The following is a 57,671-nucleotide window of genomic DNA, read 5'->3' on the forward strand; positions in this document are numbered from 1 at the left end:
CGTGTCAGCCGCCAAACCCGGAGTGCCCGCAAGTCAATGGGGCTCACAATCCCGGCGTCTCTTATCTGCTTTATCGCCAGAGAAAACGCAAAGGATGAATAAAATATCTCAAATAGTAAACAACGCTAATGTGCAGTAACAAAATGGAACGCGGTGATTCTCTTCAGTGGGCAGAGCGCGCAAGCGGACTCGCCTTTCCAGGGCCAGACCCTGCATGGCATTTTGGCGGGCACGACGAGTATGCCCCTCCGAAGGAACTCGTGCAGGAACCGGCTTGCTAAGTCGCCGTATTAACGTTTCGATCACCTATTTCACCCGGCCGGCTCCAACTACTCGGTTCACTTGCTGGCTGAGCGGAAGGGGGCAATTCATGACTTGCCCCGAGAACTCACCGTGCCATCGGGATGACATTGGGGGTTCCAAAAGTGGGGATGGGCTAGCGGCCGCATTACTCCCAGAACGACCGGATTTATGGGATAATGAAGGGATTGAAACTCGGTCGGCCAAAGAAAGAAAAATGGCGGCAGTGCGCGAGTGACAACTGGGAGGTTGGGGCTTTGGGGCGGCGACGGGATTGGTCATCTCTCATGTGTCAGGCATCAACCGTGGTGAGGCTGTTAGGAAATTTGCAATGAAGGTAGTCGCACAGCGAGAGAGTTTGGCGGAAATGGTGCAGTTGGCCCAGGCCGTCTGTCCCGGCCGATCGGCTAGACCAATCCTGGAAAACCTGTTGCTCGAGTGCCGTGACAGTGGTGGCGCGCTGATGGCCACCGATCTTGAAGTTGGGTTGCGGCTCCACGTCCCGCAGCTGGAGGTGGAGGTGCCGGGCACCACGCTCCTCCCTGCCCGCACGATGCTCGCCCTCCTGCGAGAACTCACCGATGAAGAGATCCGGCTGGAAAGCCAGGGCGATCGGTTGCTCGTGTTGGGTGAAAAGAGTGAATTTCAGTTTCCTACGCCTGATGCGATGGAGTTTCCCGAGGTCCCCGACTACCAGGCCGAGTCCTATCATGCCTTCACGGCGCGAAATCTTTCGGAGATGCTCCGCCGCACCGAATACGCGGTCGAGACGGAAGGCACGCGATTCAATCTGGGAGGAGTCTATTTGGAGCTGGGCGACGAGAAGGTGACGGCCGTGGGCACAGATGGACGCCGGCTCGCCTGTCAGGAAGGTCAGGCGCGGCGGGTTGGCGGGCATCGTCCCAGTGAAGACGTGATCATTCCGCGGCGGGTGGTGGAAATCATCCAGCGGATCCTGTCTCGGGAATCCGATGATCAGGAAGTCAAGTTGGCGGTGGAGGACGGCAAGATCTTCGTCATCACGTCTTCGGCGGTTGTTTCCGGTCGGCTGGTGGACGCCCGATTTCCCAAGTGGCGCGAGGTCTTCCCCAAGGCCCCGGAGAAGGTCCGTGTGGATCTGCCGGTCAGAGAGTTTGCCTCGGCGACGCGGCAGGCATCTATCGTCGTGGACGATAAAAATCCTGGGATTCTGTACACATTTACCTCGGGGAAGTTGGTCCTTTCCGGCCGGGGTGCGTCTCAGGGCGAATCCCGGGTGGAACTTCCCATCGGCTACGACGGGGAGGAGGCGATGGTCCGCTTAAACCAGCGTTTCATTCTGGACTTTCTGAAAGTTCTCGGTGATGAGGGAACGTTTACACTCAAAATCTGGTCCGAGGAGAGTCCCGTGCTTGCCGAGACTGCTGACGGCTACGCCTACCTGATGATGCCGCTCGTCCTCGGCAGCAATTGACTGGGCCTCCAACGGGGAGAGATCAAGGAGTGGCGCGAAAACACCCACAACGGTCAGGTCGGTCGCAGGAGCCGCGGCATATTTCCGAGGTGGTGGCGGAGATCCTGGCACGGTCCGGGGTTGCGGAGACCCAGTCAGCCCGCGAGCTGCAGGCCGCCTGGCATGAGATCGTGGGCGCTCCCCTGAACGAGTTGAGTCGGGCGGTCAGGCTATCCCGGGGAAAGCTGGAAGTCGTGGTGACTCATTCGGCAGCCGTCCAGGAGTTGACCTTCCGCAAGCGTGAGATCCTCCGTCGCCTGCAGGAACGCTGGCCCCAGAAAGTCATCCGCGACATCCGCTTCCGCGTCGGGCCGATAGAGTAAGCACAGAACACATCTTCACGGACGACAGAAGCTTCACAGCAAAAAACGGATTCTTTCATTACTGAGGTGGTCAAAGCTGGCTATGAACGAAGACAATCTCAATAATCAGCCTTCTCTCCCGAAGGCGAGCCCCCCAGTGCCGGAACCCACAACGGCGTCTGAATCTCCGTCAGGAGAAGAAACGAACATTCGGGCTATTCAGGGGCAGAAGGAATACACCGCGGACAAGCTCGAACACCTCAGCGACCAGGAACATGTTCGCAAGCGGCCGAGCATGTACATCGGCGATACCGGCCCGCGCGGCCTGCACCACCTGGTGTTCGAGGTCGTGGATAACTCCATCGACGAAGCAATGGCGGGGTACGCCACACAGATTTGGGTCACCATCAATGGCGACGGCTCGGTGACCGTCGAGGACAACGGCCGGGGTATCCCTGTGGAGGTCCACCCCGTCATTGGCGTGTCCACCCTGGAAGGCGTTATGACCCTGCTGAAATTCGGAGGGAAGTTCAGCAAGGGGGCGTACTATACATCGGGTGGACTCCACGGTGTGGGAGTGACGGTCGTCAATTTCCTTTCCGAGTGGTGCGTGGTCGAAGTGTACCGCGGCGGCGCGGTGTACCGGCAGGAATACGAGCGAGGAAAACCAACTGGCCCAGTGCGGCGCATCGGCACCACCCATCGCACGGGAACGAAAACGACCTTCAAGCCCGACCCGCTGATCTTTCCCAACACGGAGTTCAATTACAACATCATCTACCGTCGCCTCCAGGAATTGGCATTCCTCAACAAGGGCGTCAAGATCCATTTCAAGGATCTGAGGACCAACGAAGGCGAAACCTTCTGCTATCAGCGGGGCATCATCGAGTTTGTGGAATACCTCAATCGGGCCAGCGAGCCGATCCACCCCGAGGTCATCTACATGTCCACGGAGGTGGAGGGAGTGACCATCGAACTGGCGATGCAGTATTCTTCAGAGTACACGGAGAATTTTCACTCTTACGTGAACAACATCTGCACGACGGAAGGTGGCACGCACGTCTCGGGTTTCCGCACGGCCCTCACCAGGACGTTCAACCAGTACGGCCGGCAGGAAGGGCTTTTCAAAGATCTCATTCCCACGGGAGACGACTTCCGTGAAGGCCTGACGGGGGTCCTGGCGGTGCGTGTTCCGAATCCTCAGTTTGAAGGGCAAACCAAGACGAAGCTTGGCAACAGCGAAGTAGAGGGCATCGTCAGTTCCGCGGTGGGAGACTTTTTATCGCGGTATTTGGAGGAGAATCCCAAAACCGCTCGGGCAATCATCCAGAAGGCCCTCCTGGCGGCGGAAGCGCGGGAGAGTGCCCGCAAGGCCCGGCAACTGGTCCGCGAGCGCAAAGGGGCCCTCAGCGGTGCGGGACTTCCCGGCAAGCTCCGCGATTGCACCAGCCGGGAGGTGGATAAGTGCGAACTCTATCTGGTGGAGGGTGATTCCGCCGGTGGGAGTGCCGAGGGAGGCCGCATCCGCGAATTTCAGGCGATTCTGCCCCTTCGCGGAAAGATCATCAATGCCTATAAGGCCCGCGAGGACAAGGTGCTCGCCAATGAGGAAATCCGCAGCATCATCTCGGCCATCGGCGTGGGCGTGGGGGATGAAATCGATCTTTCCAAGCGGCGGTACGGAAAGATCATCATCATGACCGACGCTGACGTGGATGGCTCCCATATCCGCACGCTGCTTCTGACATTCTTCTACCGACAGATGTACGACCTCATCAAGGCGGGGATGGTGTATATCGCCCAGCCGCCCCTTTATCGTGTTCGTCGCAAGAAGGACGTCTACTATGTGCAGACGGAAGAGGAGATGAAGAACCAGCTCCTGGAGGCTGGACTGGCCGATGCGGTCTTTGAGCCGGGCGATGGACGCACCATTGCCGGGGAGGAATTACAACGTCTGTGCCGTACGCTGGCGGCGATTGAAGCGGCGGTCATCGCCCTGGAGCGCCGCGGGATCAGCCTCCGCGAGCATGCCGCCCGACGGGATCCAGCCACCGGACGCCTGCCCGTTTACCATGTATTCCTCGATCAGAATGAATACTGGTTCACCACCCGTCAGGAACTGGACGAGTTTCTGGAAAAGGAGGAGGCCGAGACCGGGGAAACGCTCGTCGTGGAGGGCGACCACAACGGCGAGGCGGAAACACAGGAAGCATCAGAGAAAGAAACAGCATCCCAACCCCAGCGACGGCTTCATATCATCGAGCTTCACGAAGTACGCACCATCAACGCCCATTTGCAGACCCTGCGCGAGATGGGATTCGACATCGACGCACTCTTCCCCATTGAAAGAACGGGGGAGGAGAAACCGCGCTACATTCTGCGGCGAGGAGAGTCGGTGCAGGGTCTGGAAGATTTGCGCGGGCTGCTGACGGCGCTCCGCTCAGCGGGTGAGCGAGGTCTTCAGATCACCCGCTTTAAAGGTCTCGGCGAGATGAATGCCGAAGAGCTGCGGGAGACGACGCTCGATCCAGCCCACCGCACGCTCATCCAGGTGACGATGGACGATGCGGGAGCCGCCGACGAAATGTTCCGTGTCCTCATGGGCGAGAAGGTCCTGCCGCGGCGGGAATTCATCGAAAAGCACGCCCTGGAAGTTCAGCATCTGGACGTGTAGTTGGCTTCGCCCGACTTTTTGCGGTGCTCCGTCATGCCTCCCATAAGGGCGTAAATTTCGGCACAGGCGGAGGTGGCGCTGCGGCCGAAGTTAATCTTGGACAGCGAGCCCCTGTGGCTGGTAGGTCCGAAAGTTGGTCGGGGCAGTTCATGAATTGTCTCCACATGGAGCATCCGAGAGACCTCTTTCTCAGGCTTCTTTTCATTGCCAGTCCGTTTTTTCGGAGGGACGTGCTTGTCACGTCCGCTGTGCAACGTTCGATGATCAATTCCCTTTTCCCGGGCACGACAGGCGTGCCCCTCCGGTCCTTTTTCTCGGAGGGACCTGCTCGTCAGGTCCGTTTCTTCGGAGGGACCTGCTTGTCGGGTCCGCCGTTCAACGCTGGATCGTCCATTCCGTTTTACCGGGGACTGAAGTCCCACGCCAAAAGCGGGGCTAAAGCCCCGCACTCCATGGAGTGCGGCGATTTATCGCCGCTTTCTGGTGAAGGCTTTAGCCTTCGCCACCTTGCCGTTTACGGTGCTTTGCCGTGACCACGAAAGCGCACTCGTAGGGGCAATTCACGAATTGCCCGTACGTAGAGGATGTGGTGCAGCCGCCTGTCGTCCCCTTCGAGGATTCTCTTCAATCAATCGAGTGATTTAATCATTTGATTGACTTTTTTGAAAACCAAGATAGGATAGCTTAAAGAGGACCGCAAACGTATCCGCCGCAGGAGACAGTCGTGAAGGCTCGCACAACAAAGCACCGAGGCAAGTCGGTTCCGCGGGGAGATCAAACCCGTCAGCGGCTTCTGGAAGCCGGGATCGAGGCCTTTGCGCAGTTTGGACCGGAAGAAGTGGGGATTCGCCGGCTGGCCGCCGCTGCAGGGGTCAACAGCGCGGCGCTGTCGTACTACTTTGGCGGGAAAGAGGGATACTACCGGGCGGTTCTGCGCTTTCTCATCAATACGGTGGGGCGATCGATTCGGGAGGCCGCGGAAGCGGCGGAACAGTCGCTTCGTCGGCAGCCCGATTCGGCCAGTGCTCGTCAGCTCCTGTGCCAGTTCATGCGAACGCTGGTAACGGTTGTGCTCACCAAACCCTATGCGGAGGCCGCGGCGGCTATCATCTGGCGCGAGCTTCTCCGGCCATCGAGCGGGTTTTCCATTGTGTATGAACGGATGATTCGCCCGGTCCACGAGGTGATCACAAGGTTGACGGCAGCGGCAATGGGCACGCAGCCTGACGACCCGCAGGCCGTCCTGCTGGCCCATACTCTGTGGGGACAGGCGGCCATCTTTCGGCTTGGCTTTCATGTGCTGCGCCGCCGTTTGAAGTGGCGCGGGCGTCGATTATCGCAGGAATGGGTGGACCGCATTGCCGACACCGTGGAGGCGATGGTGGCGCGGCTCTTCTCTTCGGATACGCCGGCGGAATCAGAACACAGTCGCAGTAGGACATTGCTCCCATGAAGAAGCGCATCATTTTGCTGGTGATCGTGGCGGTTGTTGTTGGGCTCTCCTTGTGGAGCGCGCAGCATTACCGGGTTTCGCGCGTGGCACGGGTCTCGTCGGCCCAGCCGTGGTGGAAGGTCTGGCTGGAGGAAGTCTCTGGTAAGGTGTGGGAACTCCACGGGAATGTGGAAATTCGCGAGGTGCGTCTGGGTTTCAAGGTGCCCGGGCGGATTGTCCGCCTCCATGTGGACGAGGGAGACACAGTAAAGCCGGGACAGCTCTTGGCGGAACTGGATCAGGCTGAATTTCTGGACGCGGTGCGTCAGGCCGAGGCAGCCCTGGAAGCGCGGCGGGCTGAGCTGGCGGCCCTCGAAAATGGTTCCCGTCCTGAAGAGATCGAGAAAGCCCGGGCATTGACGGAGGCTGCCCGGGTGGCCGTCCGCAACGCGGAAATTGCGCTCCGCCGCGCAAAGGAGCTGGCGCCCAAAGGGGCGGTTTCCCAGGAAATGCTGGATAATGCCCAGGCGGCCTACGATCAGGCCGTGGCCAACTACCAGGCGGCGGTGGCTGCACAGCGGCTGGTGGAGGTGGGACCACGTCAGGAAGAGATCGACCGCGCCCGGGGCCTTGTCCGGCAGGCGGAGGCCGTCCTGAAAGATGCCCAGCGACGGCTGGGCGACACGAAACTGCTCTCGCCCGTTTCGGGAGTGGTGCAGGTCCGGGTGCACGAAGTGGGTGATTTCGTCAACACCGGCGAGCCGGTCTTCTCCATCGCAAGGCAGGAAGAAGTTTGGGTGCGGACGTATGTGGCGGAAGAAGACCTCGATCGCATTCGGCCGGGGATGCAGGTGGTGGTGCTCACCGACGGTGGGAACCAATTCCTGGGGCAGGTGGGATTCATTTCCTCGGTGGCGGAATTCACGCCCAAAACCGTGGAAACCCGCGAGGTGCGAACGAATCTCGTGTATCGCGTGAGGGTACTGGTCAACGATCCGGAGTGCAAGCTGCGGCAGGGAATGCCGGTCCGCGTGCGGATTTCCGCCGAAAAGACCTTCGCGAGTGATCAACCGGGGAAACAGCCGTGATTCGTTTCGAGCAGGTGACCAAGACATTTCCGCGAAGCCAGCGCCCGGCCCTCCATGAGGTCACGGTGGACATCCCTGCTGGGGCCATCACGGGTTTGGTCGGACCGGATGGCGCCGGCAAGACCACCTTTCTCCGCCTTGCGGCAGGACTGCTCGTTCCCACGAGCGGCCGGATTCTGGTACTGGGGCAGGATACACAAAAAGATCTGGGTTTTCGGGACCATCTGTCGTACATGCCGCAGAAGTTCGGTTTGTACGAGGATCTGACTGTCATCGAAAATCTTCATCTTTATGCCCGGCTGCGAGGCATTCCCCGCGAAGAGGAAAAGGCGAGCATCGACCGACTTCTCGCTTTCACCGGTTTGGCGCCGTTCACCCGACGGTTGGCGGGGCATCTTTCTGGCGGCATGAAGCAGAAACTGGGCCTGGCCTGTTCGATGCTGCTTCGTCCAAAGATCATGCTCCTCGATGAGCCGGGGGTGGGCGTGGATCCTGTTTCCCGCCGAGAGTTATGGAAGATCGTTTGTGATGAGCGCGATCGGGGCGTGGGGATTATTTGGAGCACGCCCTATCTCGACGAGGCCGAACGCTGCGATTACGTGCTCGTGCTCTATGAGGGACGGATTCTGTTCTTTGGTCGGGCGGCCGAGTTCACCGAGCGGGTTAAATGTCGGACGTTCCTGGCGGAGGTCTCGCCAGAACAGCGGCGACGAGTCACCCGGGAATGGCTGGTGGATCCCGACATTGTAGACACGCGGATTCAGGGGCAGCGGGTGCGGGTGGTGACGCGGAATGGGGCAGAGGCCCTGGCACACCGGTTTCCGAACGTCACCCTTTTGCCTACCGAACCACGATTTGAAGACGCATTCATCGACGCGTTGGGGGGCATTCCCAAGGAATACGTCGTTTTTGGCGCGAATGGGGCAAAGGTCACCCAAGACTCGCGGGAGGAGGTGATCGTCGCGGAGAATCTTGTCAAACGTTTTGGAACCTTTACGGCGGTGGATCACGTCTCTTTCCGCGTGCGTCGCGGCGAGGTGTTTGGGCTTCTCGGGCCGAACGGGGCAGGAAAAAGTACGACTTTTCGCATGCTGTGCGGACTCCTCGCCCCCACCGCCGGTCATGCCGCCGTGGCAGGCAGAGACCTCCGTACCGCACGCGCCGAGGCCAGACAGCACATCGGTTACATGGCCCAAAAATTCAGCCTCTACGGCAATCTGACGGTGAAACAGAACCTGGAGTTTTTTGGTGGGGTGTACGGCCTGCGTGGGGAACGGCTTCGGCGTGCCATTGAGCGGGCCCTCGAGGAATTTGAACTGGGGCCCTTTGCTAACCAGAAGTCCGCGCTCCTCCCTCTGGGATTCAAGCAACGGCTGGCTCTGGCCACCGCCATTCTCCACCGACCGGCGGTGGTGTTCCTCGACGAACCGACGAGTGGCGTCGATCCACTGGCCCGCCGCGAATTCTGGTTGCGGATCGACCAGCTTGTGGAAGGCGGTGCGGCCGTCATCGTGACCACGCATTTCATGGACGAGGCGGAGTACTGCGATCGCGTGGCGCTGATCAATCGGGGGCAGATCATCGCGATGGATACGCCGGACGGAATCAGGGCGATGGTGCAAACCCCGGATCGCCCGAACCCCACCCTCGAGGACGCTTTCATCGAGCTTCTCGTTCGCGCCGGACAAGCTGGCAACACTGCCGCGTGAAGGAGGATAACACAGTGGACCAGGACCACTCCGTTTCATCGCAAACCGACGCTGCTTACCAAAGCCGGCGGACGCGAGGAAGAATCCGGCTCCGCTGTGTGCTCGCCCTCACCCGAAAAGAAGCCTACCAGATTTTCCGTGATCCCAGCAGTTTGATCATCGCCTTTGTATTACCCAATATTCTGCTTCTCCTTTTTGGTTGGGGTATTTCCCTGGACCTGGGCTATATCCCCATCGGCGTGGTGGTGGAAAATCGCTCCGCGGATACAAACCGGATCGTTGCCGCTTTGAGAGGAAGTCCCTATTTCATGGTGCGCGAGGCCGAGCATCGCAAGGAACTGGAATCCCTGCTGGTTGGCGGGCGGATTAAAGGACTGGTCGTGCTCTCGCAGGATCTGAGCGCCCGACTGAATGTGGGCAGTGCCCCGGTCCAGGTTCTCGTGGCTGGCAGCGATGCCAACACGGCGGAGCTGATCGTCGCATACATGGAGACGGTCCTCCAGAAAGATCGTTTGCATTGGGCGGAAGAAGAGGGTCGGCCTCTCCGATCTGGAATCATCAACATCGAAGGCCGCGTCTGGTACAACCCGAACATGGATTCGCGCTCGGCGATTCTGCCGGGCTCAATTGCCGTCATCATGACGCTCATCGGGACGATTCTCACCTCACTGGTGGTCGCCCGGGAATGGGAGCGCGGCACCATGGAGGCCCTGCTGGCCAGTTCCATCACTCGAGCGGAGTTCCTGCTGGGAAAATTCATTCCGTATTTCGCGCTCGGGCTGACCGCCATGATGCTGGTGGCCATCGTATCGGTGGTGGTTTTCGCCGTGCCATTTCGCGGTTCCTGGGCGGTGCTGGTGGGTGTCTCGGCGGTTTATCTGACGGTAGCACTGGGCCTGGGGCTTTTCATCTCCACCGCCACGCGGGACCAGTTCGTCGCCACGCAGGCCGCCCTCATCGTGGGCTATTTGCCGTCGTTCATCCTCTCGGGTTTGGTCTTTGAGATCGACAGTATGCCACTCCCCATTCGGGTTTTGACGCACGTTTTGCCGCCGCGCTATTTTGTCTCTGCCCTGCGAACGCTGTTTCTGGCGGGGAATGTCTGGGATGTGATCATCCCAGACACGCTCATTCTCTGTATCTTTGCCGCAGTCTTGTGGAATCTGACCATTCGTAAGACCCGGCTGACACTGGAGTGATTTTGGGGGGATTATGTTCGAGCGGATCCGTCGTCTGGTGATCAAGGAGTTTCTCGCGATTTTTCGCGATCCGGCCAGCCGCATGGTGGTGACAATTCCACCGCTCGTTCAGCTTTTGGTCTTCAGTTTCGCCGCTACCCTGGAAGTCCGCAACGCAGGCCTGGGAATCTACAATGAGGACGGCGGGCTTTTCGGTCGCGAATTGGTGGCGCGATTTTGCTCCGTGCCCGTCACCTTTTCGCGAATCGTTCCCTGTGAAAGTCTGGACGACGTCCGGGAGGCTCTGGATACCCAGCGGGTGCTGGCCGTGGTTCATGTCCCCCAGGATTTCAGCCGGGAATTGCAGTCGGGACAGACGCCGACGGTGCAGGTACTGCTCGACGGCCGACGATCCAATGCCGCGATGGTGGTGCAGGGCTACATCGGGCGGATTATCGCTCAGTTTGCACAGGAACGCATGACAACCAATGAGAATCGCCGCACCCGGTCGCCGCAACTTGTGTCGGTCACCCGGGTGTGGTTTAACGAAAACCTGCATCCTTTGTGGAGCTCGGTCCCGGCGCTGCTGGGTATTCTCACCAACCTGGTGGCCCTGCTGGTGACGAGCCTTTCCGTGGCGCGGGAACGCGAACTGGGCACGTTCGACCAACTCCTCGTTTCACCGCTCCGTCCCGGGGAAATCCTTGTGGGAAAGGCTGTGCCTGCCTTCGTGGTCGCCTACGTGGAGGGGGGTCTCATGGTGGCGGTTGCGGTGACCATCTTTGGCATTCCTTTTCGAGGGTCGCTCTTGCTCCTGGCGGCTGCGCTGTTTGTGTTTCTTCTCGCCATCGTGGGAATTGGCCTGTGGATCTCTTCCCTTGCGGCGACGCAACAGCAGGCACTTCTGGGGAGCTTCACCTACATGGTGCCCGCGGTGTTACTTTCGGGATTCGCCACGCCCGTGGAAAACATCCACCCGGCTATTCGCTGGATTTCCGACATCGATCCCCTTCGCTACATGGTGGCCATCAATCGGATGATGTTCCTGGAGAATCCAACCCCCGATGTCGTTCTGCCCTACGTTTGGCCGCTGATCCCGATTGCCGTCTTCACGCTGGTCAGCGCCGCGTGGCTGTTCCGCCATCGGTTGGAGTGACGGACAACTTAAATGATGCCGTGGAGGGGCTGGCCCGGGGCGGCCAGCGCTTCCACCCGCCGCACAATCTCCGGGTCTTCTACAAGGGGCGGCGGATGTTCCGGCTTGGCCCGGGCATCGATGACCAACGAGCCGTGACACCCCCAGTGCTTCTTGTGAATGAATTCCTCAATCCCGTGAATATCTCCCGCTGGATCGCTGCGGGTGAACGTGGTCCACAGGAAATTGTCGAGAGTCCGCGCGGTGAACTCGCTGTCGTCCACCACAACGATAAGCGGAAAGAGGTTGATCGCATCCTGCCGCTTGTAGAAGGCGCAGAATTTCTTGATGTTTTCATCTTCCCCCTGTTCATTGCGGGAAAACGGCGGGCCCTGGACCACGAGAATGCCGGGCAACATCACCCGCGGATCGGAAAACCCCAGATCTTCCGGAATCCGAATCCGGGAATCGAGGGCGACGGGCAACGTTCGTCGCGGCTTCCCCACCGCTGCAATCACGACTTTGGAACCCTGATTGAGGGCCCCCCCTGTGTAGTCGAGAGTATCTGCCGTCGTGCAGGTTTGAAAATGGACATCCCGCCGCCAATCGACGCGCTCCAGAATGTGTCGCAGAAAATCATCGACCTCGTAGACACTCAACTCGGGATTGTCCTCGCCAGCCGCGATGAACAGGTACTTGGCGAGAGAGAGTTGCCCATGGCCGAGGAGGGCATTGGCCAGCGTCAGAAGCTCCTGGGGCCGCTTTCGCTCGTCGTAGGGGGTGTAACGTTCGCTGCCGATGGCGAGGAGGAGTGGGTGCACACCAGCGGCATCCACCGCGTGCACCGCACGGATGCCGGGAATCGTTTTCGGGATCACCGGCCCCACGAGTTCGTGAATGAGCTTGCCAAACATGGAATCTTCCTGGGGTGGTCGCCCCACCACCGTGAACGGCCAGATCGGCTGCGGTCGATGATACACATGCTCCACCCGCATCACGGGAAAATCATGCGCCAGGCTGTAATAGCCGAGGTGATCTCCGAACGGGCCTTCGGGCAAAAGCTTCTTGGGTTCAATGTATCCCGTAAGGACGAAATCCGCCTCGGCGTAGATGGGTAACCCTTCCGGCTGCCTGATCATCGGAATGCGGTGTCCCCCTAAAACCCCGGCGAAGAAAAGTTCACTCATGCCCTCAGGGAGCGGCATGACGGCGGCCACCGTCATCGCAGGTGCACCCCCGACAAACACGTTGACCCGCAGCTTCTGCTTCATCTCGATGGCTTTCGCATGGTGGACGCCAATCCCGCGATGGATTTGATAGTGGAGTCCCACTTCGCACTCGGGGTCGTACTTTCCTCCGGTGATTTGGACGCGATACATGCCCAGGTTGGAATGGGCAAAGCCGGGCCGGGCGGGATCCTCTGTATAGACCAGGGGAAGCGTGATGTACGCGCCGCCGTCGTTGGGCCATGAACGCAGCTTGGGTAGCTGCCGGAGGCTGATTTCATGGGCGGTGGCGGGTCCGCGGCGAACGAGTTTCGGCCAGGCCCGCCAGCCCCACCACGGCAGTTTCATGAGCAGTCGCGGGCGCCGCAGCCAGTCGGCCGGATCAATTCCCAGCGAAATCAGCTTCGCAAGATGATCCAAAGTATCGCGAAAAATATAGCGGATGCGGTCCATCGTCCCGAACAGATTGCTGACCATGGGGAAGCGGCATCCGCGAACCGAAGCGAAATAGAGAGCGGGACCGCCCGCCTTGAAGACCCGCCGTTGAATGGCCGCCATTTCCAGGTCCGGATCCACCGGCACGTCGATCCGAATCATCTGACCGGTGGCCAGGAGGTCATTCACGCACTGGCGGAGTGTTCGGTAGCCCATGCTGTCTCCTCATGTGCCTGAGTTACTCCCTCCCCGAATCCGCGCTGCCGTACCGATGGTCGTCCCCGAGAATGCTCGACGGGCATCAAACCGGGCGACCTTTGCGGGGTCGCTGAAGCATCCGCTGCCGCATCCGTTTCATGAGATGGGCATAGCGCGTTGCAGGCCGACGAACGATGCGTTTTGTTTTCCTCGGCAACCCTTTGTCGCTGGTCATGGGTACCCTCCCTTTTGTCGCAGAAAGAACGTCTTAACGGCGGAAGCCGGCACCGGGCAAGCAGCCCCGGATGAGCTCCTGCCTGCCCCGAATCCCTCGTGCCTCTTTTTTCCCTCATGAAAAATCCGCCTCCCGCGTTTCCCAATTCTACATACGATCTACCGAAAAGGCAGCGGTTTGACGTGCTCGTTGTGCCCGGTGAGGGGAATTGGATCATCGAACGTTGAACGGGGGACTGAACGTGTTGTGTGGGGCAATTCATGAATTGCCCCTACCGATTAACCAGCGGAATGTGGACGCGACATATGGAGTGCGGTGCTTAAGCACCGCTTTTTGCGCGGGACTTTAGTCCCCGCTGAAAGGAAATCGATGATCGAACGTTGAACGGCGGACCTGACAAGCAGGTCCCTCCGAAAAGCGGACGTGACAAGCACGTCCCTCCGGAGAAGGTCGGAGGGGCACGCTCGTTGTGCCCGGTGAGGGGAATTGGATCATCGAACGTTGAACGGGGGACTGAACGTGTTGTGGGGGGCAATTCATGAATTGCCCCTACCGATTAACCAGCGGAATGTGGACGCGACATATGGAGTGCGGTGCTTTAGCACCGCTTTTTGCGCGGGACTTTAGTCCCCGCTGAAAGGAAATCGATGATCGAACGTTGAACGGCGGACCTGACAAGCGGGTCCCTCCGGAAAAGGTCGGAGGGGCACGCTCGTCGTGCCCGGTCAGGGGAGATGGGGCATCAATCGGTGTTCATCGGACCCGACAAGCGGGTCCCTCCGAAAGAAACGGACCTGACAAGCAGGTCCCTCCGAGGGGAAGAGGACGTGACAAGCACGTCCCTCCGGAGGCGCGCATGTCGTCGGGTAGGGGCAATTCATGAATTGCCCCTACGGCGTCCGGTGGAGAATGTATTCCATCCCATGTCATTGGCCGGGGTGTAACCGAGCCCGCTAATTTCCTCGGGCCTAAATTACTTTCTGATCGAACCCCGTGCCGCAGTTCGCGCTCCCTTTTTCATCGCAGAGAACAACCGGGGCCAGGGCAGGGAATTGGCGGAGTGGCGGTGTCATCTATGGGATGAACGACAAAAAGGGTTGATAAAAAACCCCGCCGCTCGCAACCATAGGCGAAACGACGGGGCCGGAACAGAGAAGAGGCCGAACGAATTAATTCCCGTGTAATTTCCCGCGCAACTGTGCGTTTGTCCCCCTACGCTTCCAACTTCTATCTTACCAACCCGATCCCGGTTGTCCACAGACTTTCCGCACGCCGGGAAGCCTGTCAATGGGTGCCCCATACGTTGGGTATAATGCCACCCCAAAGTGTTATCGCCGCCAATCTTGGCTCGTCATTAGGAGAAGTCAGAGATCGCGAAGCCGCGTGGATTATTCAATACCTTGCGGAGCGAGATGTCATCGCCGGATGGCCGGAGCGACCGCCGCATAAAAGCAAAACGAGTAAAGCGGCTCAACACCCAACTCTGCGTTTTGATCTTAGCGGGGAAGGTTCATCTGTCTGGACTGGCCAGAACTCCAGCGGGATTGATTAGCCGGCTCACGGCCCGGGAATTATCCGCTCATGCGTACCATTCGCGCTCGCGCTGATTGCCAACCTTGTAGTAAGCGTCTTTGAACATGGCAACGTCTTCCGCCACCTGGAAGTCGAACATCCCCACGATGACGAAGTCCGCGCCATTGCGGAGAGCGAACGGGAACCCCATCCGCGGATGGATGGCGCCGGCGGCCAGCACTTTGAACGCAAACCACGGTTTCTTGACGTTCTTGAAGAATTCTGACGTCTTTTTCCAGTCCAGGCACCACATATTATCACGGTAAGTGCCCGCCTGCTGACCCTGCGGCAAATACCAGCACCATTCCTGGCGATTCTCCGGCGTGGTGGCCGACCAGTATTGATCGTGATGGAAGGTCTTCACATAAAAGTCAGCGCCCACGTTCTGAGCTTCGCACTGCATGGGGGTTTCCAGGGAGTGGCTGCCGATTCCCGCCGGTACCCCCGCCTGTTTGATGAGTTCGATTGTCTTGGCGAGGATATCCAGCCGACCAGCCATCGTTTGCCGGTCGGTGGCTTCCCCGTGTGTGTAGAGAAAAGTGGCGCCTTTGCTCAAAAGATCTTCGATCTGGTTCTTAACCTTGCCTGCGTCTGCATCAGGGTGAATGCAAACGAGGGCCTGCATCTTGCCCCCGCGCTCGGTGAGATAGCGGTGGAAAACGTTGATACAGGCAGGATCGAGCTGGACGGTGTTGATGCCGTGCGATTCGCACAGGGCCAGTGTCTCAAAGACCTTTTCGTCGGTGTTATACGCCTTGAACAACCGGGAGACATAGAGGAGATCCCGGCTGTGGGCCCAGCCGCCGATCAGGTTCCCTCCGATGATCATGCGGCTGATCTTGAGCTTGCCAATTTGACCATAAGGCATCGGCCGGTCATCCGCCGGAGCTTGCGCCCCCTGAGGAGCTCCCTCCTGAAGGGCAGCCAGAAGGATTCGTTCTTCCAGACTCAGTGCCGCCGCGGCGCCTGCTGTCCCCAGGACCGTTCGTGTCAAAAACTCTCGCCGATCGTTTTTGTCGGCCATGGTCGATCTCCTTTTTTTGGGATGACGTTCACTCACGCCTATTGAACGCGTTATTAAAAATCGTTGTACTCACACGGCGGAGGTTGTAATTACGACCAAGCGGGAGTCGGTGTGACCTCAACGCGTACGGCTGCTTGGCCACGTGCATGCCTTCATTGTCAGCCGACTGCATTTTTAACTGCCGAAAATGCAGTGTCAAGCGCTTTTGACGAACACGATAAAAAATGCCCACCTCATGCGCAATTTTTTACGGTCGCGGAGCTGCCAGGGCTTTCCGTTCCAGGTACCACACCCAACCGCAGCGTTCATACCGGCGATCGCGAGATTTCTCCAGGAGGGCCAGCGTCACTTCCCAAAGTGCCGCCCGAAGTGCCGACTCCTCTCCTGGGCCGGCGTGCTCCAGCTTTTGCCACAGTTCTTCCCGCCGCTTGACGAGGCCGTCCACCTCAGCCCGTTCCTCCGGCGTCAAATCCCGGAATTGAACCACCCGGCGGTTGACATCCCCCAAAATCAGGTCGGGGAGATGGTCTCCGTTGATATCGGCGGCAATGGGGCAGGGACTCCAGCCCGGGCACGGCCGCCATAATTCCCGTCGCCCTTTGTTGCGGTGTGGAATCGGCAAAACGCTCTCCTCCGCGACGGCAGTCACCAGCGTGAGTGGAAAGTCCCAGGCCGGCTTTTCTTCCGTGCCCACATTCCGCACCCAGACAACGCTACCGGAACGGGAACCGATGACCAGGTCCATCCGGCCGTCGCGGTCCCAGTCAGCAAAGGCGGGGGCTGCCGCTCCTTCGAGCTGAAGTTCCCACCGACCGATCTGCACCGCCGTCGGGACCGTCCAAACCGGTTTTTCAATTGACCCCTGCTGGAATGAAAGGAAGACGTTTCCCGCTTGATCTCCCGCCACAAGTGTCCAGGCCAGCTCTTTTTGGAGGTGGCCCACCTGGGCTGAGAAAAGGTAGGGGACGCGAAGCGCTTCTCCCTTTTCGTTGACCAACTTTTCCACTCTACCGAAAGTACCATCAGCCCGGCCTCGAATCAGGACGAGCTCGCCCGTGCTCGTTCCCACCAGAAAATCGGGACGACGGTCCTGATCAAAATCCAGAACCTGTAAAACCGTCACCTCGTTGCCGGAGAGGGCATTCCACGGGCAGTTGGGTGCACCCATTTTCCAGCTTATTAGGGGGCTAGGCCCCAGTTTACTACCGTCCAAGCTCCAGACCTGGCATTCGCCGGTTCCCCGGGCACTGAGAACCAACTCCGGTCGGCCGTCACCCTGCCAGTCAAAGAGTCCTGGCACAATACCCGTACCTTCGTAGGAAACGGCATCCTTCTCCGTCCGCAATTGGACTGGTTCGGCAAGCTCCGGGGCATAGTCCCAGTTGATCTCGGGGAGTGGCACCGTGCCCGTGTGCACGGCGTGGGCCAGTTCGGTCAAGACGGGCAGGGCTTCCTGGGGAATGGTGAGGGTGGCTCCTGAACCCAGGCGAATCTCGGTGGGCAGTTGCTTGATCTCCCAGAGGGACGCCCCGATGAGGATGGCCGTCACATAGTCGCCAAGACTCGTGGCGCGGTCGGAGGTCAGATCATTCATCCACGGCGCAGAACCACCGCGTTTTTTAAGCATATCCAGCGCTGCAAGCCCGGATAGCGGACGGAGCGTCGGGAAGTCTCCGGCCCGCTTGAGAACCTCCACGCGCTCGGCCTCCAGGGCTGCGTTAATGCGAGGCATGGGCGAGAGCACCCACAGCACTTGCGGAGCCAGACCGCTGAGGATGTGAAGGTTGTCCGCCAGCACGCCGGGCTTCCGATGCACGAGGAGTCGAGCCGCCTGGTCGTAAACCACCACGGCTTCATATTGATAGCCGGGTTGCTCACCTTTCTCATCGGGTGCGACGAGCCCAGTGAGAATCTCCTCAAGGGGTCGGCCTTTGGCAGGGATTTCACGCACTTCCAGTGCGACGCCATTCACGGCCCCAAGGGCCTGAAGCGCGTGGCGGACGGTTCCCGCACTCCAGTCGGGATCTCCCAGGAAGGCCAGGCGGAATGGCGGTTGGGCGGCCGAGGCCGTCGATGGTCCATCTTCCGCAGCGTCTCCCCGCGGATAGGAAGCGCCAAGAATAAGAACCGCCAGGGATGTACAAACCAGAAACGACTTTTTCACGCGGCCATTCGCTCACAGAATTGCAGGAGATTCCAGTCATCACCGGAGCCAGCCACCCTGCCAAGATTGGGAGTCTCTCAGGGCTGGTTCCACTGCTCGATCTGTCTTTGCAAAGCCTGGCGATCGAAATTGTTGGGCATCGGTTCGTCGAGATTTTCCAAAAGCTCGTCGATGGTTGGTGTTTTGGTTTTCAATCCCTCGGGCGGGATGTCAAGATGCGCTGTCCAGGCAATGGCGTTCAGCACCACCATCCGATACTGATCGTGAGCCCAATTCCAGTGGAAGTGTCCACCGGTAAACCCGAATCCTCGTCCACCATCCGGCCGTTCGTAGGCCCAGGCGACATGCTCGGGCATGCCCTTTCTCGCCCGAACGGCCGGGTTCCCGCTGTGCGGACCGTCGGGACCCATCCGGGTGCGGTCCGGCGGAATCGCCGTGAGAATCGGCGTCACGCCTTTCATATCGTCTACAAAACGCATGTGGTAGTACCATTCGTCGTTGATGCTGAAAGGCTTGACCCCGCGAGTGACGGGATGATCCGGAAGCTCCTTGAATTCCGCCAACCAGGTCGGATTGACCGACCAGAACGTTTCGTAGTAACCGCCAATCCAGGATTTCAGCTTTTCTCGGGCTTCGGGCGAGGCCACGTCCAGGGCATAGTGCAACACCACCAACCCTGCTCCCTCTTTGATGGCCGCCTCAAGCTCCGCAAGATGTTGGGCGATGATGTTTCCCCCGCCACCGTCGGCAAAGATCACGATCGTGCTCGCACCGGACAGGGCGTCCTTCTTTTCCGGCCAGCCGTTCGTGTACACGACGGTCTCAATTGCAGGCAGGGCCTCCTTGAGCTTTTTGGCCAGCAGCAGGCATCCCGCATTGTGCTCGTGGCTGCCGAAGCCGTGGCTGGGTCGGCCGGCAATAAACACCACCCGCTTGGCAACCGCGGAGGATTCCCCAAGACAGGCAGGCGCGCCCCAGACCAAGACAATTCCCGCCAAGACGATGGCCAAGCAGCCAAGTTGGGTCCTTGTCAGATGTTCATACATGGTGATTCCTCCCCTCGCAAACGATAATCGGCTGATCCGAGTTTCCCGAAACCTCTTGCAAATCTCTCCATTAAACCGGGCCACCAACCCTGTGAAATCCCGCCGAAACACTTCGCAACGGGCTCACAGGCAAACCGTCTATATTTTAATTGCCGGGGTTACAGTCTGCGGCAGAAAGCGGACAGGCCAGCACTCGGGAGTGACAGTCGGCCCGAGGCTAGCAACCCCATCAGTGTACGTTGGCGAACGGCAGCATTCCACCAGCACGTCAAAGGCAGCGCTGAGAAGCAGCTCCCCGCGCGATCGCTGGAGGGGCACGCTTGCCGTGCCCGGGCAAAGGGAATTGATCATCGAACGTTGCACAGCGGACGTGACAAGCACGTCCCTCCGAAAAAGGTCGGAGGGGCACGCTCGTCGTGCCCGAAAAAAAGGAACACGTCATGAATGGAGGCCGTGGAACGCGTCTGTCCATTGCATGGATTGGGGGATCGGGTTCCACGCCGACCGGTCAGCTCCGTTCCGCCAGGGCCAACGGCAAAATTGGTGAAGGCTAAAGCCTTCACCAGAAAGCGGCGATAAATCGCCGCACTCCATATGGAGTGCGGGGCTTTAGCCCCGCTTTTGGCGCGGGACTTCAGTCCCCGGTGAAACGGGATGGGTGATCCAACGCTGCGCGGCGGACGTGACAAGCACGTCCCTCCGAAGAAACGGACCCGACAAGCGGGTCCCTCCGAAAAAGGATTCGGAGGGCCACGCCCGTTGCGCCCTTTCCAGCTTCCCAGAACCCCTCGTGACGTCCCTGACTTGTATGAGGGAATAAAATCCGCTAAAACTTTGGCAGCCAATTCAAAGGCAAAAATGAGTTGAGGAAAGAGATGTTGAATACGGCAGAAGGAGGTGGAGTCATGTCCTTTGACACAATTGTCTCGCAGAAACTGGCGATTGATGGGGGACCCAGGGCGGTGACCAATAAGTTGCCCGGCTGGCCTCAGTTCACGGAGGAAGCAATCCAGGCCGTGGAGAGGGTTCTCCGCTCGGGCCGTGTCAATTACTGGACTGGCCCGCTGGGGATGGAGTTCGAACGTCGTTTTGCCCAGTGGCAGGGAAGCCGGTTTGCAGTGGCCGTCTCCTCAGGCACAGCGGCTCTCCACGTGGCGCTGTCTGCCCTCGGGATCGGTCCCGGCGATGAAGTCATCGTGCCCAGCTACACGTTCATCGCCACAAGTTTTGCTGTTCTTCAGGCAGGGGCTATCCCTCGATTCGCCGACGTCAACCTCGAGGACCACTGCATCAGTGTGGAATCAGCGGAGAAACTCGTCAACAAGCGGACAAAAGCGATTATTCCTGTCCACCTTTACGGCAATGTCTGCGATATGGACAAAATTAATGCCTTCGCAAAGAAATATAACCTCTATGTTATCGAGGATAATGCCGAAGCTTATGGGGGAGAATACAAGGGCAAAAAGACGGGAACGCTCGGCCATATTGCGGCCTGCAGCTTCTGTCAGAACAAGACCTTTACCACGGGCGGAGAGGGCGGCATGGTGACCACCGACGATGAGGACCTCGCATGGGAGGCTCGCAGTTTCCGCGATCACGGCTATGACGTCAAGGAACGTCTTAATCTCCTGGAACTTGAACAAAAGCTGCCATATATCCACACGCGGCTGGGGTGGAACTATCGGATGACGGAAATGCAGTCCGCCATCGGGCTGGCCGAGCTCGATCGCATCGACACGTGGAATTTGCCCCGCCGACGCCGCAATGCGCATATTCTGATGGACGCCCTCATGCCATTGCCGCAGGTGAAATACGGACCCATCGATACCGAGGAGCGCCGCAACGGTTTCTATGTGTGCGCATTTTCACTGGATATTGAGAATATGGGCTGCGATATTCAGCAATTTGTCAATGCCGCGATTGCTGAGGGCGCGCCCGTGTGGAAAGTCTTTTGGCCGCAATGTCATACGGAGCGAGCCTACAGGGAACACCGGGGTTTCGGCCGGACAGGATTCCCATTCACCTCTAAGGAATATACTGATCCGGAAAGTGTCGATTATTCAAAGGTAGATGTCCCCAATGCCCGGTGGCACGAGAGGCATACCTTCACCTGTTTCGCCTATCCGACATATTCGGAAGAGGACATGCGACAGATTGCGGCCGCCCTCGTCAAAGTGATTAAAGCATACAGTTGATGAGATAAAAGGCTAAAAACGATCTGGCGTCGCGGAGAGTTTTGTTCTGTTATCCTGGCTCGTCAGTGTGGAGGGTACGGACAATGCCAGAGAAGCTCGGCGTGGGCGTCATCGGTGCAGGCGGGATCGCTTTTCGCAGGACGATCCCCGCGATGCTGAAAACAAAAAACGTGCGGGTCGTGGCGGTGATGGATCCCGTGGATGTGGAGAAAGTCGCGAAGACATTTCGCATCCGTCGATACTACTCAGAAATAGAACCGCTTTTGGAGGACCCGGAAGTAGAAGCCGTCTATATTGCTTCTCCTGTTCATTGTCATCTGGAGCAGATAGAAGCAGCCGCACAGGCGGGAAAGCATATTCTGTGCGAGAAACCGCTGGCGCGGAATCTGGAAGAATCGAAAAAGGCCGTGGATATTTGTCGGCGAAAAAAGGTGTTTCTCCAGGAAGGCTATATGATGAAATTTCACGGTGCGCATCAGATGATCAAAGGATTGATCGACGAAGGCCGACTGGGCAAACTCGTGTATATTCGGGCACAGCTTTCCTGCTGGTATCCGCCGATCCCTGGCGCCTGGCGGCAGGATCCGCGGACCGGGGGTGGGGGTGCGCTCATCGATATGGCGACGCATCTTTTGAATCTCCTCGAGTTTTTCGCCGGACCGATTCGGCGGCTGGTGGCGCTGACCGGCAACCTGGTCCATTCGTACCGTTCGGAGGATGCCTCGACGATTCTCGCCGAGTTCAAGGCGGGAACACACGCCACAATCGATTGCTTCTGGTGCATCCCGGATGAGGCCAGCCGCACAAGATTGGAGCTCTACGGTGCGGCAGGCGCTGTCTTTACGGAAGGCACCATTGGGCAGAGCGTGGGCGGAAAGGCGGAGGGGATCTTTGGACTGGGGTCGGCGGGCTACGATGCGGCCCAGAGTAAGGACGTGGTCCGCAAATTCCAGCCGCTTCCGTTCAAAAAGATCAATCCCTATCAGGCGGAATGGGAGTATTTCGCGCAGTGTGTTCTGGATGGCCGTGCCCCGGAAATCAACGGCCCCGCGGAGATCCTGAGAATGGCGAAACTGGTGGACGCAGCTTACAGCTCGGCCAGGAAAAAGGCCTTTGTGAGCGTTTAGCGCCCCACATGCCAGCCGCAGATCGTCACTGGGCCGGGCCAGCAGGGAAAATGTGCGGACTGAGAAGGAGGGGCAGATTTACAGCGTTTGCAGCAGGCGGGCTGGTGACGTGCCGATGGCTTTTCTCGTGGTCAGCACTGTCATGACGATCCAGCACGCAGCTACGGAACAGGCGATCATCGAGACCATCGCAGGACTAAACTGAAAGGCCAGGCTCGCGTAGCGCGACGCTTCAGGAATAAGGGCCGGTGCCACTAGGTACTTTCCCAACAGGAAACTTGTAATAACGGCGACAATTGTTCCCAGCAACCAAATAATTAGCGACTCCGTAATAAACATCCACCTGAGAAATCTTTCTGACATCCCGATGGCTTTGAGTAAACCGATTTGAGCCATCTTTGCCTCGGTGCGCAGGGTTTGCACCGCTGTAAGGACGAGCATTAATCCTGTAAAGATGAGTATAAGAAACGCCGTAACAAATCCTGCCTGAATCAAATTAGATCGGTTGAGCTGTTCTAATCTGTTGATTGTGTCATTTGTATCGCGGACATAGAAACCGTTCTGTTCCAGCTTTTGTTTCAGTGAGCGGAGATGGCTGACGTCCTTCACATAGATAGCCCCCATGTTTTCTGCCGGAAGCGCATGGGGATTGACTTGTTGATTGATGGGACGGGCGTCCTTCCAGAATTCCTCGCTCGCCGGAGAAAATCCGGCAGTGGTCATCAACGAGTTGATTTTTTGCAGGAACGTGGTCCAGTCTCGAATGTGGTAACCATTGTCGCGCCAGGTTTCAATCCTCCAGGCGCTGCCGGCTTTTTGCGGGACGAACATGCGATAGGTATCAAAAGCGGTCCGAACCAGCTTCGGCAACTGGGCGGGCGGAGGCCAGTCTGCGGGAATCGGCCCGGTGACCAGGATAGCGCAACGCACATCGGCGTGTTCCTGGAGAAAGTCCGCATACCAATTTTTATCCACGACGAATTTGTGGCCCCAGGGAAGCTCATCGTAAATCGCGGCAACTGGTACGGACACAAGTTCACGGTTTGGAGCCTCAATAAACAGTTCCCGCGGTTCGGGTTCGCTGGGACGCCAGCCGAGTTGTTCAAGTAGTTTGCGGCTGACGTACAGACCTGAGGTGGGTTTGTCAGTTTTCTGGGTCGTCCGGTTTCTGAGAACGGGGTCCTCTGGATCGCGCGTTCGGCCTGTCACTGACAGGCTTCCCGCCAAAGGATCTGATAATAAGCCGAAGAATATGTCAATTTCATGGAAAAAATACCAGCCAGATAGTCCCGGCTCATTAGTTAATAGTCGACTCAGTTCTTTTTTACGTTCCGGGGTAAATACCTGTTCTTTAAGTCCGGGAAGCCCGACCCAGAGACAGAGCGTCAACGGGTCTTCGAGAACGATTTGCCGCTGCACGGCATAGAGTCCAAAGAGAATTCCGTAAACTTCTAATGGAAGAAAGACCATGAGTGCGACAGCGAAAACGCAAACGAACGTGATGAGCCGCACCCTCGGCCGAACCATGCCACGCCAAACCATCCAAAAAAGAATCCTCAGGACGTTCATGGCCTGCACCGTCGGCTTTCAGTCGGAAGAAGCCATCCACTGGGTGATAGCCGTTATTCCCCCTGCCGCTTCCAGCTCGGATTTGGAAACCACGCGATTCTGAAGGAGCCGCCCCACACAGTTGAACACCACAAAAGTGTCACAAAAGTCCCAGGCTTCTTGAAGGTCGTGGGTTGCTATGAGTAGTGTGCGTGGAATATCAATCGTTTGATCATGTAAGTGACCGTCATGCCAATTCCGAAGGATGGCGAGCACTGCCTCGGTGCTCCGTGGATCAAGATTGCTCAGGGGCTCGTCAGCAAACACGACCAGTGGATCATGGATGATCGCACGAAGAACGGCAATCCGCTGGCGCTGGCCCCCCGAGAACGGGCCGAGGCGATCGGCCAGGGCGATTAACTCGCCATCGATGGCTTCCACCATTGTGAGGAGTTTTTCCGCCTTTCGCCACCATTGCTGTTTTGAGTATCCCTGGAGTACCAGTGGGAGGGCGATATTCTCACGGCATGTAAGATGCGGAAAAAGACAAGCAGTCTGAAAAACGAACCCGAAATCGCGAAGACGGAGCCTGTCTTTTGCCGAACGATCGGCCAGGCGCGTGTATTCCACGGCCTCGCCGGTTCTCGGGCATCGGTACGTGATCAACCCTGATTTGACTACTTCTTCGGAAATAAGGCCCAGGAGATGGAGAAACGTGGATTTGCCCACGCCGCTTCGCCCGACGACGGCCACTTTTTTCCCCAGGGGCACCTGGACCGTAAGCCCGCGAAAAATATAGATCCCATTACCATAGCCTACGGAAAGATCCTGAATATCAAACAGAGGGGATGTTTCACGGCCATTCATCGCGCACCCTGACCCAGTAATACTTGAGCAATCCGTCCGGGAGAGAAAACGATCGCGACGTCGGTTGCCGACTCGTCCGAACCCACTGACCGTCCCGCCACCGGTAATCGCATTGCTCCTCGTTCAGAATGTCGTTCAGTCTTAGCATGCGAACCTGAATCTCTTTCAGGTCTTCCAAGGAGACGTCTCCGCGAAGAATTCTTTCCAGGCGAGCTTTGGCCCCTTCCAGAGCCGTCATTTTAATAACCAGATTTTCAATAGTGGTTTTATCCTCTTCACCGAGTGCATGTTCGATTATGGACTTGATCTTCTCGGTGTCCCATTGAGTACCTATTTTTGCCCAGAAAACACGCAGTGCCGAATATACACTCTCCAACTCGCCGGCGGACAGCAAAAGCACGTATTCAGTGCAGCATTTATTCTGCATGGCGGCCAGGAAATTGTCCTCCGGCATCCAGACGTAACCGTCCAGAACTATCTGAAGTCCTTTGACATTGCGTATTTTATCGATGATCTCTTGGTCAAATCCCGTTGTGTTGAGCAGCTTTTTTATTGTGGTATCAGTAGTGACGGCCGAAAAGTTCCCGAGCCTCATTTTTCTAATATCTGTTTGAAGTTTCTGTTGTAGCTCAAGGAGGGCATTGAACGCTTGAAGGATCAAAGTAACTACCTGACTTGCCTCGCGAACATTATAAACGGTGGCAGGTATGACCGATGAGTCGCCATTTGCACGTTGTGTTATTTCGCTGTTATAAAGTTGTGCAATCGTATTCATTTGTTTCCAAAAGGCCATGGCTGGAGGCCGTCCGTCGAGCCTCTCGGGAGGATAGACCTGGATGGCAATGAAGCTGATGGGCGTTGTGTAATTGTGGAGCAGTCGACTCACAATCTGTTTTTCCTGCGGATGCTGGGGATCATTCTCGTCAGATTTATCGCCATCGTCACCAATAACGATGAGCATTTTGAGCCGATCGGAGCTGAATCCCGCTTGATCAATCGCCTGTTTAATGCCATCGAAGACCATTTCCCGTGGATCACCCCCTGCCGAGACCTGATGGGTGCGGATTTTGTCAATGAGCCTTGGCAATTGATCGGGCGGTTGGAGGGGAGTCACCTCGACGGGAACGAAGTGTGTGCTCGTTTTGTCATTATAAAAGGTGACCCCAACTCGAAGTTGAGGACGCATGGGCAGCTCTCGAAGGGAGTCAACAATCTGTTCAACCGCACGAGCCGCGTGCGGGAACAGGTCGACCATGCTCTCCGTATCGTCAATGACGAACATGAGTTCCAGCGTTTCCAACCGCTGTTGAATAATCGCCAACCTACTCTGCAAATTGGCAATATCTGCTTCCGACGCCACGGGAATACCCTGCTCGTTCACGAGCCCCCCAGGAACACAGACTCTGAGGAGCTTCCAGCCCGGATACTGGTTCTGGATCTTTTCTCGATATCTCTCCGCATCCTCCCAGCGAAGAATGGGAAACCGCGGCCAGTCGGGCGGTTGCGGAACGGGCCCGTTGTCGAACGGTTCACGGAAGAGGTACTGACGGCTGTCTGTGTTGGCTTCTGGACCGGCCGCCAGCGCCTCGTCGGGGCTCGCCCAAATTTTGCCAGGATGCATGGGGCGGCCTGGCGCTGTGCTCCACTGAATGGCCTCGCGGGTTGTCCAAAGCTGGAAATATTTCAGCTCCACCCAGCCTATGCCCACGGTCTGTGCATGTGATTCGTCCTGCCCCAATTCGTACTGCATTGCCAAATAGGCCCAATCGCGCTCTGAGTTGTCCCCCGTCTTTGCCATGACGAAGTAAAAATTGAAAAACTTGAGTTCCATCGCGGTCTGGGCATCCATTTTGGGCTGTGTCCGCGCGGCGATTTGCCTGAGTCTCCCGGTTTTATCGATGGCTTCCTCAAGTTCTGCTATAGAGGGCCGCAAAAAGGCCTTGAGGTGGACTCCTGTCACCGGATCTTGAAGGGCCTCCCCTTGGGGAGCCACATATTTTCGCGGGACCCACCCCAAATACTCCTTCACCGTTACCACCCGACTATTGCCGCTTTCATCGTCCAGTCTGGCCAGAAGGAACCACTCTTCGCCGGAGGTTTTTGAGCTGGATACCGTCGCACTTTGCCGATAAACATAAAAATACCGGCCCAGATACTTGAGAGGAGTATTGATTTCCTCAGCATTGTCGTCGGGTTGGGAACGCGGTTTTAACCCTTCGTACAAAGTAAACACATACTGGTTATAAATAGATGACCATTCAAACGAACGCCGAGATTGTACCGCCTGAGGGATTGCCACTTCCCCCTGTGCCGCTTCACCAGCCAACAGGACTAAAAGTACTGGCCAGCACCAAGGAATACGCATAGGTGGTCCTCCTTGTCAAACGATCACCGTTGGCTGTTTCGGTAAACAGAGATTTTCTTATGCTGTACAGGTTAACGTGGTTGGTTTGTGTTATTCTTGACAATAAAATAGGCGGCCTCTTTTTGCAGTATTTCAAGGAGAGTGTTCGGAACCGCGTCGGGAAAATTAGGAACAAGATGCATGCTCTGCGCGTTGGCAAGTTTCCGCACCTGCACGAACGACTCTTCCCCGACCAGCACCACGTGGACAGGCACGTTCATTGATCCGATTTCCTTGAGGTCCTGTTCATTGAATTCCTGGCTGGCCGGGCAAATGATGATCACAACATCGACCCGACCAGCTTGATCGACCTGACGAGCTTGTCGTAGAACTTCTTGAAGCAAATTCCACTGGATTCTGCCGGTAGCATTGGAGGCAGGAGTCTGACGGGCCAAAAGTTGCTGTCCGGACTTATAAACTAGTTCACATTTATCTTGCTCCTGAACATAACACTCGAAATCAAAGGGGAACAGACAATTGCTCAGACGCTTTTCCAATTCTGACCAATGTGGATGGTACTGGGATTCCTGTAAGTTTTTGGAATGGACAAACCAAATGAGCGCTTTTCGTTTTCCAGCGCTGATCTGTGACATGAACATCACCAAATCAGATAGCTCTTGAACAGATGTAGTGAGCTTATCTAGCGCAGAGAAAAGGTTTTCGGATTGTTCCTTGCCACGCTTATCAAGTTCGTCAACCTTGCCGTCTATAGTGCGGAGTGTCTTTCCGAGTTCGTTCGCTTGCTCGGTAAATGTTTGGATCAACTGATGGCTAAGATTGGTTATCTGCTCGGAGGTGGCTTTGTTTTCTATCTTATTGAATGTTTCATGCTGTAACTTGTCTATCGTGGCCTTTAAAGTAGCTAATTCCTTATTTGTCTCTGTGACTCTCAGTGCAATCAGCACAAGGAGCACCGTTATCAGAATAATGGTCAGTAAGAACAGAATCACTCCCGCTAGCGAAAGGAAGACGGGCCATCGGCGTGACTTTGATTGCTCGTTTTTTTGGGAAGGCATGCGTTACCTCCTTTCTCAGGCATCATTGTGTTAGTTTGTCAATAATCGTTCGCGCCACGGCAGTGGCCGTGTCGGCGTCCAGCCGGTCGGCATTCTGTAACTCGATGACATAGGCCTTTTGATTAAAGAACGCGGTAAGTTTTCGAGAGCGTCGTTGCGGAACACCCTCGATGGGTTTGCAGACCCAGATGCAGTGGAGCGGTAAATCGTCGGGGACCTTCAGAATAGCCGTGGGGGCATCGTAATCGGGATTGCTATCACTGCACCAAACCACAAAGACCGCCCGAAGCGGCTCGGTGCAGCGCTGCGCGAAAGCCTGTGCTGTCTGAAACGCAGTTTCGAAAGCGTCTTGAAAATCCTCTTTCTCGCGAAATGGCAACAAGGGGTTCGTCGCGCCCTGGTTTTGGCTGGCCGGTAGCGGTTGGCGGTTGGCATCCACCAACCAGATAGCCTTGCCGAGCAAGGAGGTCTGTGGCGGAAGTTGCTGCTGGATGGCCCTGGCGAATGCCCATGAGTCGCCGGGAATACTCGTCACGGGAATCAGAACCAGCACATTGCCCTCCAGGGTGGGCTGGGCCTGAATGGTGACCGTTACCGCAGGATCGCTCGGCAGGCGGACATTCGTGGGATCATGGAAGACCACACGAAATGAAAGATCATTTTTCTCAGACAATTGTAAGCCATAGACGGTGAGTTTGATCACATTATTCGTGGTATTATCAAAAACCAGCCGACCTTCGATTGGCCCGACGTAGTGCCTGCCCGCCCTGGCCGTTCCATCCTCGGTGTGAAACTGGACCGTGACCGGCCAGGGATAGGTTTTGCTGATCTGGACAGGCAATGAAATTTCCTGCTTCGCCAAAGGGGGCGGACAAACGGAGAGAGGCTGTACTACTAACTGCGGAGGCCGAGGGGGATAAATAAGTTTAATCGACTTTTCAATCCGGTCCTGGGCAACACCGTCAACCTCTGTGACCACCACCTGAAAAAAACGTGTTTGTTCATAATCCGCATCCTGCGCCGGGAGTAACCGGATGGGAAGCTGGACCTCGGTTTGCCCGGGCGGAAATGTCAGCTTCGTATCGATGGGCACATAGTGACGTCCCGCGAGGGCCGTCCCATCGCGAGTTTGTACGTGGACTATCACAGGTGACATGACCGGCTGTGAAAGCTTGAATGTAACCACAGCGGCTTCGGTCCCCTGCGGGGCGAGATTCACATCGGAAGATTCCACGAGAAGTTTCGTACTGCCGCCCGGAAACTGCACCACGACGCGCAGGCGTTGTTCGACACGCAGCGTGTTGTCTGCGGACCACGCCCGAAGATTGAGCCAGAAATCCTTCTCCGCCGCCACCAGGGGAATTCTGAGAATCCGGATGGGAATTGTAAAATGGTTCTGCCCGGCCTTCAGTTCCGTGGTGCCCTCACCGGCTTCGAAGTCGCTTCCCGCAATAGCTGTTCCATTACTTGTGGAAAACTCAGCGCTCAGATTTCCCTCGCACTGCCGCGATAAGCTGACGCCCAAGAACAACTCCATGGGCGAGTTGACGATGACTTTGGGTGTATCCACGATAAATTGTAATGACTCATTGTCCGCAATTGTAACCGCAATATGATCACTTTCTAGTACTATTCCCGGGGGCGCTTTTAGAGCGATCTCAAAATGCTTCGCAACTGGAATGTCGATGATAGCGTCGTCAAGAATGTCGAGATCAATTGTGGCCTCGGTCTGACCTGGTACAAAATTGATCGTGGGGGTAAGTAAATTGAATTCACGGTTGGCTCGGGCGGAGCCATCCTCAGCGGAAATTTCCAAGGACACGGGAAGATTGATGGCCTCGCCGGTGAGTTTGACGGGCAATCGGAGGGTTTTTGCCGATTCTGAAACCGTGACCTGTACTCCCGTCGGACAGACGACCTTCCACTCCAGAGACTGCCGATACCGGACCTGACTGAGCCAAACGATATTGACAGCGCCAATTAAAGCAAGTGTTAATAACGGTGGAAGCAGAAGTATGGCATTTATGCCGTTGAAAGAGCTCCGTTTCATGTCTGCTATCCCCGTCCGTTGCCACAGATGCGCGAGCGCAATTCAGTTTTCCCAAATGAATAAATTGTCGGCATCGTCGTGATAGGGAGGCTTGTATTCATCTTGCCGTGTTTTTTTCTCGTCAGCGGATTGGGTCCCTTCATCCAGCGCTGGGGCCTCCTCGGGAAAACTACGCTCAGGGGGGCTTTCGGGTGTTGGTTCGGGAGTGCCGGCTGGATAAACTGCCGTTTCCGTTCGGTGTTCCATGGGAGACTGCGAGGGCAGGTGCTCGTCGGATTCGATCTGGGCCTCCTCCTCACCGGAAGAGAGCAAAGAGCTCCTTTGCCATGTTTGGACCAGTCTCACGTGGATGGGAAGTATTAGCGTGTTGGCCAGCACCGCTACACCCAAGCTCAACGCGGTCAGGGACCAAATGGGCCACGATAAAGTTGCCAGTGACGGGACAGAGTGTGGATAGCAGTTATTCAGGCGCTTCATCTGAATCAGCCAGATGGCGACTGTGAGAAAACACAGGGGAAGATAGTAGCTAAGGATGTGACTGCGAGCCAGGGACCAGAAATATGATCCCGCGAGACGACGGATTGTAAGTTCACGGCCTTCGCGATTGCGGAGTGCGCGGTCAAGCTGGTCGTTTAAGATTGAGATAATCCGTGACGCGGTTGACCGATCGTGTGTAAAGAATTCGACACAGATGGCAACGACCATGAAAACGGGCGGAGCGATGCCCAGCACGATGGTTGCAAGGAAGATGAGGAAATAGTCGTCCATGATCGGGCCGGCAGAGAAAAACATCCAGCCGGCACACAGCAGGCAAAGGGCCACCATGAGCCACACGAGCGTCACAAAGAGAAAGGGCCTCGTGGCGGAAGTCTTATCATTTGTCATATCGTGCGGGAGATGATTTGCCATATCTTTGGCCGCCCGATCCATTAATCCCTTCGATACTTCCAAATCTTGCACGCCAGCAAGGTTTTTTCGCCATGTTTAACGGCACGACGGCGAACATAAAAGTTATTTGCACCGATGGGTATATCATTCTCATTTTCGATCATGACCCAAGTGCGACGCTCGTCGGCCTCACTCATAGTGCCTGGCTCCCAGAAAGTGAGCTCCAAAGATTTGGCGAGCTTATTCAGGTGCTCCCGTAGACTGTCTAACTTTTTCAGAAGATTCTCATCCAGGTGACTTTTTGTCGGTTGGGGGCCATCTTCCGGAAACTCCTCGGTGAACTTCTGATAAAGCTCAACAAACCAATCTATCCAAATATCACGAGGGTCCTGATGTTCGCTGGACTGGATTTGTTTAAAGCGTTCCGGTGCGTCCCTGACGAGATCCTGGAGAAAACCAAGGGCGGGAGTTGTATTGACGATTTCGCGGATGGCCGCGAAATCCTCGGGCGGTTTTCCAACAGATATTCGAAATTTTAAGGTGACAATTCGGTTGGTATTGTCGATGGAATCGATAAGCGGCGTAATGTAGCCCTCGGGGTAGGCTTCGTCAAATTCGTATTTCTCAATACCCTTCCTGGCGTTCTCTGAAAGATCAGCGAAAAACGCGGTGAGATCGTAATCTTCTGGCTGGATGGTCCAGCCGCGAGTCCGGCCATAGTCACGAAAGAGAGAAAATAAGTCCGTAGCGAGGGACGAATTGTTGCGCCTCAAATTGATTATATGGTTAAGGATGTTTTTGACGTCCTGGTCTGTAAGGGGGTTCTCATTATCACCGGTGAGAAACGCGTAGCATTCTCGGCGGAATAGCTTCCCGCATAGGGCGGCAAGGTCGCCAGGCGAAGTCGTTTGAGTTTGTTTCGATTTGTCGTAGAGCGCCCAGGATCGTTGAAGCGACTCGGGGGCCTTTTCTTGAGGTCCAAGGCTGACGGTGTAGCGAGAGTAGTGCGGATCGACACTCGCGAACTCGCTCGAGATGATATAGCCGGCTGGTAAATCGTTGAAAGTGACCTCGACGGCTGGGGGGAGTTCACGAGATTGGGTGTTTTTCCACAAGTCGGTGTTGCATCGTGCCTCCTCGCCTGTCTCAATCCTTGGATCAAGGTCGATCTGAGCACACTCGCGAAGAAGATCGAGCCAAGCTTGTGCCTTATCGGGGGGCATCCTCAGGGCCTGTGTGTTGCGCGAAGCGCACCGGAACAGCTCGTTGAGATTGTCCGAGATCTTTGAATCGTGTTTTGCTTGCTTGATAGTGTCCCGGAGTCTTAGGCAGGCTTCGTCGAAACGCCGCTCACGATGCGTCTCGATGAAACGAAGCTGTTTCGCGGTGGTGACCCATTGGATGAGCTCATCACACATCCATGACTTATCCACAGGTAGGTCCGCGACTTTTAAGATGTTCCGGGGACACTTGCCTGTGGAAACTGTCCAGGTGATGGGTTTACTGAAGGTGATTTTGTCACACCAAAAGCGGTCCAGTTGGAGGACGGTTCCGGCGGGCTGAGGCGGGTTACTAACGGGTTTTGCATGAACTTTGTCTTCTGGCAGTGATCGAATTTCGTCCTCGGACAGGTATAATTCGAGTTTGGGATAGTCCTTGACCTGTGGAAGGATTTCCAGGCAGAAGAAAGTCTTAATAAATTTATGCCACCACTTAAACAAGTTGCGTAATTCTGGATGCCTTGTCCCGTGGTCCTGGCAGGCGTGGTAGATCTTGTCAAGAGCCGTGAGTAACCTTTCGGCTGAAGGGTCGCGGAAGTTGGTGTTTAAGGCTTCAAGCACAAGTGGTTGCAATTCGGAAGCGAGGCTCCTGCACTCGTCAGGCCAGGTTTGTCCGAGCGCTTCAAGAAGGTTGCGGAGGATACTTGTTTGTTGTTCGTTCCCGGCCACTATGATGTAGGACCACTGTTTCGGAACCGAGCCTCGAGAAGGACCATTCGAAGAAGCGCGTTTCAGTGTGACCAGGAAGATTGTGAGTTTGTCACGCTGGTCGGTTAAGACAGCAGGCCAACGTTCGTTAAAACGTTCCACATTCAGCTTGCCTGCTGGAATAAATTCGGCACGAAGGCCGGTTACGCGAAGAAATTCCTTAACTGATTCCCAAACTGCGGAATCTCTGGTTTGCGTTGTCAACCAGATGTTGGCCAGCCGCATGACATCGCTTGGCTCGTCAGGATCAATGCTGGCAAGACGGAGCGCAGGCAGGAGTTCTCTCGGGATTTTTGCCAGACCTAGTTTGGTTAAGGCATCGAGTTGCGTGGCGAGCGATTCGGCGTTCCGAATCAGATCCAGGTATGCCTGTTCTGTAGGGGCATTATTAATCTGCTCTTCAATATATTCCGCACAAGCCTTTAACGTTTTGTCCAGATCCGTGAAGTGTTGGGATAGAGTGCCAAGAAATTGGATATCCCAGAAGTCCAAAAGCAGGAATAGCTTGAGGCGTGCGAAGGCCTGGCGCCGAGCAATGATGTCCTTCAATTGGGATAATTGATTGACTAATGTGTTGATATCATTTTGTATTTGTTGCAAACGGGACTGGTCAGATTTGATCTCGCTCATAGTCCGCCTGAAGTTTTAACTCGACGTTGATGGTTTCGGTGTGACCAAATTGAATTTGCGAGTGCCCAGTCCGAAATGCGTTAGTCCCTTGCCTTTGGCAATCGGATCCGGCCACGCTGGACTGGCGCGAAATAAACCGCTCGATCGATATCCCGCTGGCCAACAGCACGCTCGCCAGTGTCCTGACATTGGGCGATAAACTGGTGCTGATCGGGATCTATGGAAATAACCACTTCGCCTTTCACACCGTGAGGAAAATGAAACAGCAGGAACGGTTCGTATTCACCGCCCGGCCACTGGTTTTCGAGACGGATCCATTGCTGAGGCTTCCCGTCGGGGGAAGGCTGGACATGAATGGTTCGGGGCTCGAGGGTGTCGTATGACTCGCCTTCCTCAAAGAGGATCACGTGAGTGCGGGTGGCGGCGTTAAACCAGGCAACGGTAAACGGCAAACGGTTGCTGAGGCCTTCATCGAACTGAATCCGAATTCCGAGGGCGGACTCTTTCATCGCCAGGGCGAGGGCCGCTCCCTTGGCAACGGCATGTTTGATATCGACAGGATCCAAATTCACGGACCCGCCGATGGCGTCGGTTGCTAAACCGCTGGTCGAGCTGTCACCCAGAACGGATTCGCGAACGAGGTTTGTCACCAGGGGATAGCGGGAACCATTACCGATGATGAACACATCGTCCACAAGTCCCCCGCGAAAATGGAGTTTGGATTGCAGTAAGGCCTTGCATACTTTCACGCTTTTTTTAATATACGGCTGTACTAACGCATCAATTTCAGCCGCCGTAACGGACACGCCATCGACGATTTTCTTAAGATCGCTTTCTGGGACAGAAGCGACACTTGCAAGTGCCTTCGCGAGGGACTCTGTCAGTGCGGGGGCGTCTCTATCACCGTGTTTCACTGCTTGTGCATAATTCCACAGGTGCAATGTGAGTGCTTTGCGGGCATCCACATCGGAACTTACGGATTGAGGGTCGAAATCCGTGGGGACGAACCTGTCGCATTCCCGCAGGAATACCTCATCCTGGAGGCAGAGGCGAAGCTCAGCAGCTTTTGATGCATTTAGAGATCCGGCTCCCACGGTTGGCAAAGCTTTCAGTGCTCGTCCCGAGCGGCTAGCCAATTGCTGGGCGAGTTTGGTCTTTAGTAACAAAAACACGGCGATGGTGATATCGTCACCACCGAAATCACGGAGTCCCGTGCGTCCGAGAACCTCGAAGGTCAAACTCCCTCTTTCGGGAGAGGCGGCACGGACCAGGGAAATGTCGGTCGTAGCCCCGCCACAATCGTAGACGAGCAAGTAAAACCCTTCCGGGTAGAGCCAGCGAAATGTGTGAAGTCCCCCCGGCCCCTCGAGAACAAAATGTGCCAGATAGAAAAACGCCGCGGCGGTTGCTTCGTCCAGTGCCAGGGGAATCACTTCCTCCCGGCTTGCGTGCCCGGCCGGGTTGAATCGTTCGGCGAGCCGCCAGGCGTTGTAGATCGTGTTGACAACGCGAATGAGCTCCGACTTCATGTAGCTCGTGGGGTAGGTGACAACGACCCGCCTGGGGTAGGCACGCTGGAGATTCTTGAAAATCTGGAACAGTCGGCAGATAAAAAGCTCGGCCGGTCGTTCCGGCGGCAACTCGGCCTGGTAGTCGGCTGGCCTCTGCAAATTCGCCTGTGGAGGAACAGAATCATCAAGTCGCGTTCTTACCGAGATAGCCGCTACCGTTTTGTCTATTGTGAGCTGCCGCTTCGGGCTGACAATCAATCCATCCGAAGGGCGCGCCAACGGTTGCGCCGCCTTTCCAATGGCAAATGTATACCCCTCGACCATCCCGTGCAGTTCCGCAGGATCCGCGAGCCCTAATTGTTCCGCCCACTTTTGGGCCTCCGGACTGGTTGTATCGGTAACACTGTAAATTCGCAGGACGGAGGGTATAAAATCGGCGGACCTTGAAAAGGAGTATGATTGGGGATTATCTTCCCCAAACATGATTTCCGGGCAAATCAGGACACGGCTCGCCTGAGGTTCTTGATCGACACTCACGGCCGCCAACGTCGTATTGGTGTTGCCGAGATCAACGGCGACAACTCCGCCGAACGGCCTCGCGTACTCCGTCGGCTTCAGCGTGAGGCGAATACGTTTTCTAAATACGATCGGTTCTTTTTTCTGTTCATCGGTGCTGCGAAGAATCAGATAACAGTGAACAATAGGAGACAGATCAGGCGGGTTTTCATCTTGGCGATTCAAGTAGTTCAATATTGTGGGATGGTTGGTATCGATAACGAAAGCCATCTTCACGGAATCCTCGGGCCGCACAATCGCGCCAATAAACGGCGCGCTGCTACCCAGCTTGGGGCTTGACCCCGTGTAGTTACGAAGTAACTCAAGAACTTTGTTTCGGTCTCTTACAAATTCGGTTTTGGAAGGTGACTTCCCCTGCCGATCCGCTGGATGGATCACCTCAGCGCTTCTGATATTGAGGTAAGGCACGGCAGTGGACCAAGCGAGCGTCAGAAGCCCGTTTTGACTGCCAGAAAAAGAGCCGCGTATGGGATCCGAAAACCATTCTTCCAACCGGGGAGTGGAAAACTCGTAGTAGACCGGCCCGGTTCCCCAGTACACGTCGGAAATGTTGAGTTGGATATCTTCTTCCATGTCACACAATTTTCGCGCAAAACAACAATGATCCAACAATGATTTATCAAGTGCGAACGATTTCGGACATACGTCTATCAAACTCAGCCATCATTTGAGACCATTCGTGGGGCAAAGAAATGTCTCCACGATTAAACAAATCCAGCGCATACTGGCGGATCAGTTCCAGTAATTCTCTAACTTTGTCGTAAACTCGCAGAGTGAGAAGAATTGCTATCTGTTGTGAAACAACCTGCATTTTTCGAGTCATAACCTCCAGATATTCCTCGCCCGTGTAAATGGGCGCCGAATGATCGGGTAAATCCTCGAAAGGATTGTGCGCCTTGAATGAGGGAAGTTTTCCATTTATCCAGGACAGGTCCCGTTGATCGCGAGTTGCGCAATCCTCCAAGTAGTCTGCAATGCCGGAATCGCAAACGCCGGGCAGTGACAAGCTCCCATCGGCATGTTCGTGCTGACGCAGCTGTTCCACCAGAGGACGGTAGGCTGTCGTCGTCCATTCTGTTCGCAGGAAGGTTTGGATGGCGTTGTCCAGCCGATAAGCATGCATCATGAATTCTTCGCGCAAGCGAGTGTTGCCGCCCTCCCTGGCGATATGATCAACCAACTCCGAACGAAGCTCGAGAGAGTCCCATGTGGCTGAAAGGTCGTTGAAGAACTGGTTAGCGAAACTCCGAATTTGAGAGGGAGTGATGATGGCGGCCTGCAGGAGTCGATGTCGCCATTTGCTGATCCGCTCGGGCAACTCACCGAGCCGTTTCTCGTTATCCAACTCCCGGAGATGGCTGTAGAATGTTTCACAAAGCTCTGGCAGTCGGTTGCTGGCCTGACGCGCGATGGACTCGCCGACCTGCTTGGCGACCTGATCAACAATCAATCGTCGCAAGGCGCCAATTCCACCGTCCTCGCTGAGGCTGTCCCATTGTTGCCTCAGCTCTGGCCAGTCATCGGAGACAGCATCAATCAGTTCATTCACCCGCTTCCGAAAAGTCCCGTCCTCCATCCGGCGACGAAATCCCGCCAGATCATTGGTCACGAAGATGATCTGGCTTTGGGGAATACCTTTGTTTTTGGCGAAATTCTTTATTTGATCGAAAATGTTGCGGTCTTCACGCGTTGCACCGTTTCGGATATTAATATCATCACAGCGGGTGATGACCAGCCAGACGCGACCGCGAAGGTCGTGTCCCAGCACGTGCCGCAGATTAGTCACAATGGTTTCTACGATTCCGCCGAAGTCGGTAGCTCGGCAAAAGACAAAGGCCGCCTGAAGCGTCTTGAGGAACTGGTCGGTTAGAAAGGCATCGACACTGCAATCACCGTCATAGCCGGGAAGATCCAGAAGTTCAAGGGTAGGCGGGATGGCCTCCGTGCTGTATTCAATAATCACCTCGCGCAGCAAAGGAGTAACGTGGGCATCTTGTTGATCCCACGGATCGGGCGGATGTTGCAGATACCGGGCACGTTCTGCAAAGGGCACATTATTAAGGACGATACGGCTATCGGCAATGCTAGAGCGAAACCGCGCATAACTTCTCAGAAATAACGCGAGATACTCGACATCCTTTCGCCGTACCGGTATTTCATTGCCCGATGCATCCGTCCGGGTGCGGACTTCCTTAGTCCAATTTCTCAGAATATCCGGAATTTGTTGAAGTACAACCTCATCCTTTTCATTACCTTTAAATCCGACGAGACGAAGAAGAAACTGGCGTTTTTCCTCAAATTCGGTCGTGGAAAGGAAAACCGGACGAACGCAATGCTTTCCCGAGGCGGACTTGACCAGCCGGGTGATGACGGCCGTGGTGGGAAATCCCTGGCCCACCTTGGCCGGTTCCTCCTCGGTATCGGTCGCATTGAGCACATTATTGAAGGTGCTCGATTTGCCAGCCTGAAATGGCCCCAAAAAGCCGACGCAATATGTTCTCCGGGAGAGCTGTTCCCCTAATCGGGTCAGTGCACTGAGGGCCTTGTTGATCGATTCCGGCAGGTGACCTTCGGGATAGGACTGACAAACGATTTCAGCTAGGTCCCGGGCCAAATTGAACTGCTGAACCAGCCGAGCGCGATGGCCAACAGGAACGAGCGGACATGCCTCTTCCACAAGTTGGCGCAGCTCACCGTTCATGCCCGGCTTCCTCCATTTCGATGATTCCCATTCGCTGATCGTTAACCGATGCAAACAATCTTGTCCAAGAACATAGTCACGGATTTGCCTGGAGTGCCTGCCTCAGGATTCGATCCCAAGAACTCATTTCTTCCATGATATAGAGACGATCACCCCCTGGCGCTTCCACATAAATGGCTTCTCGCGAGGAATTGTTCGGATATTCGAATTCCCATACGAGTATGCGATACATTCTAGGATATTTCTGAACGAGCGATCCAAGATCTTCGATTCGTCGCGCCAGTTTGATGCGCCCTTCAAATCCTGAACCACTTGGGGCCAATTCGAACCAGCGGGGGCCTGGCAATTCCAAAACGGCCTGGTCAGGCGAAGCGGCATTCTTCCGGATAAACTCTGGGAGTGCCACCGAAGGATCAGGCAGCTTATCGATCATGGCGGCGGTCCGCTGCGCCTCTTCCTGGGTCAAGGGAAACAGCATCCAAGCGCGGGAGGGACTCCGCCCAGCAACACCGCTCACACTCACAAACAGGTCGGTGCCAACGACCGTTTCCCCCGTCGCTGCACTGCGGGCATCGATACTTCCGAACACCAATGTGACGTTGGTCCGCTCGCGAATATCCGTGAATGGATTCGCCACTTTATCTTTATTTTTGACTACCTCGAAAAGCTGCGTTTTATCCCCCACAAAGTCGAGGAGGTTGATCACATAGCATTTATCCACGAGTGGAAAGTCGCCTTCATCGACCTTGGGAGAATTTGGTCCGGAGTAATGAACTCTGTATTTTGCTGGACGACCTTTTTGCTCATCGGGGCGAAATTCATAGAGGCCATTACGGACGGAAATAACAATAAGTCCCGGAAATTGAGCCTTTTCCGGTGGGACAGGTTCGTACGAGACCCACTCCTGGGCGCGTTCATACCACACTTCAAGCTTTTCGATCCAATCGGTTGTGGGGGCGGGGAGACGAATTTCCCACGTCTGAAGTTCGGTTTTTCTCAGTTCGAGTTTACTGGTCAGCCGATTAACCCATCCCTTGCTCGTTGGCTCGAGCATGCGCAGGGTTGCTTCCAGTTGATCAATAACGCGAGGATCAACTTCTCGGATCTGGATAGAGGTACAGGTGCAACCTGCCTGCTTGATTCCCGCCAGGAGTGTTGCCTTAATTCGATCTGACGTCGTTTCCGGATTTGCCCGCACAAGAAGCAGGAGGGATTGGGCGTCAGCGGATCGAGCGGCACTCTCGGCCGAAGCTGACTCGGCTGGACGGGCTGCCGTGGGCGCCAGGCCGAGGAGCATCAGCGCCACAACCAGATGAACCAGGCCCTGTGATGATCGGCTAATCATGGGGGAACTCCAGCTCAAGGAACCTCTCCACTTTGCTCCTAAGAGCTTCTGCCTGTGCCCCAGAAGAATTACGTAACTGTTCCCGCAATTGCCGGAGCCGCTTATTTGTTTCTTCCCACTGAACGGGGGTCGGATTATCCCTGTATTGTGTGACAATCTCGGTAAAACTCTTTTCTAAATCGGCCAGCGTTGCACTTACCGGAAAATTGTGGGAATCCGTTGGAGCAGGGGCGGTCTGCGGAGCGGCCAGGTCTTCGCTGGTGCCCGTTCCTTGCGGCGATTGAGACTGGGACAGATCACTTGCCTGATGATCTGGCGCTCGGAGAATAAGCCATATTGCGAATATTAAAGCGCCTAGGGTCAATAACACGGTGGCTGTAGCGAGACCAATGGCCCAGCCGCTCACACGACGGTGGACCGGACCTAAAAAATGCTGGCTGAGTGGATATTCCCGCAGAGCTTGCCGAATATCGTCAATACTGGTCAGCTCACCGTGGATGATTTGTGCGAGGACAACCCAGATTCTTCTTGCGAGAGGAACGGAGGGGGGATCGGCCTGAGTCTCAGGAACGGTGTCCGGATCGGGAACATCGCGATACGGCCGTCCCAAGAGGGCTGAACAGAAGACTCGTCCAAGGATGCGCAAATCGCAGCTGCTGTCGAACCGTTCTAGCTGTCGCCGGGGGTTCTCCCAAAGTTCGGCGTGTGGATTGACCTTGGGATCAGATTCGAGCCATGCCGGAAGGGTGGGAGCCAGCGGATCGTCCCAATAGAATCCCAGATCGGTAAAACTCACTGTAATCCCATTTTCCCATTCCAGAATCAGGATATTCTCGGGGGCCAGTAAACCGACGCCCTCATGCTGGGCATGGAGGTGTTCCACAAGGTCCAGGACCTTATCCACTATCTCGTCCAATAATCGCAGCGGCTCGGGAATTATTGGGGAGTTGGCAGGGATTCGGCACAGCTCCTGTCGCTGTTCACGAAGTTGCTGGCAATATTGTGCGAGCGTGAAAAGCCGACGGGGCGGATCACGAAGGGGCATTTTGAATAGAATGCGTGACCGAGACTCTTGATGCCAGCGGGGGACGTGATTTGGTAAAGGGGGTGGCCGATACTTTACTCCATCCCGCACGGTGCGCCAGAGGACCAACCCACCCTCCGACAAAAAGTCCAAACCGCCATCCTCCCCCAGAAGCCCGCGTGCCGCGTGAGAAGCATCTTTAGCATTAGTTGCCCCAATTTTTTCCTGCCTCTGTGGCTGACTCATCCCCGCTCTCCGGATAAGAGCCCCGCGAACACCACCTCTTTGTAAATGATACCTCGTCGTCTGTGTTTTGCAATAGGCGGCCCGCTGTCCATACTCAGTACCTGGGCGATGTAGTTTGTATAAAGGGGAGATCTTGCCTGGTCAAAAGTTTAGAGCCACGCGTTGTTGGGCACCATTATACGGGTTGGGCCGGGCCCACTAGTCGTCAACCCTGGGTTCCCCGGGGCGCTGCCCAAGGCCAGCGACCCCTCCTGAGTGGGCGCCGCCGTATTCTCATTTTGACTCAGCTAGAACTACCGTATCGTATGGCTTGACTGAGCCTCACCAATCACCAATACGCCGTATCGACGACCTACTTAATAGTTAAACAAGTTATTGATTCAATCCGGATCCTCAGATCCCTGCGATGACATTTTACCGAGTCACGCGCCAGCCAGCTTCGGCCTTTCCGGGAAGGCCAAAACGGCTGGGTCTGTTCTATCGAATTTGCCTGGAATCACTCGCAAGTGGCTGCGGGCTCATTGGCTGGGGGCCCCTAGGCCGGGTTGTCCGTAATGCTAGCGCTGCCCTTGGACGAAGTTTCTCGATCACAGCGCGGAACCTGCCCTGAACCCTTTCCAACGCCATCGCAATCTCTCGCGGGTTCGCGGACTTTTCATGCAGCACAATCGCCGTAGTAATTGAGCGCTCTGCATCGTCCATTCTGTTGAGCGCCAGTTCTGAAAAGCCCTTGAAATACCACAGGCGCGCGTCCTCAGAGTTGACCTGCAAACCCATTTCAAAAAGCTCCAAAGCTTCCGCATAGTTCCCTTGCCAGAATAGATGTGTGCCACGGCCGAACAATTCGCTCGACAACTGCGGCAAAATAATTCCTTCCGACGGGCCGTTGGCGGGAGTGTTGACAGACTCATAGGAGACTTGCAGGATCGTCTTTGTCCGGTGATTTCCACTCAATGCTTCGGCTTCAGGGCCGTGAGGGACAAACGCGGCAATCAGACGCGCAACTAATTGCTCGTTATTCCAAAAGCTGTCGGGCACACTTGTGGGTCTGGGGTTTGCGGAAGCGGGTCCGACAGGATCAGACTCCCGTACATAAACTGAACTCGCACACCAATCAGAGCTGGACAAGACATACTGATGCCTGCCGAAGCAGCAGAAAAGGCGACCTAAGAGACACCGATGACCAACCTCATAATACTCGCCAACCGGTGCTAGAGTGAGTGGCCCCGCCAAATTTTGCTCCCAGACGTGACTTTCAGGTTGCGCTTGATCAAAGGTGGCAGGGGGGGACGTTTCTGGCAGCTTTTTAGCTACAGAATCACTTTTCTGAGGCATGGGTGAAGGTGAAGCTGGCTGATCCGGTGGGGACGAGGGGGCTTGTGGCAGCGCTGGCGTGCTCAGGTCGACAATAAAGCCAGTAAATCCCAAGTTCTTGGACATTGTTTCCAACTGGCTTATAATCTTAGCTTTTTCCCCTTCCAACAAAGGCTTGTCTGTCCGGAACAGCAACCGCTTCTTCGTTTCATCGATATCAGCGAGGGGTATTGCTTCCAGTAACCCGTCTTGACGCAATCCATTCTCCAAGATTTCTCTGGGGTTGACCTCGATTTTCACTTGGTAATCGGGTTCGGCAACTTTGGGTAGGTGCTGCGCGACGTTGCCCTCGCCCCGTTGCAGTGCACTTTTTATATTCTTTTCGAAAGTTTCCTTTTCTTCGGGAGAAAGATACTTCTTTCCTTTGAGCGTCCACCCGTTTTCGGTAAATGTCTCTTGGTTGAATTCAACTGCATCCTGAATGTCTTTCTTCAGGGTTTTCCACAACTCGGGAAGGTTTTCACGCGCCCTTGCTAGCTCACTCGACTGCTCAGCAGACGAGGGAGACGGTTGTGACGCCGTCGGAGATGAAACCGGAGGAGCATTTACTGGCTCCGCTTTGACCGGAGTGGTCCGGCTGACGATTGCGAAGAAGATAGCTGCGACAAGTGGTGTCCAGCACACTAAGCGGCACGCCCTCATTTGGTTCTCCTTTCCCGTTTGACCATGGTACATTTGCGACCCACACCGTTCACCGATTCTAATTACCGCGATTCCGGTTTTCAATTCGAAGATCACTTGTTTGGTGATCTTTCAGTTGCCTGGTTGTCCGGGCCAATTTTTACTGGCTATGCCTCTCGGTTAACAGGGCGCTTATCTCGGAGTTAGTTCCCCGGTTAGGGTGAGGTTCCCGTGTGAATCTCCCACGTTAAATAGATTGTGAAATCGCAGATCCAGATGCGGGGCTGTATGTGGAGGCTTGCTGGGCAGATGCGCGTAGACGAGAAACGGCGCAGTTTAAAGAAGGGAGAAACCAAACGCCAGCCACGACTGTCACCCCGGCGCCGAGTTACGCAGATTTTTCGATAGCAACCACGAGAAGCACGGCGGCGAACCCGCTGTTAATTCGATAAGAGGACAACGCACTTAGGGCGGGCCTTCAATCGCGTTCACGGATGTCTCTGTAGCTCTCGGCCGGAAAAGCCTCTCTTGTGGCAATGCCGAGCACCTTGGTTCAATGGCCTTTTAAACAGCGAAGATGTTTGGTATGGCCCACTCGTGATGTTTTGGCTCTGCGACGGGCATGCGGACGTGGGCACGGGCTTGGGCGGAAGCGAAATTCAGCTCAGAGGGACCCGCTCGTCGGGTCCGTTTTTCTATGATGGATGATCCGCTTCCTTTCACCGGGCACGACAAGCGTGCCCCTCCGAATCATTTTTCGGAGGGACCTGCTCGTCAGGTCCGCTTCTGCGATTGGAGGGACGTGCTTGTCACGTCCGTGTATTGGGACTGGGGAGGGACGTCTTTCTCTACACGGAACAAGCACTCTCAGCGTTCACCGGTAGGGGCAATTCATGAATTGGCCCTTCCTGGATCTGAATGTGCTGTACTTGCAATTCATGAATTGCCCCTATCGACATGCCGTTTTGCCCTGATGAACGTATTTTGGGCGCGATTCATGAATCGCCCCTACCAACGTCGGAGGGACCCGCTCGTCGGGTCCGTTTATCAACGTTCGATCATGAATTCCGTTTCAGCGGGGACTGAAGTCCCGCGCGGAAAGCGGGGCTAAAGCCCCGCACTCCATGGAGTGCGGCGATTTATCGCCGCTTTTTTGTGAAGGCTTTAGCCTTCACAATCTCACCATTGATCCGGATGAAAACGGAGTACCGGTCGGGGTGGAACCCGTTCCTCCAATCCATGCAATGGAAGCACGCCTTACGCGGCCCGCTATTCCGACGTCTGATATACCATGCCGCTTCACCGGGCACGACAAGCGTGCCCCTCCATGTTTCGAAGGGACCTGCTTGTCAGGTCCATTCCAGGTTCTATGCGAGGTTTTCGAGGTTTTCCCTTCTATCCGGCATGCAAGGTTTTTCTGCCAGAACATTGTGGCGAAATCAAAAACCCCGTGAAATCCGTCACTTACGTGGGAAATCACGGGGTTTTGGATATCTACTGTGGATTGAGGCTGTCGGGACTCGAACCCGAGACCTACGGATTAAAAGTCCGTTGCTCTACCACCTGAGCTACAGCCCCAACTAACTTCTTGTATCACTTCCCACGCCCGAAAACTTCACAGGACGCTTGAGTTGACAAGCGTCCTTTAGTTTTCGGATCGGCTCTCACCCGCTTAGGCGCCCAATTTTACCGTGCACCGCCGGGTATCTCCGGCCCTTGACGGCCTCAGACCGTTTTCCTTGGACACCCGATCTCGCCACCCACCGCATTATTCAATTGTCCGGCCCGCTTTGAGGCCTCCCGCATTCTCCACGGAATTGCTAACCTCACCCCGCCCGGTTCTCCGAGGTGTGATCAACAGGAACTTATCACACTCGTCCCAGCCACTGGGCCATGGGCGGACCAGCCGGTATGCTCCTCGGCAGCACCCATGTCGGGCATTCTCGCAACAGCGGTCTGGCTTCTTTTCCTAATTTTAACCGGCTCGTCTGGATTAGCCAGGGCCCCGATCGTCGGAGATGACGTCGCCGGCGGCGGAACGGGCAGGGCTCGCCGATCGGCAATGGAGTATATCGAGGCTGGGATTGGCTTCCTTCACCTCAGCGATTGGTGGATGTGCGAGAAGCCGACAGATGGAAGGACTATCCTCTTGCTGAATCGGTCCAAACTGGTGAGGATGCCGGTGGTTGCGGCCCGATCGATCTGCCTTTGTGCGTCCATGCTGGTCGAGGAAACCGGGAACCGGGCTAGTTTGAGCTAATGGTTCCGGCGGCCATCAAAAGGCCGACCGAAGGAGTTCCGCCGGGAAGGAGGTTCCCTCAGGGGCTGATGGGGGTCACGTCTTTATCCGAATTGGCGATGGCGATGGGGATGGCGATAGCAGCGGCGACCATTCCTCCCACGACCAGTTTGTCATCGATTGTCAGCAGTTCATCGACCTGCCGCTGGCCACGAATCGTCTGAGTGCCCACCACCACGAGGAGTTGATCGCGGGCAGAGGGCGGGGCCGTTGTAGCATCCCAGACGCGCACGGTAGCCAAGCTGTCGGGCTCCACGCGGAGGTGATAGATTCCCGGAGTGATGCCCACGATTTGAAACCGGCCCTGGCGGTCGCTCCTCGCGTGGGTCAGGGCTTTGGGGGAATCAGGCCGATAGAGGGTCAACAAGACGTTCGCGAGTGGGGCTCCCTGGGGAGAAACAACCGTGCCCTGGAGGGTATTTCGGCCAACCAGGCGAATGTCGGGGATACGAGGCCGGTTGCCCGTGGCCTGCTGCGATTCGGGGTTGCCCGCCTGGGCCTGACCGACCGCCAGGCATAAGAGGATTGCCAACGCGAGGATACCGCGAATTCCGGTGGTACGAGGCCAACTTCCGCACGTCATTGCCGATCCTCCAACAGATTTCCGTAGGTCGGAAAAAGTTACGGTGATAACGTTAAAAGTTTCTCCGAGGCAGACCGAGTATCGAACATCTCCAGGTCGGCAGAAGGGAGAATGACCTTACCGCCAACGGCCGGGGCGCGGAAAGTAGCCTCTCGTCAGGGAAGCTGTCAAGAGATGTTTTTCTCGATGCGACGTCCCAAGCCGTTGATGTGAGCACTTCAGGGGGCGGTCGCCGGAGAGGGCGTGTAATAACTCATGGGGAGAGGTTCTGTTGCTTTTTGCCGCGGTAGAGTGATTTGATCGGGTGGGTTAAGCTGCGGGCGAATCAGTTGGCGAGTTGTTTGCGTATGAACTGGACCTGAGGTTCTCCGCCGAGGCCGCCGCCGGTGAGGCTTTCGGCAAGATAACGAACACGTTCTCGGGAGTTGACCGGGGAGCGGAAGTTGTCGCCTTTCTGGAGGATGGGGCGAGGGTCCGGCATTTCGCCGAAGGCTTCGCTTCCGGCGAGTTGGCAGGGGAACCAGTAGCCTCGACCCTCGTCATCGACGAGGTAGAACTCTCCGTAGCAGTGACCGGGCACCCAGACGGTGCGGGCCGGGACGCCTGCTGCCCGACAGAGAGCCACGAACAGGGAGGTCATGTCCTCGCAGTCGCCGACGCCCTCTTTCAATGCATAGACGGCCCCTCTCAGGGGTGCGCCGCTTTGATACTTGACGTGCTCCCGGACGAAGTTATAGATCGAACGGACCTTTTCCCAGTCGTTGCTGCCCTGGGCAATGAGGGTTTTCGCCTGCTCCATGATTTTTGGGTCCCGGGATTCGATCTTCGGGCTGGGACCGAGGAACACGCGAACATCGGTGGGTAGCTTGTCAGTGATTCGAAAGATCGTTGTGTCCGGCGGGGGGAGCTGGACATGTCGGCGGACCTCGACCGTCACAAGGGCGTGGGCCTCACTCCCGTTGGGTAGGCTGGGGATTTTTACCACCATCTGATCGACAAGGTTATCCACGGTGCGGTACTGGACGGTGACGCCTGGAGAGAAATCTTCTTCCACGATTTCCACCTGTTGTTCGGGCCAGTCGCGGGGGAGGGGGGCCGTCCCGACCATATTTCGGCAGGCACCGGCCACTGCCTTGACCACGATACCGGCCTGCCATTTGGAAACGACGGCCTCACCCAGCCGCCAGCCCTTGCCCTGGTCTTCCTTGAACTGGGCCCAAAGTGGGCGCGGCAAAACCGCGATGGTGAGCAAAACGAAGCAGCCGAAGCTCGCGATGCGATTCATTGCCCGTTCGTTATCTATCAAGCCACGCTTTGTGACAAACGCCTCATCCGCGGGCGAAGGACCTGCCGTCCTCAGCGGCGATGGCAATATCTTGCTGCATTTGGACGGTTATCACACCGACGTGTGTGCCTTCTGCAAGCCGTTGTTCCTCAGTCAACAACCGCAACCGGAGCTGTGCGGACGGTCGGTGGTCCAGCTTCGGAAAGCTTCACCGGGCCTGTGCCACGACCCGCTGCTGGAGGTAATCGGTCATGATCTGGAACACTTCTTCCAGATAGTAATCGCGTTTGATGCCTTCTTCGCTCCCTTCGTCGAGGGCACGGAGGCGTTTCTCTTCTTCCTTGTCGGCATTGAGTTCCTTGACCTGGGCCATGAATTTTTCTTCCTGGAGCGGCACCGTTTTCTTTTGACGTTGAGCGAGGTAGCGCTCGATGTCCTGCTTCACTTTCTGGAAGTCCGGGGAGTTATTGACCCGTTCTTCAGAACGCTTTTTCAGAAAGTCCACCACGGCACTGTTGACATCCGGATAGACCTGATATTTGGCCGGCTGGATGCGGTCGAAGGGGAGGGCGTAGTCGAGATCCGACTCGGCGATGCCCTCCAGATGATTGGTGAGTGAGGGGAGTTCGATATCGGCGAGCACGCCGCGGTTTTGAGTGCTGTCCCCGTCCGGTCGGTAAAACTGCTGGATGGTCAGTTTCAGGGCTCCCAGTTTGGGGGCATTGGGAAGACGGAAGAGTTCCTGCCCGAGATCAATGAGACTCTGCACGGTACCCTTTCCATGGGTGCTGTGGTCGCCGACGATCAGCCCGCGGCGGTAGTCCTGAATTGCACCGGCGAGTATTTCGCTGGCACTGGCGCTGAATTTACTGATGAGCACGATGAGCGGACCGCGCCAGGCGACGCTGGTGTCCTCGTCGTCGTAAACCATCACCCGACCTGCCGAATCCTTCACCTGGACGATGGGACCACTTTCGATGAACAGGCCGGTGAGGTTGATGGCTTCCTGGAGCGAGCCGCCGCCGTTTCGCCGGAGATCCAGAATGACGCCATCCACGCCCTGCTGGGTGAAGGAGTCGAGGATGCGCCGCACATCTCGCGTGGTGCTGCGGAATTCAGGGATGCCCAGCCGGGCACCGCTCATATCCATATAGAAGCTGGGCAGGTCGATCACTCCGATGCGGTACGGTTTGCCGTCCGGCTTTTGCCCCACTTCGAAGACCTGTCCCTTGGCCTCGCTGTCTTTGAGTTCAATTTTTTCACGGGTGATGGTGATGATTCGTTTGGGACTGCCGTCGGCAGGGAGTACTTCCAGCCGGACCACCGTGCCCCGTTTTCCGCGGATGAGCTGAACAACATCGGAAAGTTTCATATCGACGACGTCCACGATTTCGCCGTCTTCGCCCTGTCCCACGCCGATGATTTTGTCATCGACTTTGAGGCGACCATCTTTTGCCGCCGCTCCTCCCGGGATGATGCGTTTCACCACGACATAGCCGTCTTCCGACTGGAGGGCCGCCCCGATGCCTTCCAGCTCGAGTTTCATGGTGATGTCGAAGTTTTCCAGCGTCTCGGGGGACATGTAACTGGTGTGGGGATCATAAGCCTCGCAGATGGCCGACAGATAGGTCTCGAGGAGTTCGTCCTCGTCAGTCTGGTGGATTCGCTTGGCGAAGCTCGTGTAACGGCGCTGAAGCTTTTCGATGGCTGCCGGTCCGCTCGTCTCTTTGTCCGCCTTGAGAACGAGCAAATCAAGCTTGATCCGTTTCCGCCAGCGGTCATGGGCCTCCGCGGGCGTTTTGGGATAGGTCAGAAGATCGGGATCGCGGATGATCTCCTCGTCCTGGGTGAAATCGAGAGGCTGCTGGAGGATTTCCAGGGCGGTGGCCACCCGCTCGTCCACCCGTTTGAGGAATACGGAAAAGATTTCATAAGCCGGGCTGATGTCTCCACTCTTAAGCAGCGTTGCCCACTGGTCCTGTTTCTCGGCGAAGCGATCCACATCAGATTGATAGAAATAGAGTTTCATGGGGTCGAGGGACTTGAGGAACAATTTGAACGCCCGCCGCGAAATTTCCTCGTCCAGAGGATGTTTGGTGAGATGCCCCTGGGGAAGCCGGATGGCAATCGTCCGTGCGATGTAGCGGTCCTGGGCACGTGGCCCGGCGGGGTCTCCACAGGCGGAAATGCTGCTGACAAGGACAAGAAGTCCAGTCCAAAGAAGGATGAGGGGCACCCTCGAGTAAGAGCGTTGGGACAATCTCATCGCTGGAATCCAAAACAAAAGGGGAAACTTTACCATCCGGTCCGGCGTATGCGTTAGCCCGACCAACTGTCCACTCATCAACAATACACCTTTGCTGACCTAATTTTAACCCGGTTGATCCAATCGGGGGAGTGTAAAAAACACAGCGGCAGGACGGTGAAAGGCCGCGTTGGGGTGCCTCTTTACCGCGATTGTGAGTGGCTCATCCCCCTTGATAGCCCGCCGAAGTCTGTCCCGGCAGACCGGGCGATAATTTGCGGATATCGCGCCCAAAACCCGCCGAATTCCGTGAAATCGTAGCATTGGGGACGGGATTTCACAAGGTGAAAGTTGCCGCCCCGCGGACGTCCTTTTCACGTCCGCCTGCCGGAGGGACCCGCCCGTCGGGTCTGATGAACACCGATTGATGACCCATCCCTCCTCGCCGGGCACGACAAGCGTGCCCCTCCGACGTTTCGGAGGGACGTGCTTGTCACGTCCGCCTCTCGGAGGGACCTTTTCCGGAGGGACCCGCTCGTCGGGTCCGCTTTTCGACGTTGGATCATCCATTGCCTTTCACCGCGGACTGAAGTCCCACGTGGAAAGCGGGGCTAAAGCCCCGCACTCCATGGAGTGCGGCGATTTATCATGGAGTGCGGCGATTTATCGCCGCTTTCTGGTGAAGGCTTTAGCCTTCACAATCTCACCGTTGGTCGAGATATCAACTGAGTAGCGGTCGGGGCGGAACCCGAGCCTCCAATCCATCCAATGGAAGGACAAGTTCCAGGGCGTCCATTCATGAGTTGTCAGGTCCATCTTCCGGAGGGACCCGCTTGTCGGGTCCGCTCGCGCACGTTCGATCATCCATTCGCTTTCGCCGGGCACGACAAGCGTGCCCCTCCGACCTTTCGGAGGGACGTGCTTGTCACGTCCGCCTCTCGGAGGGACCTTTTCCGGAGGGCCCCGCTCGTTTGGTCCGCTCGCGCACGTTCGATCATCCATTCGCTTTCACCGGGCACGACAAGCGTGCCCCTCCGACCTTTCGGAGGGACGTGCTTGTCACGTCCGCCTGCCGGAGGGACCTTTTCCGGAGGGACCCGCTCGTCGGGTCCGCTTTTCGACGTTGGATCATCCATTGCCTTTCACCGGGGACTGAAGTCCCGCGCCGAAAGCGGGGCTAAAGCCCCGCACTCCACGTATCGACGACCCGGTTCCACGCCAGCCACGCCACCGGCACGGGCAATTCATGAATTGCTTCTACCGACACATTGGGCCCGTGCCATCCGAAAAGTGGAAATGAGGCAACCTCCTGCCCACTTGTCAGAGTGGGCCAAACCGGCGAAGATAAGGGTTTTCGGCCAACCATGTGCGAGGCATCTCCCCTCACGCCACGAGTGATTGCCCAATGAGTCTTTAGAGAGAGGCTTCGCGGTTGGGCACTCCGGAGCAGGACAAAGGAGACCGACTACCATGCGCCGTCCATTTGTTGCAGGCAACTGGAAGATGCATATGGACCGAGCTTCTGCCGTCGCGCTGGCTGAAGCCGTGGCGGAAGGGGCCGGGGCCTACCCTGGCGTGGACGTCGCGGTTTGTCCTCCGTTCGTTTATCTCGAGGCGGTGGCGCAGGCCCTGGTGGGAAGCCCGGTCGCCCTCGGAGCGCAGAACCTTTATCCCGAACCCAAGGGCGCCTACACCGGCGAGATCAGCGGGCCCATGCTCAAAGATATGGGTTGCCGGTATGTGATCCTCGGGCACAGCGAACGCCGGGCGATGGGCGAGTCGAGCGAATTCGTGAACGAAAAGGTGTTTGCCGCCCTGGAGTGTGGGCTGCAACCCATCATCTGTGTGGGGGAAACGCTCCGGCAGAGAAAAGAAGGCAAGACCCTCGCGGTGGTCCGGCGTCAAATTGATGGCAGCCTCTCCGGGCTCACTGCGGACCAGATGCGGCAGTGTGTCATCGCCTACGAGCCAGTATGGGCCATCGGAACGGGGGAGAACGCCACTCCCGAGCAGGCCGAGGAGGTCCAGTCCGAAATCCGCCGCCTTCTTGGGGAGCGATTCGGGAAGGACGTTGCAGATTCGGTGCGAATTCAGTACGGTGGAAGTGTCAAGGCGGCGATTGCAGGAGATATATTCCGGCAGCCCAATGTGGACGGTGGCCTGATCGGCGGCGCAAGCCTCAAGGCCGATGAGTTTCTGGGGATTGTTGCGGCCGCCCAAAAGGTCAAAGTGGGGACCTGATGTGGCGAGAAACGCGGTGAGGATATGAAGTTTCTTATTCTGATATTACTGGTCCTGACGGCCATTTTCATGATCCTGCTGGTGCTCATTCAGCGGGGGCGCGGCGGTGGACTGGCTGGTGCCTTCGGGGGCCTCGGTGGCCAGAGCGCATTTGGTGCCAAGGCGGGGGATACCTTCACACGCATCACGATTGGGGTGGCTGCCTTCTGGATCTGCCTTTGCATCCTCAGTCACCTGTATTTCCGATGGACGCATCGGTCCCGGCTTGATTTGGGACCCACGGCTCCGACGGTCACGAATTCAGCCCCTCTGGAGCCGACAACACTTCCCGAGCCGTCCGGGCAGGGGACAGGAGGGGCTACGGACAATCCCACGAGCAGCGCTCCGGTCGCTCCGACGCCGCAGTAGATCGTCACTGGCGCAGCGGGTCTTTCCCGCTCGGACTTCCTTTTTAAGCGACGTTATCGTGTTCTTTTGAGTTGCCCAACGCAGAAGGCTGTGCCGCTTCGCAACTCCGGGGCTAGAATGAGCGATCGTGGAGGGAAGTGACCGCCGCAAAGCGGGCATTGATTCGGAATGCGGAGGCATCCCCGTTGCTTTGCAGCATGACCGGTTTCGGCGAAGCCCGATTGCAGAAGGACGAGACGTCCTTTCGGGTGGAAATCCGCGCGGTCAACAATCGATTCCTGAAAATATCGATTCGCTGCAACGAAGATCTGCCCGCGGCCGCGGAGAATGAGATCGAAAATCTGGTTCGGAAGTACATTCGTCGCGGCACGGTGCAGGTAGCGCTGTTCCTGGATCGGCAACCGCGGCCTGGAGACTATCGGATCAATACCCAGGTTTTGCTGGGGTATTACCGTCAGGTGGAAGCTGCCGCCTTGGATGCCGGTTTAACGCCGCCTTCCGGCATCGAGCCGTTTCTGGTGCTTCCCGGCATTGTGAGTGAGCTGGTTGATCCCTCCGCCTATGTTGCGGAAATTCTTCCCTCACTCCTCACGGTGATCGCACAGGCCCTGGAGCAACTCCAGGCGATGCGCATTCGCGAGGGCCACGCGATGGCTGCGGATATGCGGGCAACGTGCCTGCGGATCTACTCCCTCAGCGAAGAGGTGGAGCAGCGGGCGCCCATGGTCGTCGAGAATTATCGGCAACGGCTCCAGGAGAGGATGACCCGATTGCTGGGGGAAGCAGCAGAGGTTCTGAAGCCGGAAGACATTTTGAAGGAAGCGGGACTTTTCGCGGAACGGGCGGACATCTCGGAAGAGATCGTTCGCCTGCGCAGCCACGTTCAGCAGTTCCTCTCCGTGTTGGAGAGTCCCGGGGAAGAACCCCCCGGCCGACGTCTGGAATTCCTTACCCAGGAGATGTTCCGCGAAATCAATACCATGGGCGCCAAGGCCAATGATGCCGAAATCAGTCGTTGTGTGGTGGATATGAAGACCCAGGTGGAACGGCTGCGGGAAATGGTCCAAAATGTCGAATGACCGTCCTTTACAAGGGCCGGAAAACCGACCCGGACGCATTGTCATCCTTTCCGGGCCATCGGGGGTGGGCAAGACCACGGTGGCCAATCGGCTGCTGGCAGAATCCCCGGTGCCTCTCGTGAGAAGTGTGTCGGCCACCACGCGGCCTCGTCGCCCGGAGGAAATCGATGGGGTTCATTACCGCTTCTTCACCCCGGAAGAATTCGAGCGGCTCCGCCAGGCCGGGGCCTTTCTGGAGTGCTTCCAGGTGTTCGATGACGGCCACTGGTACGGCACCTTGAAAGAACCAATCCTTTCCGCATTACAATCGGGTAAATGGGTGCTGCTGGTCATTGATGTCCGTGGGGCACTGACTGTTCAGGAGCAATTCCCTGATGCCGTGAGCATCTTTCTGCTCCCCACCAGTTGGGAAGAGCTGGAACAACGCCTGCGCGGACGGGGTACGGAACCGGAAGAAGTTGTGCGACTGCGATTGGAAAGGGCGGCCGAGGAGTTGCGACTTTCCGAGCGGTACCGTTACCGCGTGGTGAACGATCGACTGGAAGACACCGTTCGTGCCATTTGTGACATCCTGAGGAAAGAAGCAGGAATCACCGCAGACGTGGGTGAATCCGGTCAGCCAGTACTCTCTCAGTCGGAAACAGGAGGCGAGCGCCATGTACGAGGAACTGAAAGATGATGCCCTGATCGACAAGGTGGGAGGCCGTTTCAAGCTCTCCACCCTCATTCAAAAGCGGCTGGTGGCGCTGATGAAAGGGGCCCCGCCGCTTGTCGATCTGGACACCAAAGATCGCATCCAGATTGTGCTTCGCGAAATTATGGAGGATAAGATCTATCTCGACTTGGGCGGCAACGTGCGCACTGTCGCCGACCGATCCGATCAACCGCCACCCAGCTTGAGCTCCTTATGAAAGGGCGTGAGATTGTCATCGGCGTAACAGGGGGGATCGCGGCCTATAAGACGGCGGCCCTGGTGAGCCGTCTCGTGCAGGCCGGCGCCGGTGTCACGGTTATCATGACGCAGGCCGCGACCCAGCTCGTTGCGCCGAAAACATTCGAGGCGCTGACAGGTCGGCCCGTGGCGCTCGATATGTGGGCTCCCCTGAGCGCCCATCCCCATATCGACCTGGCAGAAAAGGCCGAGATTCTCTGTGTGGCACCGGCGACGGCCAACTTTCTGGCCAAGGCTGCCTGCGGACTCGCCGACGATTTGCTCTCCACGACGGTTCTGGCGTTCGCCGGTCCCGTTGTGATCGCCCCCGCCATGAACACCCGAATGTGGCAGAAACCCGCCGTTCAGCGAAATGTTCAGCGGCTGCGAGAGGATGGTTTCATTCTCATCGACCCGGAGGAGGGCTACCTCAGTTGTGGCATGACCGGCCCGGGTAGGATGGCCGAGCCGGAGACGATCTTCCAGCGTCTGAAAGCCATTCTGGAAGAAATGTCTGGCCCGCCAGCGGAGTCCGGCTGATCTTTCCTATCGGGTCACGACTCGTCTTTTCAGCTTTTTTGGTGACCGCGATGAGCCGCGCCGTTTGGCCTTTCGGGTTCGCGGCCGTATAATTTAGGTATCAACGGTACGAAATACTCTGGATTTGTAAGAAATGTTTTTTGAGGCTAGTTAGAAAGCGGTCCTGGTTTGTTCTGCTCACACCGGCGGTTGATTTTCCCGCTTCCTGCTGTTTCCACTGGCGAGAGAGGTAGTCCCATGACCGGTTTGGTTCGCATTTCTGAAGCCGCGTCTCTGGCGCTTCATGCACTGGGGGTGATGGCGCGTTCCCCGCAGCGGTGGACCACGGAGCGCCTCGCGGAGGTTCTCCGTGCTTCAACGCATCATCTTGCCAAGGTCATGCAGCGTCTTGTCAAGGCGGGGCTGTTGCGTTCCGTGCGGGGGCCTCATGGCGGTTTTGAATTGACACGACCCCCTGAAGAGATCACCCTTGCTGAGATTTATCAGGCCATCGAGGGTCCACTTCCCACGGCGGGTTGTCTCCTGGGAGAACCGATCTGCCGAAATGGAGCGGCGAACTGCATGCTGGGCGATTTGGTCAACATGGTCCACCGCGAGGTGCACGACTATCTCTCCCGCACCACGCTTCAACGAATGGCTCAGGCCCTGGACCTAATCACCATTCCCACACCCGGCGATAGCGTTTCCCAGCCCCTCGACCCACCCTGTCATCTCACGTCCCTGAGCTGAACCGGGTCGCCACTGACTGCCGCTGCTGTGGGCGAGTCTTGAACTTCCGGAATTACGCCCGATTCGCTGGTCGAATGATTGATCCGCCAGTCGGGGCGATTCTCAAATGGCCCCTCTTCGAGCTTTGATCGACTCGTCCGCGTTCGAGGTGCAGTCCGTGCGATTGAACGTTTGTCCTTACCACCCGAGATTACCAACGGTTAACGTGCGGGTGAATTTCGCCGAAAATTCGCCTTGACCGTCTTCTCCAGTGGGTGCTATATTGCGGCGTCTCGCCGGAGAGGCGTGTTTCTTGACCCACTCTGTTCTCCATGCGCTCGGTTACAGGAGGGACCGACATGCAAGGAAAGGAATTCCAATTCGCAGGGAAGCGTCACATTCGATGGAAACTCGTCCTGGGGGTTCTCGGAATTGTCGGCGCGGCAGTAGCCATTCGATGGTTCTGGGGAAGTGAACGGGCGACAGCGCAGGCTCCCGGCCCCGGTTCCGCAAGCACCGCACGTTCAACCCCCGAGGCCATTCCTGCTCCCGCTCCGCGCGGAAATTCAGGCGCGTCCCAGGCACCAGGTGCCTCCGGCGCTGTCACCTCACAACCGAGCCAGCCGCAGATCGTGGCGGTGGTTAATGGGGAACCCATCACCCGCGACGAACTGCGTCGGGAATGCCTCCGCCGGTATGGCGAAGAAGTTCTGGAAAGCGTGGTGAACAAGTATCTCATCATGGAGGAGTGCCAGCGCCGCGGAATCACCGTGACGGCCGAAGAAATCGACGCCGAGATCACGCGGATGGCCACCCGATTCGGCATGCCCGTCGAAGCCTGGCTGAAACTCCTCAAGGACGAGCGGGGCATCAAGCCCGAGCAATATCGCCGCGATATCATCTGGCCGATGCTGGCCCTGAGAAAACTGGCTGGACAAAAACTCCTCGTAACGCCGGAGGAACTGCAACGGGAATTTGAGAGTCGCTATGGCCCGGCCGTCAAAGCACGGATGATTGTCGTCAGTCGGCGGGACCTGGCGGAACGCCTGCGGAACGAGGCGGTTGCCCATCCAGACCAGTTCGGCGACCTGGCCAAGCAGTATTCGGAAGACGCGGCCAGCGCAAGCCTTAAGGGACTCATCCAGCCGATCCGCAAACATGTCGGGCAGAAAGAAATTGAAGACGTGGCGTTCGGCCTCAAGCCGGGAGAAATTTCCCCGGTCATTCCCGTGGCCAATCAATTTGTCATTTTGAAGTGCGAGGACCAGCTTCCCGCTGTGAAAGTCCGCCTGGAAGACGTGCGGGCGGAGCTGGAAGAAATGGCCCGCGACGCCAAACTGCGGACGGTTGCCCAGGAAATCTTTCAGGAGCTTCAGAAGCGGGCCCAGGTGGTCAACGTCCTCAACGATCCTCAAAAGCGTCAGCAGATGCCCGGCGTGGCTGCTCTCATTAACGGTCGGCCGATCCGGCTGGAAGATCTCGGTGAGATCTGTATCGACCGCCACGGGGAGGAGGTCCTGGAATTGACTATCAACCGCAAACTCATCGAACAGGCGTGCAAGAAAAGAGGTATCACGATTACCGATGCCGATGTGGAAGCGGAAATCGCGCGGTTGGCCTCTCAGAATTTGCCTCCGCGAGCGGATGGCAAGCCCGATGTGGAAAGATGGGTGGATATGATCTGTGAGCAACAGAAGATCACGCCTGAGATCTATCGGCACGACCTCGTCTGGCCCACCGTTGCGCTCAAGAAACTGGTCAATGCCGACGTCCAGGTAACCGATGAAGACCTGAAGAAGGCCTTCGAGGCGAATTATGGTCCCCGGGTGCGGTGCCGGGCCATCGTGCTCAATAATCTTCGGCGGGCCCAGCAGGTGTGGGAGAAGGCACGTGCCAATCCCACGGAAGAGAACTTCGCCGACCTCGCCGAACAGTACTCCATCGATCCCGCCACGCGGGCCCTCCGTGGCGAAGTGGCCCCCATCCAAAAACACGGTGGTCAGCCCAATCTGGAAGAGGAAGCTTTCTCGC

38 protein-coding genes and 1 tRNA gene (1 of these 39 running past the window's edge) are annotated in these 57,671 nt (G+C 56.7%); 18 read left to right on the forward strand and 21 right to left on the reverse strand.

Annotation, left to right across the window (positions count from 1 at the left end; all coding sequences use genetic code 11):
• Positions 1-631: 631 nt before the first annotated feature.
• The 8 genes from dnaN to THTE_RS00045 all read left to right on the forward strand — a co-directional run bounded on the left by dnaN (position 632) and on the right by THTE_RS00045 (position 11,331).
• A complete protein-coding gene (gene dnaN / locus THTE_RS00005; protein WP_095413495.1) occupies positions 632-1,753 on the forward strand; it encodes a DNA polymerase III subunit beta in 1,122 nt (373 codons plus the stop codon).
• A gap of 29 nt (positions 1,754-1,782) precedes the next feature.
• Positions 1,783-2,115 (forward strand): DciA family protein, encoded by a 333-nt coding sequence (locus THTE_RS00010; protein WP_157731543.1) that lies wholly within the window; start codon positions 1,783-1,785, stop codon positions 2,113-2,115.
• Positions 2,116-2,197: 82 nt separating this feature from the next.
• Positions 2,198-4,768, forward strand: coding sequence for a DNA gyrase subunit B (locus THTE_RS00015; protein ID WP_095413497.1), 2,571 nt, complete (start codon positions 2,198-2,200; stop codon positions 4,766-4,768).
• 724 nt (positions 4,769-5,492) lie between these two features.
• On the forward strand, positions 5,493-6,221 hold the full coding sequence (locus tag THTE_RS00025) for a CerR family C-terminal domain-containing protein (protein WP_095413499.1): 729 nt from the start codon (positions 5,493-5,495) through the stop codon (positions 6,219-6,221).
• A complete protein-coding gene (locus tag THTE_RS00030; protein WP_095413500.1) occupies positions 6,218-7,288 on the forward strand; it encodes an HlyD family secretion protein in 1,071 nt (356 codons plus the stop codon). Before THTE_RS00025 ends, THTE_RS00030 begins: the two co-directional genes overlap by 4 nt.
• Positions 7,285-8,997, forward strand: coding sequence for an ATP-binding cassette domain-containing protein (locus THTE_RS00035; RefSeq protein WP_095413501.1), 1,713 nt, complete (start codon positions 7,285-7,287; stop codon positions 8,995-8,997). The genes THTE_RS00030 and THTE_RS00035 overlap by 4 nt, the downstream gene beginning before the upstream one ends.
• Positions 8,998-9,011: 14 nt before the next feature.
• Positions 9,012-10,196, forward strand: coding sequence for an ABC transporter permease (locus THTE_RS00040; RefSeq protein ID WP_157731544.1), 1,185 nt, complete (start codon positions 9,012-9,014; stop codon positions 10,194-10,196).
• 13 nt (positions 10,197-10,209) lie between these two features.
• Positions 10,210-11,331: an ABC transporter permease gene (locus tag THTE_RS00045; RefSeq protein WP_095413503.1), complete on the forward strand. Its 1,122-nt coding sequence runs from the start codon at positions 10,210-10,212 to the stop codon at positions 11,329-11,331.
• An 8-nt stretch (positions 11,332-11,339) separates the two neighbouring features.
• On the opposite strand, the gene THTE_RS00050 is transcribed toward THTE_RS00045, so the two are convergent.
• The 5 genes from THTE_RS00050 to THTE_RS00065 all read right to left on the reverse strand — a co-directional run bounded on the left by THTE_RS00050 (position 11,340) and on the right by THTE_RS00065 (position 19,210).
• Positions 11,340-13,187, reverse strand: coding sequence for a UbiD family decarboxylase (locus tag THTE_RS00050; RefSeq protein ID WP_095413504.1), 1,848 nt, complete (start codon positions 13,185-13,187; stop codon positions 11,340-11,342).
• Between the two features lie 85 nt (positions 13,188-13,272).
• Positions 13,273-13,404, reverse strand: a complete 132-nt coding sequence (locus THTE_RS18500; protein WP_257789934.1) for a hypothetical protein — start codon at positions 13,402-13,404, stop codon at positions 13,273-13,275.
• Between the two features lie 1,579 nt (positions 13,405-14,983).
• Complete coding sequence (locus THTE_RS00055) at positions 14,984-16,000, reverse strand: hypothetical protein (protein ID WP_095413505.1); 1,017 nt, start codon at positions 15,998-16,000, stop codon at positions 14,984-14,986.
• 247 nt (positions 16,001-16,247) lie between these two features.
• Positions 16,248-18,164: an FG-GAP repeat domain-containing protein gene (locus THTE_RS00060; RefSeq protein WP_095413506.1), complete on the reverse strand. Its 1,917-nt coding sequence runs from the start codon at positions 18,162-18,164 to the stop codon at positions 16,248-16,250.
• Between the two features lie 77 nt (positions 18,165-18,241).
• Positions 18,242-19,210, reverse strand: coding sequence for a ThuA domain-containing protein (locus THTE_RS00065; protein ID WP_095413507.1), 969 nt, complete (start codon positions 19,208-19,210; stop codon positions 18,242-18,244).
• Positions 19,211-20,115: 905 nt separating this feature from the next.
• Between THTE_RS00065 and THTE_RS00070 the strand changes: the two genes are divergently transcribed.
• On the forward strand, positions 20,116-21,405 hold the full coding sequence (locus THTE_RS00070) for a DegT/DnrJ/EryC1/StrS family aminotransferase (protein WP_095413508.1): 1,290 nt from the start codon (positions 20,116-20,118) through the stop codon (positions 21,403-21,405).
• 83 nt (positions 21,406-21,488) lie between these two features.
• Positions 21,489-22,532, forward strand: a complete 1,044-nt coding sequence (locus tag THTE_RS00075; RefSeq protein WP_095413509.1) for a Gfo/Idh/MocA family protein — start codon at positions 21,489-21,491, stop codon at positions 22,530-22,532.
• A 78-nt stretch (positions 22,533-22,610) separates the two neighbouring features.
• On the opposite strand, the gene THTE_RS00080 is transcribed toward THTE_RS00075, so the two are convergent.
• The 16 genes from THTE_RS00080 to THTE_RS00160 form a co-directional block, all read right to left on the reverse strand.
• A complete protein-coding gene (locus THTE_RS00080) occupies positions 22,611-24,074 on the reverse strand; it encodes an ABC transporter permease (RefSeq protein ID WP_157731545.1) in 1,464 nt (487 codons plus the stop codon).
• A gap of 45 nt (positions 24,075-24,119) precedes the next feature.
• Complete coding sequence (locus THTE_RS00085; RefSeq protein WP_095413511.1) at positions 24,120-24,947, reverse strand: ABC transporter ATP-binding protein; 828 nt, start codon at positions 24,945-24,947, stop codon at positions 24,120-24,122.
• Positions 24,934-27,312 carry a vWA domain-containing protein gene (locus THTE_RS00090; protein WP_095413512.1) on the reverse strand — a complete coding sequence of 793 codons (2,379 nt, stop codon included), beginning with the start codon at positions 27,310-27,312 and terminating at the stop codon, positions 24,934-24,936. The genes THTE_RS00085 and THTE_RS00090 overlap by 14 nt, the downstream gene beginning before the upstream one ends.
• Positions 27,313-27,383: 71 nt before the next feature.
• Positions 27,384-28,367, reverse strand: a complete 984-nt coding sequence (locus tag THTE_RS00095; protein ID WP_095413513.1) for a hypothetical protein — start codon at positions 28,365-28,367, stop codon at positions 27,384-27,386.
• Positions 28,368-28,389: 22 nt separating this feature from the next.
• Complete coding sequence (locus THTE_RS00100) at positions 28,390-30,417, reverse strand: Calx-beta domain-containing protein (RefSeq protein ID WP_095413514.1); 2,028 nt, start codon at positions 30,415-30,417, stop codon at positions 28,390-28,392.
• Positions 30,418-30,459: 42 nt separating this feature from the next.
• Positions 30,460-31,326 (reverse strand): hypothetical protein, encoded by an 867-nt coding sequence (locus THTE_RS00105; protein ID WP_157731546.1) that lies wholly within the window; start codon positions 31,324-31,326, stop codon positions 30,460-30,462.
• Between the two features lie 20 nt (positions 31,327-31,346).
• Positions 31,347-33,923 (reverse strand): hypothetical protein, encoded by a 2,577-nt coding sequence (locus tag THTE_RS00110; protein ID WP_095413516.1) that lies wholly within the window; start codon positions 33,921-33,923, stop codon positions 31,347-31,349.
• Positions 33,924-34,003: 80 nt separating this feature from the next.
• Entirely contained in the window at positions 34,004-36,583 is a 2,580-nt protein-coding gene (locus tag THTE_RS00115; protein ID WP_095413517.1) for an Hsp70 family protein, read from the reverse strand.
• Between the two features lie 46 nt (positions 36,584-36,629).
• Positions 36,630-38,711 (reverse strand): hypothetical protein, encoded by a 2,082-nt coding sequence (locus THTE_RS00120; protein WP_095413518.1) that lies wholly within the window; start codon positions 38,709-38,711, stop codon positions 36,630-36,632.
• A 76-nt stretch (positions 38,712-38,787) separates the two neighbouring features.
• A complete protein-coding gene (locus THTE_RS00125; RefSeq protein WP_095413519.1) occupies positions 38,788-40,056 on the reverse strand; it encodes a hypothetical protein in 1,269 nt (422 codons plus the stop codon).
• Positions 40,049-41,326, reverse strand: a complete 1,278-nt coding sequence (locus THTE_RS00130) for a hypothetical protein (RefSeq protein WP_095413520.1) — start codon at positions 41,324-41,326, stop codon at positions 40,049-40,051. The genes THTE_RS00125 and THTE_RS00130 overlap by 8 nt, the downstream gene beginning before the upstream one ends.
• A 477-nt stretch (positions 41,327-41,803) precedes the next feature.
• Positions 41,804-43,342 carry a tetratricopeptide repeat protein gene (locus THTE_RS00135; protein WP_095413521.1) on the reverse strand — a complete coding sequence of 513 codons (1,539 nt, stop codon included), beginning with the start codon at positions 43,340-43,342 and terminating at the stop codon, positions 41,804-41,806.
• A 1,484-nt stretch (positions 43,343-44,826) separates the two neighbouring features.
• Positions 44,827-44,899, reverse strand: a tRNA-Lys gene (locus THTE_RS00140).
• Between the two features lie 740 nt (positions 44,900-45,639).
• A complete protein-coding gene (locus THTE_RS00150) occupies positions 45,640-46,203 on the reverse strand; it encodes a carboxypeptidase-like regulatory domain-containing protein (RefSeq protein ID WP_095413523.1) in 564 nt (187 codons plus the stop codon).
• Between the two features lie 325 nt (positions 46,204-46,528).
• Positions 46,529-47,488 (reverse strand): transglutaminase-like domain-containing protein, encoded by a 960-nt coding sequence (locus tag THTE_RS00155; RefSeq protein WP_095413524.1) that lies wholly within the window; start codon positions 47,486-47,488, stop codon positions 46,529-46,531.
• A gap of 208 nt (positions 47,489-47,696) precedes the next feature.
• A complete protein-coding gene (locus tag THTE_RS00160) occupies positions 47,697-49,754 on the reverse strand; it encodes a carboxy terminal-processing peptidase (protein ID WP_157731547.1) in 2,058 nt (685 codons plus the stop codon).
• Positions 49,755-51,203: 1,449 nt separating this feature from the next.
• On the opposite strand from THTE_RS00160, the gene tpiA reads away from it, so the two are divergent.
• The 8 genes from tpiA to THTE_RS00215 all read left to right on the forward strand — a co-directional run.
• On the forward strand, positions 51,204-51,974 hold the full coding sequence (tpiA, locus tag THTE_RS00180; RefSeq protein ID WP_095413529.1) for a triose-phosphate isomerase: 771 nt from the start codon (positions 51,204-51,206) through the stop codon (positions 51,972-51,974).
• Positions 51,975-51,998: 24 nt separating this feature from the next.
• Positions 51,999-52,382 carry a preprotein translocase subunit SecG gene (secG, locus tag THTE_RS00185; protein ID WP_095413530.1) on the forward strand — a complete coding sequence of 128 codons (384 nt, stop codon included), beginning with the start codon at positions 51,999-52,001 and terminating at the stop codon, positions 52,380-52,382.
• A 137-nt stretch (positions 52,383-52,519) separates the two neighbouring features.
• Positions 52,520-53,461 (forward strand): YicC/YloC family endoribonuclease, encoded by a 942-nt coding sequence (locus THTE_RS00190; protein WP_157731548.1) that lies wholly within the window; start codon positions 52,520-52,522, stop codon positions 53,459-53,461.
• Positions 53,451-54,140, forward strand: a complete 690-nt coding sequence (gene gmk / locus THTE_RS00195) for a guanylate kinase (RefSeq protein ID WP_095413532.1) — start codon at positions 53,451-53,453, stop codon at positions 54,138-54,140. The genes THTE_RS00190 and gmk overlap by 11 nt, the downstream gene beginning before the upstream one ends.
• Entirely contained in the window at positions 54,118-54,372 is a 255-nt protein-coding gene (locus THTE_RS00200) for a DNA-directed RNA polymerase subunit omega (RefSeq protein WP_095413533.1), read from the forward strand. The genes gmk and THTE_RS00200 overlap by 23 nt, the downstream gene beginning before the upstream one ends.
• Complete coding sequence (coaBC, locus tag THTE_RS00205; protein ID WP_095413534.1) at positions 54,369-54,932, forward strand: bifunctional phosphopantothenoylcysteine decarboxylase/phosphopantothenate--cysteine ligase CoaBC; 564 nt, start codon at positions 54,369-54,371, stop codon at positions 54,930-54,932. Before THTE_RS00200 ends, coaBC begins: the two co-directional genes overlap by 4 nt.
• Before the next feature lie 237 nt (positions 54,933-55,169).
• Positions 55,170-55,661 carry an RrF2 family transcriptional regulator gene (locus THTE_RS00210; protein WP_095413535.1) on the forward strand — a complete coding sequence of 164 codons (492 nt, stop codon included), beginning with the start codon at positions 55,170-55,172 and terminating at the stop codon, positions 55,659-55,661.
• Between the two features lie 338 nt (positions 55,662-55,999).
• On the forward strand, positions 56,000-57,671 hold the 5' portion of the coding sequence (locus tag THTE_RS00215; protein WP_168175759.1) for a peptidylprolyl isomerase. The gene runs 275 nt beyond the window's last position; the window shows 1,672 of its 1,947 coding nt (coding positions 1-1,672); it begins with the start codon at positions 56,000-56,002; its stop codon lies off the right edge, out of view.

It is taken from the genome of Thermogutta terrifontis (assembly GCF_002277955.1).
GTDB classification, from domain to species: Bacteria; Planctomycetota; Planctomycetia; order Pirellulales; family Thermoguttaceae; genus Thermogutta; species Thermogutta terrifontis.

What these genes read in the sequence shown, in the direction of transcription:
- dnaN (WP_095413495.1), top strand. Translation starts at nt 632, where the DNA reads ATGAAGGTAGTCGCACAGCGAGAGAGTTTGGCGGAAATGGTGCAGTTG.
- THTE_RS00015 (WP_095413497.1), top strand. Translation starts at nt 2,198, where the DNA reads ATGAACGAAGACAATCTCAATAATCAGCCTTCTCTCCCGAAGGCGAGC.
- THTE_RS00030 (WP_095413500.1), top strand. Translation starts at nt 6,218, where the DNA reads ATGAAGAAGCGCATCATTTTGCTGGTGATCGTGGCGGTTGTTGTTGGG.
- THTE_RS00045 (WP_095413503.1), top strand. Translation starts at nt 10,210, where the DNA reads ATGTTCGAGCGGATCCGTCGTCTGGTGATCAAGGAGTTTCTCGCGATT.
- THTE_RS00050 (WP_095413504.1), bottom strand. Translation starts at nt 13,187, where the DNA reads ATGGGCTACCGAACACTCCGCCAGTGCGTGAATGACCTCCTGGCCACC.
- THTE_RS18500 (WP_257789934.1), bottom strand. Translation starts at nt 13,404, where the DNA reads ATGACCAGCGACAAAGGGTTGCCGAGGAAAACAAAACGCATCGTTCGT.
- THTE_RS00055 (WP_095413505.1), bottom strand. Translation starts at nt 16,000, where the DNA reads ATGGCCGACAAAAACGATCGGCGAGAGTTTTTGACACGAACGGTCCTG.
- THTE_RS00065 (WP_095413507.1), bottom strand. Translation starts at nt 19,210, where the DNA reads ATGTATGAACATCTGACAAGGACCCAACTTGGCTGCTTGGCCATCGTC.
- THTE_RS00070 (WP_095413508.1), top strand. Translation starts at nt 20,116, where the DNA reads ATGTCCTTTGACACAATTGTCTCGCAGAAACTGGCGATTGATGGGGGA.
- THTE_RS00075 (WP_095413509.1), top strand. Translation starts at nt 21,489, where the DNA reads ATGCCAGAGAAGCTCGGCGTGGGCGTCATCGGTGCAGGCGGGATCGCT.
- THTE_RS00080 (WP_157731545.1), bottom strand. Translation starts at nt 24,074, where the DNA reads ATGGTTTGGCGTGGCATGGTTCGGCCGAGGGTGCGGCTCATCACGTTC.
- THTE_RS00085 (WP_095413511.1), bottom strand. Translation starts at nt 24,947, where the DNA reads ATGAATGGCCGTGAAACATCCCCTCTGTTTGATATTCAGGATCTTTCC.
- THTE_RS00090 (WP_095413512.1), bottom strand. Translation starts at nt 27,312, where the DNA reads ATGCGTATTCCTTGGTGCTGGCCAGTACTTTTAGTCCTGTTGGCTGGT.
- THTE_RS00095 (WP_095413513.1), bottom strand. Translation starts at nt 28,367, where the DNA reads ATGCCTTCCCAAAAAAACGAGCAATCAAAGTCACGCCGATGGCCCGTC.
- THTE_RS00100 (WP_095413514.1), bottom strand. Translation starts at nt 30,417, where the DNA reads ATGAAACGGAGCTCTTTCAACGGCATAAATGCCATACTTCTGCTTCCA.
- THTE_RS00105 (WP_157731546.1), bottom strand. Translation starts at nt 31,326, where the DNA reads ATGGCAAATCATCTCCCGCACGATATGACAAATGATAAGACTTCCGCC.
- THTE_RS00110 (WP_095413516.1), bottom strand. Translation starts at nt 33,923, where the DNA reads ATGAGCGAGATCAAATCTGACCAGTCCCGTTTGCAACAAATACAAAAT.
- THTE_RS00115 (WP_095413517.1), bottom strand. Translation starts at nt 36,583, where the DNA reads ATGGAAGAAGATATCCAACTCAACATTTCCGACGTGTACTGGGGAACC.
- THTE_RS00120 (WP_095413518.1), bottom strand. Translation starts at nt 38,711, where the DNA reads ATGAACGGTGAGCTGCGCCAACTTGTGGAAGAGGCATGTCCGCTCGTT.
- THTE_RS00125 (WP_095413519.1), bottom strand. Translation starts at nt 40,056, where the DNA reads ATGATTAGCCGATCATCACAGGGCCTGGTTCATCTGGTTGTGGCGCTG.
- THTE_RS00130 (WP_095413520.1), bottom strand. Translation starts at nt 41,326, where the DNA reads ATGAGTCAGCCACAGAGGCAGGAAAAAATTGGGGCAACTAATGCTAAA.
- THTE_RS00135 (WP_095413521.1), bottom strand. Translation starts at nt 43,342, where the DNA reads ATGAGGGCGTGCCGCTTAGTGTGCTGGACACCACTTGTCGCAGCTATC.
- THTE_RS00150 (WP_095413523.1), bottom strand. Translation starts at nt 46,203, where the DNA reads ATGACGTGCGGAAGTTGGCCTCGTACCACCGGAATTCGCGGTATCCTC.
- THTE_RS00155 (WP_095413524.1), bottom strand. Translation starts at nt 47,488, where the DNA reads ATGAATCGCATCGCGAGCTTCGGCTGCTTCGTTTTGCTCACCATCGCG.
- THTE_RS00160 (WP_157731547.1), bottom strand. Translation starts at nt 49,754, where the DNA reads ATGAGATTGTCCCAACGCTCTTACTCGAGGGTGCCCCTCATCCTTCTT.
- tpiA (WP_095413529.1), top strand. Translation starts at nt 51,204, where the DNA reads ATGCGCCGTCCATTTGTTGCAGGCAACTGGAAGATGCATATGGACCGA.
- secG (WP_095413530.1), top strand. Translation starts at nt 51,999, where the DNA reads ATGAAGTTTCTTATTCTGATATTACTGGTCCTGACGGCCATTTTCATG.
- gmk (WP_095413532.1), top strand. Translation starts at nt 53,451, where the DNA reads ATGTCGAATGACCGTCCTTTACAAGGGCCGGAAAACCGACCCGGACGC.
- THTE_RS00200 (WP_095413533.1), top strand. Translation starts at nt 54,118, where the DNA reads ATGTACGAGGAACTGAAAGATGATGCCCTGATCGACAAGGTGGGAGGC.
- coaBC (WP_095413534.1), top strand. Translation starts at nt 54,369, where the DNA reads ATGAAAGGGCGTGAGATTGTCATCGGCGTAACAGGGGGGATCGCGGCC.
- THTE_RS00210 (WP_095413535.1), top strand. Translation starts at nt 55,170, where the DNA reads ATGACCGGTTTGGTTCGCATTTCTGAAGCCGCGTCTCTGGCGCTTCAT.